Source organism: Sphingomonas plantiphila (genome assembly GCF_046000505.1).
Taxonomy (GTDB): Bacteria; Pseudomonadota; Alphaproteobacteria; order Sphingomonadales; family Sphingomonadaceae; genus Sphingomonas; species Sphingomonas plantiphila.
On sequence record NZ_JBELQC010000001.1, the window covers coordinates 2213815 to 2268607 of the forward strand.

Genomic DNA, 54793 nt, shown 5'->3' on the forward strand with positions numbered 1-54793 from the left:
CGCGAAGTGGGGCCGGGCGCGTTGTTCTTCGCGCTGACCGGCGAAACGACCGACGGGCATCGCTTCCTCGACCAGGCGTTCGCCAGCGGTGCGGCGGGGGCGGTGGTTTCGCAGGAGACGCGGCACCCGCATATCCTGACCGGCGATACGACGGTTGCACTGGAAAACCTCGCCCGCGCGAGCCGCAAGCGGATGACCGGGGTGGTGATCGGCGTGACCGGATCGGTGGGCAAGACCGGGACCAAGGAGGCGCTGTTCGAATGCCTCGACCGCGCCGATCCGGGCGGGGCGCACCGGTCGCTCAAGAGCTACAACAATCATACCGGAGTGCCGCTGTCGCTCGCACGGATGCCGCGCGACACGCGCTTCGGCGTGTTCGAGATGGGGATGAACCATGCCGGCGAGCTGCTGGCGCTGACGCATATGGTGCGCCCGCACATCGCCATCGTCACCACCATCGCGCCCGCGCACACCGAATTCTTCGACAGTGTCGAAGCGATCGCCGACGCCAAGGGCGAGATTTTCCAGGGGCTGGTGCCCGGCGGGACCGCGATCGTGCCGTTCGATAGCCCCTATCGCGACCGCCTGATCGCTGCGGCGGAGGGGCATGCGGGCCGCATCGTGACCTTCGGGTTGAAGGACGGCGCCGATGTGAGCGCGATCGAGATCATTCCGCAGGAGCGCGGGGGCACCTTCGTCACCGCGCAGATCGGGGTGGATCGCACGTTGAGCTTTACCCTGTCGCAGCCGGGAGATCACTGGGTCGCCAATGCGATGGCGGTGCTGGCGGCGGTCGACGCGGCGGGCGGCGATCTGGAGCAGGCGGGTCTTGCGCTCGGCGAGATGGGCGGGCTGGCCGGGCGGGGCGCGCGCTTCGCGACCAAGGTCGATGGCGGCGACGCGCTGGTGATCGACGAGAGTTATAACGCCAACCCGACTTCGATGCGCGCGACGCTTGAGGTCCTGTCCGCGGCGCCCGCGACCCGACGCGTCGCGGTGCTGGGCGAAATGCGCGAACTGGGCGATCAATCCGACGCCTATCATCGCGGTCTTGCCGACCCGATCGTCGCCGCGGGCGTCGAAGCGGTGGTTCTTGTCGGCGAAGGGATGGCGCCGCTCGCGCGGGCGCTTGAGGGGCGGGTCGAATTCGTTCATGTGGCCGACGCCGCGAGTGCCCGCGAGCGCATCGATGCGATGCTGCGGCCGGGGGACGCGGTCCTCATCAAGGGTTCGAACGGGGTCGGGCTGTCGCGGGTCGTGGCGGCGCTGGCGGGAAGGGATTAGCGCAACGCCATGCTGTACGAACTTGCCGAATGGCTGGGGTTTCCGGGGCTGCTCAACCTGTTCCGGTACCTGTCGTTCCGCACTGGCGCGTCGGTTGCCACCGCGTTGCTGCTGGGCCTGATCATCGGGCCGCGTTTCATCGGCTGGCTGCGCGTTCGCCAGGGCAAGGGCCAGCCGATCCGCACCGACGGACCGCAGAGTCACCTCGCCAAGCGCGGCACGCCGACCATGGGCGGGCTGATGATCCTGACCAGCCTGTCGCTCGCGATCCTGCTGTGGATGGACCTGAGCAACCCCTATATCTGGGCGTGCGTGTTCGTGACGCTGGGCTTTGGCATGATCGGGTTCCTCGATGATTACGACAAGGTGCGCAAGGCGAGCACGGCGGGCGTTTCGGGGCGGGTGCGGTTGCTGGGCGAGTTCGTCATCGCGGGCGTCGCGGCGTGGGTCATCACGCTGCAGAACGGGACGATGCTGTATGTGCCGTTCTTCAGCGAGTTCAGCGTCGACCTTGGCTATTTCTACGTCGTGTTCGCCGCCTTCACGATCGTGGCGTTCGGCAATGCGGTGAACCTGACCGACGGCCTGGACGGGCTGGCGACCATGCCGGTGATCATCGCGAGCAGCGCGTTCCTGCTGATCGCGTACCTCGTCGGCAACAAGATCTATGCGACCTATCTCGGCATTCCGCATGTGCCGGGCGCGGGCGACCTTGCCATCTTCTGCGGCGCGATCATTGGCGCGGGGCTCGCCTTTCTGTGGTTCAACGCGCCCCCGGCGGCGGTGTTCATGGGGGATACCGGCAGCCTGGCACTGGGCGGCGCGCTCGGCGCGATCGCGGTGACCACGCACCACGAGCTGGTGCTGGGGATCATCGGCGGGCTGTTCGTGGTCGAGGCGATGAGTGTCATCATTCAGGTGTTCTGGTACAAGCGTACCGGCAAGCGCGTGTTCAAAATGGCGCCGATCCACCATCATTTCGAGCAGCTTGGCTGGAGCGAGCCGACGGTCGTGATCCGTTTCTGGATCATCGCCTTTGTCCTCGCGCTCGCCGGGCTGGCGACGCTGAAGCTGCGGTGATCGTTTCCGCCGCCTGGCGCGGGAAACGCTTTGCGGTACTCGGGCTGGCGCGGTCGGGGGCGGCGAGCGTGCGTGCGCTGCTGGCTGGCGGGGCGGGGGTCATGGCGTGGGATGGCAAGGCCGAGGCGCGGGATGCGCTCGTCGCGACTGCCCCTCTCCCAACCCTCTCCCCTGAAGGGGAGAGGGCTATCGAACTGGCCGACCCGTTGGAGATCGACCTTGCCGGGTTCGCTGGCGTCGTGGTGTCGCCCGGTGTTCCGCTGAATAGCCATCCCATCGCTACCAAGGCGCGCGATGCGGGTGTGCCGATCATCGGCGATATCGAGCTGTTCGCGCAGGCGCGGGGCGAGCTTCCGACGCACAAAGTCGTGGGGATCACCGGCACCAACGGGAAGTCGACCACGACCGCGCTGATCCACCATATCCTCGAGACCGCAGGCGTCCCGGCGCGGATGGGCGGGAATATCGGGTTGCCGATCCTGGGGCAGGAGCCGTTGCCGGAGGGTGGCGTCTATGTGCTCGAGCTGTCGAGCTATCAGATCGACCTGACCCACAGCCTCGACTGCGAGGTTGCGGTGCTGCTCAACATCACGCCCGATCATCTCGACCGCTATGACGGGTTCGATGGCTATGCGGCGTCGAAGGCGCGGCTGTTCGCGATGCAGTCCAGGGGGCATGCGGCGATCATCGGGATCGGGGACGAGGCGTCGCAGGCGGTAGCGAAGCAGGTCGCGCGCTCGGGACGGGCGGAGGACGTGACCAAGATCGCGCCGGGTTTCTGCATGGACCAGTCGCGCTGGCCGGCATTGCAGGGGCCGCACAATGCGCAGAATGCGCTCGCCGCGATCGCCGCATGCGAGGCGCTCGGCGTCGATCAGGCGAGCATCGACAAGGGGCTGGAGAGCTTTCCGGGGCTGCCGCACCGGATGGAGCGGGTCGCGATCCGGAACGGCGTGACCTTCGTCAACGACAGCAAGGCGACCAATGCCGAGTCCACCGCGCCTGCGCTGGCGGCCTATGATCGCATTCACTGGATCGTCGGGGGCAAGGCGAAGTCCGCCGACCTCGATCCCTGCCGCCCGGGTTTTCCCCATATTGTCCGCGCCTATACCATCGGCGAGGCGGGGGCGATGTTTGCCGATCTGCTCGAAGGGGAAATGCCGGTGACGCGCAGCGGGACGCTGGCCGATGCGGTGCGCGCGGCCGCGGCGAATGCGGTGGCGGGGGAGACGGTGTTGCTGTCCCCGGCCTGCGCATCGTTCGATCAGTTTCGCGACTATGAGGATCGCGGCGACCAGTTCCGCGCGGCGGTAGAGGCATTGTCATGAACGACGTGATCCGCACCACCACCAAGCGCAAGCCGCTGCGCGAGCGGTTCGAAGACCAGTTGAGCCGGGGGAGCAAGACGCCGCTGGGTCTGTGGTTCTGGGAGATCGACCGCATCCTGCTGCTGCTCGCGCTGTTGCTGATCGGCATCGGGCTGGTCGCGGTGGCGGCGGCGTCGCCGGCCTCGGCCGAGCGCTATTCGGATACGACGAAGCAGTTCGCGTCGATGCACTATTTCTGGCGGCAGGCGCTGTGGATCGGGCTGTCGGTGCCGGTGCTGCTGGTCGTGTCGATGCTGCCGATCAGCATCGCCCGGCGCGCGGCGATCCTGGGCACGGGCGTCTGCATCCTGCTGGTCGCGGTGGCCGGGTTCTTCGGGACCGAGATCAACGGCGCGCGGCGCTGGGTGGGGTTCGGCTTTGCGAGCTTCCAGCCCTCTGAATTCCTGAAGCCTTTTTACATCGTCACCACCGCCTGGCTGTTGTCGATGCGGGCGAAGGACCCCGATCTGCCCGTGATCCCGCTGACCGGCGTGATGACCGTCGTCATCGCGGCGCTGCTGATGAAGCAGCCCGATTTCGGGCAGACGATGGTGTTCGGCGCGGTGTGGGTGATCCTGCTGATGCTCGCCGGGATTTCGACGCGCGCGATCGGCGTGCTGGGCGGTGCGGGCGTCGCGGGCGTGGTCGCGGCCTATCTGTTCTATGATACGGCGCGCACGCGCATCGACAGCTTCCTGTTTCCCGATCCCGAAAAGGCGGCGGCGGAACATTATCAGACCGACATGGCGCATGCGGTGCTGACCGCGGGCGGACCGACCGGCACCGGGCCGGGGGGCGGGACGGTCAAGTTCAAGCTGCCCGAGGCGCATACCGATTACATCTTCTCGGTCGTGGGCGAGGAGTTCGGGCTGATCGCGTGCATCGCCATCGCGCTGATCTACCTGGCCATCGTGGTGCGGGTGCTGATCAAGCTGCTGGACGAGGAGGATGCGTTCCGTCTGCTCGCCGCCGCGGGGCTGGCGGCCCAATTCGGGATTCAGGCGGTGATCAACATGGCGGTCAATACCGGCCTTGCCCCCTCCAAGGGCATGACCTTGCCCTTCATTTCCTATGGCGGATCGTCGATGGTGGCGCTGTCGATCGGAATGGGACTGCTGCTCGCTTTCACGCGGCGGAATCCGTATCTGAAGCGCTCCAACTATACGGTTCGAGGTAGTAAATGACATCCGGACGGCATTACGTCCTCGCTGCCGGGGGTACCGGTGGGCATATGGTCCCCGCCGCGGCATTGGCGGCGGAGTTGATGCGGCGCGGGCATCAGGTCGCGCTGCTGTCGGACGAGCGCGGCGTGCGCTTTCCCGACCTGTTCGACGGCGTCGAGACGCGCGTCCTGCCGGCATCGCGTTTTTCGGGTGGACCGGTCGGCTGGATGAAGGCGGTCGGGGTCATGCTGAAGGGGCGTCGCGCCGCGCGCAGGCTGTATCGCGAGTTCCGTCCCGCGGCGGTGGTGGCGTTCGGCGGTTATGCGTCGATGCCCGCATTGATGGCGGCATTCGCGACGAAGGTGCCGACGGTGATCCATGAGCAGAACGCCGTGCTCGGCCGGGTCAACCGGCTGGTGGCGGGCAAGGTGGGTGCGATCGCCACCAGCTATGAGGAGGTCGCGCGGCTGAAGCCGGGCTATGCGGACAAGACCCATCTGACCGGCAATCCGGTGCGCGAGGCGGTGCTCGACCTGCGGCTGCGGCCGTATCCGCCGCTGGAAGAGGAGGGCATTTTCCGCGTGCTGGTGACCGGCGGGAGCCAGGGTGCGTCGGTGCTGTCGCAGGTCGTGCCCGATGGCCTGGCGCTGCTGCCCGTGCATTTCCGGCGCCGGTTGCAGGTGACGCATCAGGCGCGGGTCGAGGATATCGACGAGGTGCGCCGCAAATATGCCGAGCATGGCATCCCGGCGGAGATCGCGACCTATCTGCCCGACCTGCCCGAGCGGCTGGCCTGGGCGCATATCGTGATCGCGCGCGCGGGCGCCTCGACCATTGCCGAGCTGACCGCGGCGGGGCGTCCGGCGATCCTCGTGCCGCTACCGAGCGCGACCGACGATCACCAGACCGCGAACGCGCGCGAGATCAGCGCGGCGGGTGGGGCGCGCACGATCCCGCAGCGGGCGTTCACCGCGCAGGAGCTGGCCAAGCAGATCCAGAAGCTGGGGCTGGATCCCGAGGGACTGGCGCATGCGGCGGCGTGTGCGCGCAGCGTGGGGCGGCCCGATGCGGTGCGTGACCTTGCCGATCTGGTCGAATCGATCGATGCCGACTGGGCGTCGGCGGGAATGGGGCATGCCGAGCCGATCAAGTCGCTGCGCACCGGTGAAGCGTTCGCAAAGGTGCAGGCATGAAGGGTGTCGCCAAGGATATCGGCACGATCCACTTCGTCGGCATCGGCGGGATCGGCATGTCGGGCATCGCCGAGGTGATGCACAATCTGGGCTACAAGGTGCAGGGCAGCGACAGCGCCGAGGGCTATGTCGTCGAGGGGCTGCGCAAGCGCGGCATTCCGATAACGATCGGGCAGAGCGGCGACAATCTGGGCGATGCGGCGGTGGTGGTGACGTCGACTGCGATCCGGCGCGACAATCCCGAGGTGCAGGCTGCCTATGCCAACCGCATCCCGGTGGTGCGGCGCGCGGAGATGCTGGCCGAGCTGATGCGGCTTAAGTCCACCGTCGCGGTGGCGGGGACGCACGGCAAGACGACAACCACGTCGATGATCGCGGCGCTGCTCGATGCGGGCGGGGTCGATCCGACCGTGATCAACGGTGGCATCATCAACCAGTATGGCTCCAACGCACGGCTGGGCGACAGCGAGTGGATGGTGGTCGAGGCCGATGAGAGCGACGGTAGCTTCCTGCGGCTCGACGGCACGATCGCGGTGGTGACCAATATCGATCCCGAGCATCTCGATCACTATGGCAGCTTCGACAAGGCCAAGGACGCCTATGTCGAGTTCGTCGAGAACGTGCCGTTTTACGGCGCGGCATTGCTGTGTCTCGACCATCCCGAGGTGCAGGCGATCATCCCGCGCGTGCGCGACCGGCGCATCGTGACCTATGGCTTTGCTGCCAGCGCGGACGTGCGCGGGGTCAATGTGACGCCGCATGCCGGGGGCAACCGGTTCGAGGCGATCATTCGTTCGCGTGACGGCACGACGCGGTCGATCGAGGGGATCGATCTGCCGATGCCGGGCCGCCACAATGTCCAGAACGCGCTCGCCGCGATCGGCGTCGCGCTCGAAATGGGCATCGACGATGCCACGATCCAGAACGGTTTTGCCCGTTTCGAGGGGGTCAAGCGGCGTTTCACCAAGGTCGGCGAGATCGGCTTTGCCGGCGCGGCGCCTGCGATCGTGATCGACGACTATGGCCATCACCCGGTCGAGATCCGCGCGGTGCTGGCGGCGGCGCGCGAGAGTGCGCAGGCGCGGGTGATCGCGGTGGTGCAGCCGCACCGCTATTCGCGGCTCGGCAATCTGATGGACGAGTTTGCGCAGGGCTTCAACGACGCCGACATGGTGCTGGTGACCCCGGTCTATGCCGCGGGCGAGGCGCCGGTCGAGGGCGTGAGCGGCGAGGCGCTGGTCGAGCGGACGCTGGAGCGCGGCCATCGCTCGGTCGAGAGCGTGGCCGACGCCGACGCGCTGGCGGCGCGGATCGCGGAGATTGCGCAGCCGGGCGACCTGATCGTGTGCCTGGGCGCGGGCGACATCACGAAATGGGCCGCCGGCCTGGCGCACGCGGTCGACGCGAAGCGGAGCGTGACGGCATGAGCGACTGGTTCACCCTGGCCACCGACATGCAGCGTGAAATCCTGCGTGCGCAGAAGGCGCAGATGGACGCGGCGCAGACGATGCTCGATGCGGGCAAGGATGTCGCCAAGCTGCAGGAGGCGGGGGCGAAGGCTGCGGAGGCGAACCTGTCCTTTTGGAAGCAATGGGCGAAACTGTGGGGGATGAAGTGAGGCTTTTCGCGTTCACTGTTCTCCTGCGAACGCAGGAGGCCAGAGTTTCGAAGGGCGTCGCGCGTGGCCCTGGGCTCCTGCGTTCGCAGGAGAACATGGGGACGGTCCCGTGGTGACTGCGACACTCCCCAAGGTACGGGGGAAGCTGACCCCCGACGCGCCGCTGGCGCCGCTCGTCTGGTTCAAGAGTGGCGGGACTGCGGAATGGCTGTTCGAGCCGGCGGACGTTGCGGATCTGTGCGATTTCCTGCGCGATCTTGACCCGGCGGTGCCGGTGATGGCGCTTGGGCTGGGGTCGAACCTGATCGTGCGCGATGGCGGGGTGCCGGGCGTGGTGGTGCGGCTGGGCAAGGCATTTGCGAAGGTCCAGGCCGAGGGCCAAACGCTGACCTGTGGCGGCGGGGCGAGCGGGATCCTGGTGTCGTCCACCGCGCGCGACGCGGGCATTGCTGGCGTCGAGTTTCTGCGGTCGATCCCCGGCACGGTGGGCGGGTTCGTGCGGATGAATGGGGGCGCTTATGGGCGCGAGACCAAGAATATCCTGATAGAGTGTGAAGTCGTGCTCCGGTCGGGCGAGCGGGTCACGCTGCCGGTCGCGGAGCTCGGCTATACCTATCGCCACTCCGAACTGCCCGAGGGGGCGATCGTGGTAAGCGCGACCTTTCGCGGCGAAGCGGGCGAGCCGGCGGCGATCCAGGCCGAGATGGACCGCATCGCCGCCGCGCGTGAGGCGTCGCAGCCGCTGCGGAGCAAGACGGGCGGATCGACCTTCAAAAACCCCGAGGGCGACAAGGCGTGGCGGCTGGTCGATGCGGCGGGCTGTCGCGGGCTCAAGCGCGGCGGGGCGCAGGTGAGCGAGAAGCACACCAACTTTCTGATCAATACCGGCGACGCGACCAGCGCGGATATCGAAGGGCTGGGCGACGAGGTGCGCGCGCGGGTGAAGGCGGCGAGCGGGGTTGAACTCGAGTGGGAAATTCAGCGTGTGGGGTTGGCGAAGTGAGTGAATCCGTGAAGCGCCTCCACGTCGCGGTCCTGATGGGTGGCTGGTCGGCCGAGCGGCCGGTGTCGCTGATGTCGGGCGAAGGGATTGCCGATGCGCTGGAGTCGCTTGGCCATCGCGTGACGCGGATCGACATGGATCGCGATGTTGCGGCGAAGCTGGCGGCGGCGAAGCCCGATGTAGTGTTCAACGCACTGCACGGGACGCCCGGCGAGGACGGGACGGTGCAGGGGATGCTCGACCTGATGGGGCTGCGCTATACGCACTCCGGCATGGTCACGTCGGTCATCGCGATCGACAAGGTGCTGACCAAGCAGGCGCTGGTGCCGCATGGCATCCCGATGCCGGGCGGGCAGATCGTGTCGACTGCGTCGCTGTACGAAGCCGATCCGATGCCGCGGCCCTATGTGCTCAAGCCCGTCAATGAGGGCTCGTCTGTCGGCGTGGCGATCGTCACGACCGAGGGCAATACCGGCAACCCGATTTCGCCCGGCGCCAAGGGGCCGTGGCAGGAATTCGACGAACTGCTCGCCGAGCCGTTCATCCGTGGGCGCGAGCTGACCACCGCGGTGCTCGGCGACAAGGCGCTGCTGGTGACCGAGCTCAAGCCGAAGAGCGGGTTCTACGATTTCGACGCAAAATATACCGACGGGATGACCGACCATATCTGTCCGGCGGAGATTCCCCAGGAGATCGCCGAGGCGTGCAAGCGGATCGCGCTCGACGCGCATCGCCTGCTGGGGTGCAAGGGCGCGTCGCGGTCGGACTTTCGCTGGGATGACGAGAAGGGCCTCGACGGGCTGTTCCTGCTGGAGGTCAACACCCAGCCGGGGATGACGCCCTTGAGCCTGGTGCCCGAACAGGCCAAGGCGCTGGGGATGAGTTACGCTGAGCTCGTCCAGGCGATCGTCGATGAAGCCATGCAAGACGGGGGCGCCGGATGAGCCGCAAGCCCGCCCGTCGCCCGACCGTCAAGCCCAAGCGCCGCGCGCAGGCGAAGCGCAAGCAGCCGCATCTGCTCGACCGGATGGTCGCAGCGGTGCCGGTGAGCGAGGCAACGCTGCACCGGATCATCGCGTGGAGCATCACCGGCATTGCAGTCGCGTCGCTGATCGGTGTCGCGACGCTGTTCGGCGTGCCCGGTGTCGTCGGCACCGCGCTGGCCGAGGGGATCGGCCGAGCTGGCTTCCGCGTCCAGCAGGTCGAGGTGACCGGCATCAAGCGCGCCGACAAGATGACCGTGTACAACTACACGCTCGACCAGAAGTCGCGGGCGATGCCGCTGGTCGACCTGGAAGAGGTGCGCGGCAAGCTGATGACGATCGGCTGGGTTGCCGATGCCCGCGTTTCGCGACGCCTGCCCGACACGCTGGTGGTCGACATCGTCGAGCGCCAAGCGGCGGCGGTGTGGCAGCATCAGGGACAGTTGATGCTGATCGATGGCGAGGGCGTGCTGCTCGAACCGGTGTCGGCCGATGCGATGCCGGATCTGCCGCTGGTGATCGGCGACGGTGCCTATGCCCAGCAGCCGGCCTATCAGCGGTTGTTGTCGGCAGCGCCCGCGCTGAAGCCATTGGTCAAGGCCGCGACCTGGATCGGCAACCGGCGCTGGGACCTGTCCTTCAACACCGGGGAACGACTGGCGCTGCCCGAGGGCGAGGAGGCCGCAGCCAAGGCGCTGGTCAAGTTCGCGGAGATGGACGGCGCGGACCGTCTGCTGGGGCGCGGCTATCTGCGCTTCGATCTGCGCGATCCGACGCGACTGGTCGTGCGGATGCCGGGACAGGTGATTCGCAAAGAGATTGATTCGCCAGCACAAACTGCCAGTGTGAGCGAGTAGGGGGACAGAAGATGGCCAAGAACGCACCCGAAGGTCTGATTACCGCGCTCGACATCGGATCGTCGAAAGTGTCGGCGCTGATCGCGCAGAAGGGCGATGGCGGCGAACTGGTCGTGCTCGGCACCGGCCAGCGCGAGAGCCGCGGCGTCCAGCGCGGCTATATCGCCGACATGGCGGCGACCGAGGTGGCGGTGCGCGAGGCGGTGGAGCAGGCGGAGCGGATCGCGGGCACCAATATCGAGGACGTGTGGGTCAGCTTCTCCGCCGGCGGGCTGGATTCGAACATCCTGCGGCTGGAAGTCGATTTGGGCGGGCATCGCGTCGAACAGTCGGACATCGACGATCTGCTGCGCGCGGGACGCGAGGCGATCAATCCGGGCGGGCGGATGGTGCTGCACGCGCAGCCGACGCGCTACACGCTCGACGGTCTGGCGGGCGTCAAGCAGCCGCGTGGGCTGCATGCCGAGCGGCTGGGCGTCGACATCCATGTCGTGTCGACCGAGGGTGCGCCGGTGCGCAACCTCGACCTGTGCGTCCGTTCGGCGCATCTCGAGGTCAAGTCGATCATCGCCGCGCCGGTCGCGACGGGCCTTGCCTGCCTGTCCGAAGAAGAGCGCGAGCTGGGCGTCGCGCTGGTCGAGATCGGCGCGGGCGTGACCAATGTCTCGGTCTACAAGGACGGCGTGCTCACCGGCCTGTCGTCGATCGGAAGCGGTTCTGCGGATATCACCGACGATATCGCCAGCGCCTTCGGCACGCGCCGCGGCCAGGCCGAGCGGATGAAGTGCTTCTACGGCAGCGCCAACATGACGCCGCGCGACAATCACGACATGATCGACGTCGCCCCGGCCAACCCCGAAGACGAGAGCGAAGGCGCGCGGATTACCCGCGCCGCGCTGATCGCGGTCATCCGCCAGCGTCTCGACCGGCTGATGGTCGAGATCGGGAAGGAGCTGACGCGCCTCAACTTCGCCGACCCGGTGGGCCGACAGATCGTGCTGACCGGCGGCGGCGCCGAATTGAAGGGCATCGCGGATTACGCGCAACAGGCATTGGGCCGTTCGGTGCGGGTCGGGCGGCCGCGCGGCCTGACCGCGCTGCCCGAGGCGCATGCCGGGCCGGCATTCGCGACGCTGGCCGGGCTCGCGACCTTTGCCGCGGCCGATCCGGTCGACCTGCGCGCGCTGGAGCCGTCGCGCGGGCAACTGGTCGTCCGGAGCAATCCGAAGGCGATGATCCAGCGGATGATGGCGGCGTTTCGGGCGAATTATTGACATTTCGTGACGCTGGGGGCGGATATCGCTGGAACCGCTCCGCGCCATGGTGCAGAAACATGCGATTGACGGGCGTCGCTCAAGGGGTGCGAGCCTGAGGAGACAGAACTGAGATGAGCATCGATTTCCTTCCGCAGGATCTGGACGAACTGACGCCGCGGATCACGGTGATCGGCGTAGGCGGCGCGGGCGGCAACGCGATCGCGAACATGATCCGCGCCGAGGTCCAGGGCGTCGAGTTCCTGGTCGCGAACACCGACGCGCAGGCGCTGAAACAGTCGAGCGCGGGCCACCGCATCCAGCTTGGCGCCAAGATCACGCAGGGTCTGGGCGCGGGTAGCCGGCCCGAAATCGGTCGCGCTGCGGCGGAAGAGACGATCGAGCAGGTGCAGGAAGCGCTGAACGGCGCGCATATGTGCTTCATCGCGGCGGGCATGGGCGGCGGCACCGGCACCGGCGCGGCGCCGGTGATCGCCAAGGCCGCGCGCGACATGGGCATCCTGACCGTCGGCGTGGTGACCAAGCCGTTCGCGTTCGAGGGCAAGAAGCGCGCGATGTCGGCGGAGGCGGGCATCGAGGAGCTGCAGAAGTTCGTCGACACGCTGATCGTCATTCCGAACCAGAACCTGTTCCTGGTCGCCAACGCCAACACGACGTTCAAGGAAGCGTTCGAAATGGCGGACGAGGTGCTGCAGCAGGGCGTGCGCGGCATCACCGACCTGATGGTCATGCCGGGCCTGATCAACCTCGACTTTGCCGACGTCCGCGCCGTGATGAGCGAGATGGGCAAGGCGATGATGGGCACCGGCGAAGCATCGGGCGACAGCCGCGCGATCGAAGCGGCGCAGCAGGCGATCGCCAACCCGCTGCTCGACGGCGTTTCGCTGGACGGTGCCAAGGGTGTCATCGTGTCGATCACCGGCGGCGAGGACATGCGCCTGCTCGAAGTCGACGAGGCCGCGAACCATATCCGCGAGCTGGTCGACGACAATGCCAACATCATCTGGGGCTCGGCGTTCAACCCCGACCTGGAAGGCAAGATCCGCGTGTCGGTCGTCGCGACGGGCATCGAGGCCGATCCGGCGGCGAAGCCGGCAGCGCCCGCCGCCGCGAGCACGGACAGCAGCCGCAGCTTCTCCTTCGGCACGGTGCGCCGTCCGCTGGCGCCCGCTGCCACGCCGGAGGCGCCCGCCGCCGATCCGGCACCGGAGCCGGTCACCGAAACGGCTCCTGAGCCCGGCTTCACCACCGAGCCGGTTGCGGCAGCGGACGAGGACGAACTGACGCTTGAAGCGCCGGATGCGCTGCCCGAGGCGCCGGCGACCACCGATGACGAGCTGGTCCTCGGGTCCGATGCGATGGTTCCGCAGGCTCCGGCCGAGCCGGCCGTCGAAGCGCCGGCACCCGAGCCGACGATCCGTCGCCGCTGGCTGACCGGCGGCGACGACGAGCCTGCCGCGGCACCCGCGCCGGCCGCGGAGCAGCCCAAGCCGAGGAGCGGCGGTACGCTGTTCGAGCGGATGGCCGCCGCGCGCAACGGATCGAAAGACGACGACGACAAGGATCCGCTGGATATTCCGCGCTTCCTCAATCGCCAGAACAACCAGTAAGGCGTTCGGCCCCGCATGATCCCGTGCGGGGCCGCCTGCATCCCGTCGCGCGCTCGGCTCGCCCCGCCGCTGGCGTCAGCGTTCGACAGGGAGCATTCAGCCCGATTTTCGTGTAGCTGCCGCCGAGCATGACCCGTCAACGCATCCTCCGCGCCGTCGCAATCGCCAGTTTCGCCGTCCCCGTCGCGATGCCGATCGCGACGCCGGCTTCGGCGCAGGAGGTGGTGGCGCCAGCGACTCCGAATGCCGACCGGCTGGCGGCGCAGATGCGCATCCTGGCGGCCGATCCGCGCAATGTGGAAGCGCTGCTGATCGCCGGGGAGATGAGTGCACGGCTGAACGATCCCTCCGCCGCGGCGGGATTCTTCGCGCGCGCGCAGGCGCTCGCTCCGGGCAATCCGCGCGTTCAGGCGGGGCAGGCGATGGTGATGGTCCGGATGGAAAAGCCGGGCGAGGCGCTGCGGCTGTTCGCGGCCGCCGAGCGTGCGGGCGTGGCGATGCGGCCCTATGCCTCCGACCGCGGGATGGCTTATGATCTGGTCGGCGCGCAGGCGCATGCTCAGCGTGAGCATCGATTGGCGATGCAGGACGATCCGGACGACGAAACGGTTCGCCGCTACGCGCTGTCGCTGGGGATCAGCGGAAGGACCGATGAGGCGATGGCGGTGCTCGATCCGCTGTTGCGGCGCAGCGATCGGGGTGCGTGGCGCGCGCGGGCGTTCATCCAGGCGATGAATGGCGATGCTGCGGGCGCGGACAAGATCGCGGCAAGCATGATGGGTGGGTTCGGCAGTGCGCTCTCGCCCTTTTTCCGGCGACTGCCGAGCCTGTCGGCGGCCGACAAGGCGTTCGCGGTGCATTTCGGCGAGTTGCGGCGCACTCCTGCGCGGATCGCCGATGCGCAGGCCGCGCCGCCCCTGCCACCGCTGCCACAGGAGGCTCCCGTGCGGGTTGCGGCGGCGGAACCGGAACGCGGTACGTCCGCGGGATCGAGCCGCGTGCGCGCGCCGCGAGGCGCCCGCGAGGCTGCGGCACGCGCCGAAACCCAGCGCCGCGAGCGGGAGGGCGCTGCTGCGCGCAGGGCGAAGGAGGAGGCCGAGGCGCGTCGACTGGCCGAAGCCCGCGCCGCGCAGGAGCGCGAGACCCAACGCCAGGCAGAGGTTGCACGGCAGGCCGAGGCCCAGCGATTGGCCGAAGCGCAGCGGTTGGCCGAAGCGCAGCGAGTTGCCGAGGCGCAACGGGTGGCCGAGGCGCAGCGTTCGGCTGAGGCCCAGCGGGTGGCGGAACAGCGGCGTCAGGCGGAAGCTCAGCGCGTTGCCGACGCTCGCGCGGCGCAGGAGCGCGAGGCGGCGGCACAGCGCGAGCGCGAAGCGGTGGCGCTCCGCGAGCGCGAGGCCGAGCAGCGGCGTCTGGCCCAGGCGGCGACGCCGGCCACCGCGCCCGCGACGCCAGCAACGACACCCGCTGCGGCACCGGTTGCCGTGGCCCGCGCACCCGAACCTGCGCCGGCACCCGGATTCTCGCCCGAGGGCGCGATGGTGCTGCCCGCGGAGGGCAGCGGTGCTCCGCCGCGGATCGGCGCCGAGGACAATGTCATCGCGCGGATCGTGTCCGGGATCACCATCCCGGCCTCCGAACTGGGCGTCGAACCGATGCCCGGTCGCGAGGAGCCCCAGGTCGCCGAAGCCACCCCGCCGCCGGTCCCCGCGCCAGCGCCCGCCGCGACGCCGAAGGCCGAACCCGAGCCGGCAAAGCCCGAGCCTGCCGCAAAGAAGGCCGAGCCCAAGCCTCAGCCGAAACCGGTGCCCAAGGCGAAGCCCAAGCCCGACCCGGCGAAGACCGACCCGGCACGCAACTGGGTTCAGGTGGCGGGCGGCGCGAACGTCAACGCGCTGCCGCGCGAATGGAAGCGTCTCGTCGCCGAGGCGCCCGCCGAGTTCCGTGGCAAACAGGCGTGGACGACGCCGCTGCGCTTCACCAACCGGCTGCTGGTCGGCCCGTTCAAGAGCGAGGGCGACGCGCAGGATTTCGTGAACGCGATCGCAAAGAAGGGGCTGTCGGCGTTCGCATGGACGAGCGAGGCGGGGCAGAAGATCGAGAAGCTCGACGTCAAATGATCTATGCGGCGGCGATGCCGATTCGCCTCAAGTCTCCCGCATGACCACCCTGCAACGCTATGCCAGCGATCCGTCGCGCAGCCGCGGGAGGCAGCATGACGAGGGGCGCGGCACCGTGCGCGGCCCGCGCGACGCGTTCCAGCGCGACCGCGACCGCATCGTCCACTCGATCAGCTTTCGCCGGCTGCGCCACAAGACGCAGGTGTTCATGGCGCCCGATGGCGACCATTTCCGTGTCCGCCTGACGCACAGCCTGGAGGTGGCGCAGATCGGGCGCACGGTCGCGCGGACGTTGGGCCTGAACGAGGATCTGACCGAGGCGCTGTGCCTGGCGCACGATATCGGCCATCCGCCCTTCGGCCATGCCGGCGAGCGCGCGCTGCAGGATGCGTTGAGCGGGCAGGGCGGGTTCGACCATAATGGCAATACGCTGCGCGCGCTGATGGCGATCGACTGCCCCTATCCCGGATGGGACGGGCTGAACCTGAGCTGGGAGACGCTGGAGGGGCTGGCCAAGCATAACGGGCCGGTAGCCGAGCCGGGCTGGGCGCTGGCGGCGGCGGATGCGGCGTTTCCGCTCGATCTGCAGAAGCACAGCTCGCTCGAGGCGCAGGTCGCGGCGATCGCCGACGACATCGCCTATGACAATCACGACATCGACGATGGCCTGCGCGCGGGGCTGCTGACGCTGGAGCAGCTGCTGGAGGTCCCGCTGGTCGCGCGGGGATGGGATGCGGTGCGCGAACGCTGGCCCGACGGCTCGCCCAAGCGGCTGATGCGCGAGCTTGTGCGCAACCAGATCGGGGTGATGGTCAACGACCTGATCGGCGAGACGCAGCGGCGGATCGCGGCGGCGGGAATCGAGACCGCGGAAGATGTGCGCGAGGCGGGGCGGGCGCTGTGCGGCTTTTCCGACGCGATGCGTGAGGAAGAGCGCGCGCTCAAGCGCTTCATGTACGCCAATCTCTATCACCATCCCCATCAGCTGGAGGCGGCGGAGATGGCGCATGGGGTGATCGCGGGGCTGTATGCGGCCTATGCCGCCGATCCGGCGCTGATGCCCGAGGCGTGGCGTGCGTCGCTGCCCGGCGAGGAGCCTTGGCGCAGCCGTCACATTGCCGATTTCATCGCCGGGATGACCGATCGGTATGCCATCGCGCGCTATTGCGAGGCGGTCGGGCCGATCGACTTGCCCGAGGGGTTTTAGGAGCGAACATTCCTCCCCTGCCCCGGAGGGGAGGTGTCAGCGCAGCTGACGGAGGGGCCGCCCTCGCAGAGAGCGGAATTTTGTCGAGATGCTCACAGCCGTCTGCGCGGCCGCCCCTCCACCACCGCCTGCGGCGGTGGTCCCCCTCCCCTGAGACGAGCTCAGGGGAGGAATGCGTTTACTGGCTTACCGCGACGCGGTCTCGACGCCCTTGGCGAGCGGCTTGGCGATGCGGAACGATACCGGGGTGCCGCCGACATTACCCGTCACGCGGGTGCCGCGCACGGTGAGCGTGTAGCTCGACCCGCCGGGGAACGCCTTGCCCTCCAGCACCGTCGCGTCACCATCGCGGCTGCTGGTGTAGACATAGGTGACGCCGTCGCGCTTGAAGGTCCGCTCGTTCGCATAGGCAGCGACGGGCAGGCTGAGGAGGACGGCGGCGCTGATGAAGGTCTTGATCACGATCTTTCTCCCTTTGGGTTTGAAGGGCCAGATCGGCATCCAATCTTATGTTCTTGGCGCCAGAATATGCTGCGATGCAGCAATGCCAAGCGCGCAGGTTGCAAGTGCGGTTGCAGGATCCGCAGCCGCCGAAGCGTGTCGTGGACGCGACGAAATTGCCGCCCGGCACAGATTTGCGACAAAGCGGGCGTATCACCGTCGCATCATCGCACAGGAGTGCCGTCATGTCGGACGTCAGTATCGCGCTCAACCGGTTCGGAATGGGCGGCCGGGCGGAACCGCCCCCCGGCGGCGAGGCGCGTCGCTGGCTGACGGCGCAGCTGGACCGGTTCGACCCGCGCCCGGCGCCGATCGCGGCGCTGCCGCGAACGACGCTGATCGCCAGTCAACTCGCCACCTATCTTGGCGAAGCGCGGATGCTGGCGCAGCAGGCGCGACGCGAAGGCGGAGGGCGGCGCGGCCGCGCGATGCAGGGCGAGGACGCGATGCGGATGCGCGCGCCCGCCGATGCGACCGGCGGTGCGATGGCGGAGGATGCGGAGAATCCGCGCGATCCCGCGATGCAGGCGCGGCGGTTCGCGCGGCAACAGGGCCGCGATCACTATATGACGGCGGTAGGCGCCCGCGCGCAGGCGGCGGTGGCGAGCGACACCCCGTTCGTAGAGCGGCTGGTGCATTTCTGGGCCAATCATTTCGCGGTATCGGCGGACAAGGTGACGATGATCGGCCTGACCGGTGCGTTCGAATTCGATGCGATCCGCCCGCACGTGCTCGGCAGCTTCCGCGACATGCTCCACGCGGTCGAGCGGCATCCGGCGATGCTGCTCTATCTCGATCAGGCGCAATCGGTGGGGCCGAACAGCCCGCTCGGGACTGCGTTCGCACGGCGGCAGGCGCGCCGCCAGATCGGCCTCAACGAAAATCTCGCGCGCGAAATCCTGGAACTGCACACGCTGGGCGTGCGCACCGGCTATTCGCAGACCGACGTCACCGAATTCGCGCGGGCGATGACGGGCTGGAGCGTCGCGGGGCTGGGACGCGGCCCGGCGGCGCGGATGACCGGGACCGAGGGCGAGCCCGGGCGGTTCATCTTTGCGTCCCGCCTCCATGAGCCGGGCGCGCGGACGATCCTGGGCAAAAGCTATGCGCAGCAGGGCGAGCGGCAGGCGGCGGCGGTGCTCGACGATCTGGCGGTGCACCCGGCGACGGCGAAGCATATCGCCACCAAGCTGGCGCGACATTTCGCCGGGGACGATCCGCCCGCGACGCTGGTCGGCAAGCTGGAGGCGGCGTTCCTCAAATCGGGCGGCGACCTGCCGACCGTCTATCGCGCGCTGATCGACGCGCCCGAGGCGTGGGTGGCGCAGCCGGTGAAGTTCCGCACGCCATGGGAATGGTCGATCTCGGCGATGCGCGCGCTGGGCACACAAGAGATTCCGGCGCAGGCGGTGGTGGGACTGATGAATCAGCTCGGCCAGCCGATCTGGCGACCCGGATCGCCCGCCGGCTACGACGATATTGCCGCCAGCTGGGCGGGGCCCGACGCGGTGATGCGGCGCGTGGAGGCGGCGGAACGCCTTGCCGCGCGCACGCGCGAGACGATCGATGCGCGCGTCCGCGCCGCCACACTGTTTCCAGATGCGCTCAGCGCGACGACGCAGCAGGCCATTGCCCGGGCCGAAAGCCCGGCGCAGGGTGTCGCGCTGATGCTCGTCTCGCCCGAATTTCTGCGGAGATAAGGTCATGGTTTCACGCCGCAATCTCGTGCTTACAGGCGCCGCCGGGGCGTTGTCGCTGGGCTTTGCGCCGCGGCTTGCGTTCGCGCAGGCGGCGACCGACCGGCGCTTCGTGTTCATCATCCAGCGTGGCGCCGCCGATGGCCTGGGCACGGTGGCGCCGGTCGGCGATCCGGCATTCGCCGCCCAGCGCGGCGTGCTGGCGGAGGAGTTCGGCGATGCGCCCAAGCTCGACGCCATGTTCGCATTGCATCCGCGCCTTGCCAATGTGGCGCAACTCTATGCCGCGAAACAGGCGCTGTTCGTCCATGCGGTTGCCTCGCCCTATCGCGACCGCTCGCATTTCGACGCGCAGAATGTGCTCGAGACCGGCGGGAGTTCGGCATACCAGCTCAAGGACGGCTGGCTGAACCGGATGCTCGGCATGCTCCCGGCGGACGAGCGCAAGGGCATCGCGGTTGCCGCGACGATCCCGATGGCGCTGCGTGGCCGCGTGGAGGTGGCGTCCTATGCGCCGTCGGCGCTGCCGGACGCGTCGGACGACCTGCTCGGCCGCGTCGCGACGCTCTATGCCGAAGACCCGCAGCTGCACGCGATCTGGCAGCAGGCGACGGCGACGCGCACGCTGACCGGTGATCTGGCCGCCAACAATGGCCGCAACGCCGCCGCGACCGGCGCGCTCGCCGCGCGGCTGCTGGCGGCCGAGAATGGTGCGCGGATCGCGATGATCGAGACCGGCGGCTGGGATACGCATGCCGGGCAGCGCGGGCGCCTCGGCGCGCAGCTCAACGGCCTCGACCAGATGATCGCGTCGCTCAAGGACGGGCTGGGGCCGCTGTGGGGCAAGACGCTGGTGCTGGTCGCGACCGAGTTCGGGCGGACGGTGAAGGTCAACGGGACCCAGGGGACCGACCACGGTACCGCATCGGTCGCGTGGCTGCTCGGCGGGGCGGTGCAGGGCGGGCGGGTCGTCGCCGACTGGCCGGGCCTCAGCGATGCGGCGTTGTACGAGGGCCGCGATCTCAAGCCGACGGCGGGGCTGGACGCGGTGATCGGCAGCGCGGCGGCGACGCATTTCGGCGTCGATCCCGCGCGGACGATGGCAGCGATGTTCCCCGGGCAGAAGAGCGCGCGGGTGATGAGCGGGCTGGTGCGGGCCTGACGCCGCTGTCGCTAACCCGCTGGTCCGCGCCGCCGCGTCATTCCGGCTTGCGCGCGAGTCCGATCAGGGCGGTGGAATAGATCCCCTCGGGCGGCAGGTCGCCGGCGAGTGCGGCAGCTTCCTCGGCAAAGGCGACGCGTTCGGCTTCGTCGAGCGCCTGCCATACCGGCGACCAGCCATAAGCGAGCTTCGCATGGTCGCGAAACCACTCCACCGACGGCGCGGGCCAGGCATATTCGACTCCGTGCACCGATTTCGGCGCGAGACCGGCTTCGAGAAAGGCGGCGTCGAGCAGTTCCGGGGAGTTGAACAAGCGCTGCATCGGCAGCGGGACCGGCTGGTCGGGGAACAGGCGCCGTGCCGCCTGGGCGAAGAGTTGCGCCGGGCCCGCGCCGCCGGCATTTTCCCACACCGCGACCACCGCCAGCCCGCCCGGACGCAGGACACGCGCCATCTCGGCAAAGCCCGCGGCGGGATCGGGGAACATGAAGACGCCGAAGATCGAGAAGACAGCGTCGAAGCTGTTGTCGGGAAAGGCGAGGTTCTGGCCGTCCATCACCAGCGCGCGTTCGCCGCTGGCGACCTCGGCCGCACGTTCGGCGGCGACCGCGACCATGCCGGGCGAAAAGTCGATGCCGATCGCGTCGGCGCCGTCGCGCAGCGCGGGGACCAGCAACGCGCCCGCGCCCGTCGCGACGTCGAGTATGCGGGCCCCGGCGGGCAGCGCCGCCAGCGACCAGGCGGCTTGCGCATAGCGGCCGGTCATGCGGTCGGCCTCGGCGGCATAGCTGGTGGACACCGAATCCCAATGGGACGGATCGTGGATGGCAGGGGCTTTGGAGGACATGCCTCTCATTTAATGTTATGATATCACATCGTCAATCGTTCGCGCTTGCACGGGATGCGAATTCGACCCACGGATCGCGACAATGGACTATCTTTCGCTGTTCCTGCTCGCGTTCGGCGTCAATCTGCTGCCGGCTTTCGGCCCGCCGACCTGGTCGATCATCGTGCTGTACGGGATCAACGGCGACCAGCCGCTCTGGGCATTGGTGCTGATCGGCGCGGTGGGGGCGGCGCTGGGTCGGCTGGCGCTGGCGATCGGGGCGCGGCATTTCGGGAAATGGCTGCCGCGGCGGATGCGTGACAATATCGCCGCCGCGCGGATCGCGGTGGAGCGGCGCAAGAACAACGTCCTGATCCTGCTGGCGCTGTTCGTCATCTCGCCCCTGCCATCCGCGCAATTGTTCATGGCGGTGGGGCTGGCGCGCGTGCCGCTGCTGGGCTTTACCGCGGCATTCTTCGCCGGAAGGCTGTTCACCTATGCCTTTTACGGCTGGACCGCGCGCAAGGTGCGCGAGAGCGATGTCGGCGAGGTGCTGCTCGCCAATCTCACCAGCCCGTGGGGGCTCGCGCTGCAGGTGGCGATGCTGGGACTGCTGGTCGCGCTGGTCAGTATCGACTGGGGGCGGTGGTTGAACGTGTCGCGCGACGAGGTGCGCGACAAGGACTGAAGCGCAGTCGTCTCGGGCGAAACGAAATCTTTGCCATCACCGCCTTTCCGCGGTGCAGCATCGCGCCTATCTCCCGCGAATGGCCCGGTCCGATCCGCCCCCAGCGCCGCAGCGCCTCGACCGTGCCGGGCTGGTCCAGGGGCTGGGCGCCTATGGCATCTGGGGCGTCCTTCCACTGTTCTTCTGGCTGTTGCAGGGCGTCGATCCCGCCGAGGTCGTGGCGGGGCGAGTCTTGTGGTCGCTGGGATTGCTCGCGATCGTCATCGTCGCGATGCGGCGCAGCGCGGCGATCCGCGCTGCGCTGGGCAATCCGCGCGCGATGCTACTGCTGACCGCCAGCGCGGCGCTGATCTCGGTCAACTGGCTGGTCTATATCTGGGCGATCCATAACGGCCATGTGCTGGAGGGAAGCCTTGGCTATTTCCTCAACCCGCTGGTCAACGTGCTGCTCGGCGTCGTGCTGCTGCGCGAGAAGCTCGGGCGGGCGCAGGTGATCGCCGTGGCGCTCGCCGGGGTCGGCGTCGCGGCGCTCGCGGTGGGCGCGGGCCAGGGGATCTGGATCAGCCTGACGCTCGCCTTTTCGTTCGGATTCTACGGCTTGGTGCGCAAGGTCGCGCCGGTCGGCGCGCTCGAGGGGCTGACGCTCGAAACCGCGATCCTCGCGCCGTTCGGCCTTGCCTATCTCTGGTGGCTGTCGAGCCATGGCGGGCTGGCGTTCGGCAAGGATACGCTGCAGACTGCGGCGTTGGTCGCGTCGGGCGTGGTGACGGCGGTGCCGCTGCTGATGTTCGCGGGTGCGGCGCGGCGACTGCCCTATTCGACGCTGGGCCTGCTCCAGTATCTTGCGCCGACGCTGCAGTTCATCCTCGCCATTACCTTCTTCGGCGAGCATATGACGGCGGCGCATGCGATCTGCTTCGTTCTGATCTGGAGCGGGCTCGCGATCTTCGGGATCGACAATGTCCTGGCTGCGCGGCGGCGCCGTATCGCGTGACGTGCGGGCGCGGTTGCGCTAGAGCGCGCCGCTTCTGCAATCATCGGACCCGCACATGACGCTCTATACCCGTTTCGCTGCCCATCTCGACGCCGCGCTCGATGCCCTGGTTGCATCCGGCGCTCTTCCGGCGGGGCTGGAGCGACGCGCGGTGACCGTCGAGCCGCCGCGCGACACGACGCATGGCGATCTGGCGACGAACGCCGCGATGGTGCTGGCCAAGCCCGCCGGGACCAATCCGCGCGCGCTGGCGGAACAGATCGCGGCGGAGCTGGAGAAGCTCGACGCGGTGTCGGCGGTGTCGGTCGCGGGGCCGGGGTTCATCAACCTGACGCTGACCGACGCCACCTGGCGCGACGAGCTGAACGCGATCCATGACGCGGGCGACGGCTATGGCCGTTCGCAGAGCGGCGCGGGCGTGACGGTGAACATTGAATATGTCTCCGCCAACCCGACCGGCCCCATGCATATGGGCCATTGCCGGGGCGCGGTGGTGGGCGACGCGCTCGCCAGCCTGCTCGAGGCGGTCGGTAACACGGTGATCCGCGAATATTATGTCAACGATGCGGGCGGGCAGGTCGATGTCCTCGCGCGCTCGGCGCACCTGCGCTATCGCGAGGCGCTGGGCGAGACGATCGAGATCCCCGAGGGCCTGTACCCCGGCGATTATCTCAAGCCCGTGGGCGAACGGCTGGCGGCCGAATATGGCGACGCGTTCGTCGGCAAGCCCGAGAGCGAGTGGCTCGCGCTGTTCCGCAAGGAAGCGGTCGCCGACATGCTGGTGATGATCCGCAGCGACCTCGCGCTGCTCGGCATCCATCATGACCTGTTCTCGTCCGAGGCAGAGCTGCAGGCGGCGGGCAAGCCTGAAGAGGCCGAAGCGTGGCTGCGCGCACACGACCTGATCTACGACGGCGTGCTCGAAGCCCCCAAGGGCGAGCTGCCCGACGATTGGGAGCCGGTCGAGCTGCCGCTGTTCCGATCGACCAAATTCGGCGACGATCAGGATCGCCCGATCAGGAAGTCGAACGGCGCCTGGACCTATTTCGGTGCGGACATGGCCTATCACTTCCAGAAGGCGCAGAATGCTGACCAGCTGATCGACATCTGGGGCGCGGACCATGCCGGCACCGTCAAGCGCATCGTCGCAGCGGTGACCGCGCTGACCGAAGGCAAGACGCGGTTCGACGTGAAGCTGGTGCAGATGGTCCGCCTGCTGCGCGCGGGCGAGCCGGTGAAGATGTCCAAGCGCTCGGGCAATTTCGTCACGCTGGCGGATGTCGTGAACGAGGTGGGCAAGGATGTTGTCCGCTTCACCATGCTGACGCGCAAGGCCGATGCGCAGATGGATTTTGACTTCGCCAAGGTGGTCGAGGCGTCGAAGGACAATCCCGTCTTCTACGTCCAGTACGCCCATGCGCGCGTCGCATCATTGCATCGCAAGGCGGCGGAGGCGGGGCTGGACCTGTCGGGCGCGGCCGACCTGTCCCTGCTTGATACACGCGAACTGGCGCTGGTGAAGCTCGCCGCGCAGTATCCGCGCGTGGTCGAGGGCGCGGCGGCGGCGCGGGAGCCGCATCGGATCGCCTTTTATCTCTATGACTTGGCGGCGGAGTTTCATGCGTGGTGGAATATGGGCAATGACGATCCGTCGCGTCGCTTCATCCTTCCCGACAATGTCCCGCTGACGCGCGCGCGGCTTTTCCTCGCCGATGCGATCGGGCAGGTTATCCGCAACGGCCTCTGCATGATGGGCGTGGAGGCGGTTCAGGAGCTGAGCTGATGAACGCTGGCGAAGACTATGGAGAGGATCGCCTTCCCTGGCTGGAGACGGTCGAGGACGATTACCAGGAGGGGACTCCCTGGCTGCGTATCGTGCTGCTCGTCCTGATCGGGCTGGCGATCATCGCTGCCGCGATCTTCGGCTGGTGGTGGTACCAGCGTAGCTCAGGCGGCGAAGGCACCGGCGCGCTGATCAACGCGCAGGAGGGCGACTATAAGGTCAAGCCCGACAATCCCGGCGGCATGAAAGTCGAGGGCGAGGGCGACACCGTCTTCGCCGCGAGCGAGGGTGCGACGACCAACGGGTCGGTCGACGTCTCCGCCGTGCCGGAAGCCCCGGTCGACGGCAAGGCGGCGCCCAAGACGACCCCGAGCCCGGCGAGCGGATCGCGCCGCGTGACCGCGCCGATCCCTGCCCCCGGCGTCGAAAAGGCAGCGGCGCCGACGCAAAAGGCGCCCGGGCCGTCGGCGGGCAGCGCGACGATACAGCTCGGCTCGTTCCCGGATGCGGCGGGCGCCAACACCGCCTGGGCACGGTTGTCGAAGCGCTTCGACTATCTCGCCCCGCTCGGCAAATCGGTCGAAAAGGCCGAGGTGAACGGTCGGACGGTGTATCGCCTGCGCGTCAATGCCGGCAGCAACGGACAGGCGCGCGAACTGTGCGGCAAGCTGAAGGCCGCTGGCGAGGCGTGTTTCCTGGCGGCGCGGTGACGGGTTTTTTTGGGGCGTGCCTCTGGAATCTCGATCGCACCCCTGATTTAACCGGCGCATGAAGCCTGTTATTTTCGGCCTGTCCGGCCCGGTCCTCACGCCCGACGAAGCTGCGTTTTTCCGCGAGGCGGACCCGCTCGGCTATATCCTGTTCGGGCGCAACTGCGTCGATCGCGGCCAGATGCGTGCGCTCACCGATAGCCTGCGTGCGCTGTCCGGGCGCGACGATGTGCCGATCCTGATCGATCAGGAGGGCGGTCGCGTTGCGCGGATGGCGCCGCCCGAATGGCCTGCATTCCCCGCCGGACCGGCGTTCGATGCCTTGTACGACGTCGCACCGTCCTCGGCGATCGAGGCGGCGCGGGCGAACGGCCAGGCGCTGGCGCTGATGCTGGCGGAGGTCGGGGTCAACGTGAACTGCGCGCCGTTGCTCGACGTGCGCCAGCCCGAGACGACGCCGGCGGTCGGCGGCCGCACCTTCGGCAGCGATCCGATGCGTGTCGCGGCGCTCGGCCGCGCGATGCTCGACGGCATGGCGCGCGGCGGCGTGGTCGGCGTGGTCAAGCATATGCCGGGGCACGGCCGCGGCGTGGTCGACAGCCATTACGAGCTGCCGGTGGTCGATGCCGATGATGCCGCGCTGGAGCGCGATATCGAGCCTTTCCGCACGCTCAACAACGCGCCGATGGGGATGACCTGCCACGTGGTGTTCACGGCGTGGGATGCCGAAAATCCGGCAACCCTGTCGCCGACGGTGATCCGCGACGTGATCCGCGGGCGGATCGGATTCGACGGGCTGCTAATGACCGACGATATCGACATGAAGGCGCTGTCCGGCACCGCGGGCGACAAGGCCGCGCAGGCGATCGCAGCGGGATGCGACGTCGCGCTCGATTGCTGGGCGCGGATGCACGAGATGGAGGAGATTGCCGGACAGCTCGGCGACGCGCCGCCGGAGACGCTGGCCCGTCTCGACCGCGCGATGGCCAGCGTGCGGCCCGCGCCGGGCGAGATCGCGGAGCTGGTCGCCAAGCGGGAGGCGCTGCTGGCACTGGCATGACCGATCCCGCGCCGCTCACCATCGATATCGACGGCTGGGAAGGGCCGCTCGACCTGCTGCTCGCACTCGCGCGCAGCCAGAAGGTGGATCTGCGGCAGCTGTCGATGCTCCAGCTGGTCGATCAGTATCTGAGCTATGTGAACGGCGCGCGCGAACTGAAGCTCGAGCTTGCGGCCGATTATCTCGTGATGGCGGCCTGGCTCGCCTATCTCAAATCGGCGTTGCTGCTGCCGCGCGATCCGGAGGAGACGCCGAGCCCCGAGGACCTGGCGCTCAGGCTGCAGCTGCGGCTGGAGCGGCTGGCGGCAATGCGCGAGGCGGGGGCGCGGCTGGTGGCGCGCGACAGGCTTGGGCGCGACGTGTTCGTGCGCGGAGCGCCCGAGGGGCTGAAGACCGTCCGCAAATCGCGCTGGCAGGCGGAAATCTACGACCTGATCGCCGCCTATGGCCAGATCAGTGCGCGCACCCGGCCCGTAATGCACATCGTCGCGGTCCGTCCGGTGATGACGCTGGAGGATGCGATCCACCGCGTGTCCGAACTTGTCGGCCAGCGGATCGACTGGAGCACGATCGAGAGCTTCCTACCCGAGGATGCGAGCGGCGCGTATCGCAAGTCGGCGCTGGCCAGTTCGTTCGTCGCGGCGCTGGAGCTGGCGAAGCAGGGGCGGGTCGAGCTCCGGCAGAAATCGGCCTTCGCGCCGCTCTATCTCAAGGCGGCCGAGGCATGAACGCCCCGGATGAGACGATGCGCGCGGTCGAGGCGGTGCTGTTTGCCTCCGAAACGCCGATGACCGTCACTGACCTGCGCGCCTATGTCGGCGAGGATGCGGATATCGCCGCTGCGCTTGCCGCATTGGCGGCGGACTATGCCGGGCGCGGGGTCGAGCTGGTCGAGCGCGGCGGGCGCTGGCATTTCCAGACCGCCGCCGATCTCGCCAATTTCCTGCGCCGCGATCGCGAGGACAGCCGCAAGCTCAGCCGCGCTGGGATCGAGACGCTGGCGATCATCGCTTATCACGAGCCGGTGACCCGCGCCGAGATCGAGGCGATTCGCGGCGTGCAGATTTCCAAGGGCACGCTCGACGTGCTGATGGAGGCGGGCTGGATAAGGCCCGCCGGGCGCCGCGAAGTGCCTGGACGGCCTTTGCTCTATGCGACGACGGCCGAGTTTCTCAGCCATTTCGGGCTGGCAAGCCGCCGCGACCTGCCGGGCATCGACGATCTGCGCGCCGCCGGGCTGCTCGATCCGGTCGATCTCGCCTTCGAGGCGGCACATTCGGAAAACTCCGACGGGGAAGCGGTGGTAACCGGCGACGAAGACGACTAGATAGCCGGTGAATCAACGGAGAGTTCCGATGGGTAGCATGAGTTTGATGCACTGGCTGATCGTCGGCGTGCTCGTCATCCTGTTGTTCGGGGGCAGCCGCTTCTCGAACATGATGGGAGACGTCGCCAAGGGGATCAAGCAGTTCAAGAAGGGCATGGCCGAGGACGACGATGCTCCGGCAAAGCCCGCCGAGATCGAGGCGAAGCGCGTCAACGATCCGCAGCCGCAGGTCCAGCCGCATGCGCCGACCGAAGCGCGTCCGGTGCAGGACGAACGCTGACTTTCACGCCGCGGCCCCGCGCCGTGGCCAGGCGGACCTGTTGATCGATGCTTGATTTCAACGCGCCCGAATTTCTGGTGGTGGGCATCGTCGCCCTGCTGGTGATCGGGCCGAAGGATTTGCCGAAAGCGATGCGACTTGTCGGCCATTGGGTCGGCAAGGCGCGGCGTGTCGCGGCCCAGTTCCGCAGCGGCTTCGACACGATGGTGCGCGAGGCCGAACTGGCCGAGATGGAAAAGAAGTGGGCGGAAGAGAATGCGCGGATCATGCGCGAGCATCCGCCCGAAAAGATGCTGCCCTCGCCGGTCTATGATCCCAACCCGGAGGGGACTGCGCCGGCGGTGCTGGAGCCTGAGGACGTGCCGCCCGCAATGGTCGAGCCGCCCGTACTTAAGCCGGAGGCCGAGCTGCCCGCCGAGCCCAAGCCCGCCCGCAAGCCCCGTGCACCGCGCAAGAAGAAGGCGGACTCGTGAGCGACGGCGACGAACTCGACAATACCGAAGCGCCGCTGCTTGACCATCTGATCGAGCTGCGCCGGCGGCTGCTCTATTGCGTCGTCGCGCTGGTGGCGACCTTTGCGCTCTGCTTCTATTTCGCCAAGCCGATTTTCGGCATCCTCGTCCATCCGCTGGCGGCAGCAGGGCAGGACCGGCTGATCTTCACCCAGATTTTCGAAGCCTTCATGGTGCAGATCAAGGTGGGGTTCTTCGGCGCGCTGATGCTGTCGTTCCCCGTTGTCGCCAACCAGCTGTGGCAGTTCGTCGCGCCGGGCCTGTACCGCAAGGAAAAGCGGGCACTGCTTCCGTTTCTGCTGGCGACGCCGGTGCTGTTCGCACTGGGCGCGGCGATGGCCTATTTCTTCGCCATTCCCGTAGCGCTGAAATTCCTGCTGGGGCTCGAGGGTGACCTTGGCGGAGGCGTCAAGCAGGAAGCACTGCCGGCGGTGGGCAATTACCTCGATTTCGTGATGCAATTCATCTTCGCGTTCGGCATCTCGTTCCTGCTGCCGGTGCTGCTGATGCTGCTCGAGCGCGCCGGGATCGTCACCTATGAGCAGTTGAAGGGCGCCTGGCGCTATTCTGTGGTGGCGGCGTTCGCGATCGCCGCTGTGCTGACGCCGCCCGATATCGGGTCCCAGCTGCTGCTGGCGGGGCCGCTGTGCGGACTTTACTTCCTGTCGCTCGGGGCGATCTGGTTCACGCGCAAGCGTCGTGAGAAAGAGGCGGCAGCCGAAGCCGCCGCCGTAGAGTAGAAATTACTTCGCGTCGTCGGCGGTCTTGGCGACGGTGTCGCCTGCCGACGAAACGTCGCGGCCTACGCCCTCGACCGTGTTGCATGCCGAGAGGGTGAGCCCGCCTGCGAGCATCGCCATGAAAAATACTTTCCGCATCATCATTCTCCAACAGAGAGTCTGCGCGGAGTGAATGCGCCAGACGCGGCTTCGTTCCGCAGCTGATCCGAAGTTGGGAAGGTGGGGAGCCGGGCGGTCGCCGGAAGCGTTAAGGCCCGGAAGCGTCACCGGGGGGGGAGGGGTTGACGCTTCCGGGCCTGTGTCGTGGATAGCGAGAGCGGGGGGGCAAAAGGTCGCTATCCGAATTGCATAACGAGGGAATTGAACCCGGGTTCCCGGCGATCCGCAATTTTGACGAAAATTTTTTCAGGCAGGTCCGTTCACCGCGACGACGATCTCGAACGCGCCGACCATCGGGTCATGGTGAAGCTGCGAGCGCAGCTGACGGACAAGGCCGCCGATGATGCGGCCATAGCGGTGCTGGTACAGGTCGGCGAATTTCGCCGATTCGATCAGCGCGGGCGAGCTGATGCGTAGCAGCGCGGCATTCTCGTCGTCCTGCTGCTTGGTCGAGATGTTGATCTGGGCGGTGCCGCCGGCAAGCATCGCGAGCTCGACGATTTCCGTGATCAGGAACGCGATGGCGACGGCACTGTCCTGTGACACGAGCAGCGGCGCGATGTCGATCCGGATCCCGACCGGGCTTCCCTCGGGCGCCGTGGCGCGCAGGTTGGATGCGAGTTCGCCGATGACCGAGCGCAGCTCGATCCCGCGCGTATCCTCGAACCCGGCATAATGGTGGCGATGGACGACCGCGAGCGCATCGACGCGCCGCTGGATCGAGGCATAGGCGGCGAGCGCGTCGGGGCCGAGCGCGCTGCGGGAGTGGAAATTGATCAGGCTGGCGATGACCTGAAGGTTGTTCTTGACCCGGTGATGCACTTCCCGCGTCAATTTGGTCTGACGCGACAGCCCCTCGGCAAGGTCGTGTTCGTGCAGTTGCACCGTCTGGCTGAGTTCGCGAAACGTATCGCCGAGCGCGCGGATTTCCTGCGCGGGGATCTCGCTTCCGGCAATCGGATCGATCACCTCGCCCGGCTGATAGCCTTCCACGGTGGTGCGCAGGCGCCGCAACGGGCGGATCAGCAGTCGGTCGACCACGAACCATGCGATCCCCGCGGCCAGAAACCACATCAGAAAGGGCGACAGGGCCGAGATGATCGCGGAGGACGTGACCGGCGCGCTCGCCACCGTCATCTGCAGCCGCAGATCGTGGAGCCCGAGATCGACCGTCTGTTTTTCCGTGCGTCCGAGCAGCCCCGGACCGTCGAGCGAGGTAAGCGTCAAGTCTCGCTCGTCGTCGGACAGCAGCGTTCCGAAATCGCGCGCCATCGCGCTCGGCTCGGCGGCGGTCGCCAGGAACTTGCGTGGAAAAAATGCCCGCGCGACATGGCCGGCGGCACCCGCCACCTCGATCTGCAGCCCGCTGTCGGGAACGAGCCGCACGAGCGGCTCCTCGGCACGCAGATCTTCGCCGGTGACCGAGGGGAGCGGCACCCCGCAGATCACCCGGCGCTGGGGGTCCAGGACGACATAGCGGATGCCGTTGACCGCCTGCGGCTCGAAAATGCCGGCGAGCCGTCCGCAATTGGGGAGCTGGCCGGGGTCGGTCGGCAGGGCGGACGCGAGTTCGCGCGTTTCCCAGGAAAGCTCGCTTCGCAGCGACCTGGCGGATTCGCCGATCGCAATGCGCAGGCGTGCGCGGACTTCCTGATCGGCGAGGCGGGTCGATTGCAGCGACGCGAGAAATGCGACCAGCGCAAAGGGCAGCAGCGCCGCGCTGAGGATCAGGAAGACCTTGGCGCCGGTCGGCATCCGCGCCAACGCCGCGACCGGCCCGCCGCCGCCGCGCCGAGAAAGGTCCTGGCCATCCATCGGGGTGAGTATCAGTCCAGCTTGCGCAACAGGTCGAGGAGATCGTCGGGCACGTCTTCCGAGGCGGCGTCCTGATAGACACGACGCAAGGCGTCGCCGACGTTACGGCCATCTTGCGGAGTGCTGCTCTTGCGCACCGGCTCATCCCCGCCCCGTCGCTGCGGTGATTTGTTTTTATCTTCGGCCGAAAACACCTCGTCCCCCTGATTGCCCGGGAAATGGGCGGATGCACAAAAAGCGGGACGGGTTCAAGTCACCTGCCCCACGGCAGAAATGCCGCACAGTCCGCATGAAACCAATCTTGCGCTCGTTTGTTCCACAGGCGATGCGAAATCCGGGGAGGGGCTTTCTTCGGACCAGCAGACCACTTGCAAAAGCCACGATGCCGTGTCCACTACAGGGTATCGCCGAAGGAGAATAATTCCACATGTCGCTTGGACAGCAGCTCGCGCCCCATCTTCCGTTTCTACGCCGTTATGGCCGCGCGCTCACCGGCAGCCAGGCCGAGGGCGATCGCTATGTGCGCGCCACGCTCGAGGCGATCGTCGCAGCCCCCGAAGAATTTCCGCGCGACGTCGACCCGCGCCTTGGCCTGTATCGCACCTTTCAGGCGATCTGGGGCTCGACCCACCTCGACGACCGGCCCGAACACGGCGACACCGGATCGGACAGCGAGAATGAAGCCATTGCCCGCGCCCGCCTCGCCCGGCTCGCGCCGCGTTCGCGGCAGGCACTGCTGCTGACCGCGATGGAAGGCTTTACCAGCGAGGACGCAGCCTATCTGCTCGAGGAAAGCGCGGACTCGGTGGAAGAGCTCGTGTCGCACGCGCTCGCAGAGATCGAGAGCCAGACCCGCGCCCGCGTGCTGATCATCGAGGATGAGCCGCTGATCGCGATGGACCTTGAAACCATCGTCCGCGATCAGGGCCATGACGTCACCGGCGTCGCGGTGACCCGCGACGAGGCGGTGGCCCTGGCGCTGGAGGATCGCCCGGGACTGGTGCTCGCCGACATTCAGCTCGCGGATGACAGTTCGGGCATCGATGCGGTCAAGGATATCCTGGCGCAGTTCAACGTGCCGGTGATCTTCATCACCGCTTTCCCCGAGCGGCTGCTGACCGGCGAACGCCCCGAGCCGACCTTCCTGATCACCAAGCCGTTCCAGCGATCGACGGTGAAGGCGGCGATCAGCCAGGCGCTGTTCTTCGATCAGGCGACCGTCCCGGCGGGCTGAAAGTTCCATTTCTTTCGGACCCAAAACGGTTCTGGGGTGTTGTTGGGGTCATGACTGATCACAACGACCCCCAGCATATCGAAACCGATCGCGCCCGTGCTGGCGCGACCCCGCATATGACCCGCTACATCCTTGCGATCTCGCTCGTGCTGATCGTGGTGATCTTCGCGGTCTTCCTGCTTCTTTGACCGAAAGGGGCTGGCGGCGGCGCCGCGGAGCCCTATCTCGGTCAGGACGGCATGGGCCGATTCACATGAACGGATTTCAATGAGCGACACCGAACATCAGCCCGGCGAGGGGGAGCACGTCGCGCTTTCCGATCCCGAGTTCAAGGAACAGCTTGCGCTGGTGATCCCGCATCTGCGCGCGTTCGGTCGTTCGCTGTCCGGCAGCCGCGACCTTGCCGACGACCTGGTTCAGGAAACGCTGATGAAGGCATGGGCGGCGCGGCAGCGCTTTCAGGCCGGCACGAACATGCGCGCGTGGACGTTCATCATCCTGCGCAACCTCTATCTCAGCCAGATGCGGCGCGCCCGGTTCAAGGGCGAGTGGGACGATCTGGTCGCCGACCGCATCCTCGCCGCACCGGCCAGCCAGGATCGCCATGTCGAACTCGCCGACATGCAGCGTGCGCTGCTGCACCTGCCCCAGCCGCAACGCGAGGCGCTGATTCTGGTGGGCGCGGGCGGCTTCGCCTATGAGGAAGCCGCCGAAATCTGTGGCGTCGCGGTCGGTACGATCAAGAGCCGCGTCGCGCGTGGGCGCGTTGCGCTGGAGGCGCTGATGAACGGAGGCGACCTCCCGTCCCGCGCGAGCAGCGAATCCGACGGGCGCAGCGCGCTCGATACGATCATGGACGAAGTGGACGATCTCAGCCGCGACTGAGCGATCGTCGCGCTGGATCAGCGCTTTTCCGACCCGCCATTCCTCGGGCTTTCGACGAGTTGGCGCAACAATGCTGCCATATCATCGGGAATATTCTGGTCCCGCGCATAAGCGTCGCGGAGCACGAACCCGATCGGGTCGGTCACGCGTGGCGCATCGACCCAATAGCCGCTATCGCGCGTCCCATTGGTTTGTCGAGGTGCGTTGATGCTCATGCGGGAAAGAACGTTTCTTTCTGAAATTTGTTGCTTGACATTTCGGACAGTATTGGACGGATCGAAGAATATTTGATCGATGGCAGAGATCAGGGCAGAATTGAACGCCGCCCTGGAGCGTGCGACCCGGAATTCGCCGTTCCTTGCCCATTTGATCGCGCGCGAGCGCGACTTGGTCGATCGCCTGGACTCCGCGATCGAAGATCCGTTCGCGGCCGTGCGCATCGACGATCTGCAGATGCCGGTGGCGCGGCGGCTGCGGATCGAGCGGCGGCGGCTGGCGCTGGTCGCCGCGCTCGCCGATCTGGCGGGCCTCCGCGATTTCCGCGCAACCACGCGCGCCTTGTCCGACTTTGCCGACTATGCCCTCGACAGCGCAATGCGATCCGCGGTGTTAGAACGGATGCCCGATGCCGATTCGCGCGGGCTGGCCGCCATCGCGCTCGGAAAGCAGGGCAGCCATGAGCTCAATTACTCGTCCGACATCGATCCGATCCTGATCTTCGACCCGGCGACCTTGCCCCATCGCGAGCGCGACGCGGTCGAGGAAGCGGCGGTGCGGATCGGGCGGCGGATCGTCGAAACGCTGCAGGCCCGCGATGCCGACGGCTATGTGCTGCGCATCGACCTGCGGTTACGCCCGTCGCCGGAGGTGTCGCCGATCGTCCTCCCGGTAGAAGCGGCGATCAGCTATTATGAATCGCAGGCACTGCCGTGGGAGCGGGCCGCGTTCATCCGCGCCCGCGCCGCCGCGGGGGACACCGCGTTGGGGCAGGACTTCCTCGACACCATCCGCCCGTTCGTGTGGCGCCGCGCGCTCGACTATGGAACGATCCGCGAGATCCGGGGCATTTCGCGTCGCATCCGCGACCATCATGCGCAGGGTCAGGCGTTCGGCCCCGGCTTCGATCTCAAGCGTGGGCGCGGCGGGATTCGCGAAGTCGAGTTCTTCGCCCAGATCCATCAGCTGATCCATGGCGGCCGCGATCCCACAGTGCGGACCCCCGCGACGCTCGACGCGCTGGCGGCGCTGGCGGCTGCCAAGCGGATCGATGCGGAGCAGGCGCGCGTGCTCGCCGATGCCTATGTGCTGCTGCGCACGATCGAGCATCGCGTGCAGATGATCGACGACCGCCAGACCCACGCACTGCCGCAGGGCGAGGCGCTGGACGCGGTCGCGCGGCTGCACGGGCTCGACGATGGCGGCGCGCTGCTCGATCTGCTGCGTCCGCATGTCGAGGCGGTGGGACGGATCTACGATGCGCTCGACGGTGGCGACGAGGCTGCGCCTGCGATGCGGGGCGAGCAGGGCGCGGAGCGGGCGGTGAGCGAGGCGGGCTTCGCCGATCCGGCGAGCGCGACGCGGCTGATCGAGGGGTGGCGCAGCGGACGCTATCCAGCGCTGCGCAGCCCGCCGGCGCGCGCGGCGATGGAGGCCGCGCTGCCGCCGCTGCTGCGCGCGATCGGCGACGCGCCCGACCCCGGCGCAGCACTGGCGCGGCTCGACACGATCCTGTCGCGCCTGCCCAGTGCGCTCAACCTGTTCCACCTGCTCGAGGCGCGGCCCAGCCTTGCCAGGCTGCTGGGGACGATCCTCAGCCATGCGCCCACGCTGGCCGATGCGCTGGCGCGGCGGGTCGAGCTGATCGACGGGCTGATCGATGCCAGCGCGCTCGCGCCGGTCGGTAGCGTCGCAGAGCTGGCGGCGGAGATGCGGCGGGGCGAGGCGGGGGACGATTATCAGCGGCTGCTCGATCGCGTGCGCCAGCAGGTCGGCGAAAAGCGGTTCGCGCTCGGCGCACAGATCGTCGCAGGTGTGAGCGATCCGCTGGAAGTGTCGGCGGGCTATGCGCGCGTCGCCGAAGCGGCGCTGGAGGTGCTGGCGACCGCGACGGTGGCGGAGTTCGCCACGCGCCATGGCCGCGTGCCCGACAGCGAACTGCTGGTGCTGGCGCTGGGGCGGTTCGGGGGCGGCGCGCTGACCCACGCGTCCGATCTCGATCTGGTCTTCCTGTTCACCGGGGACCATCTCGCCGAATCCGACGGCGAAAAGCCGCTGGGCGCGGTTACCTATTATAACCGGCTCGCGCAGCGGGTGATTGCGGCGCTGTCGGTCGCGACCGCCGCGGGCGCGCTGTACGAGGTGGATACGCGCTTGCGCCCGTCGGGCGCGCAGGGGCCGCTGGTCGTCTCGCTCGACGGGTTCGCGCGGTATCAGCGCGAGGAAGCCTGGACCTGGGAGCATATGGCGCTGACGCGCACACGCGCCGTGTTCGGATCGGAGCCGGCACGCGCGGCGGTGGAGCAGGTCATTGGCGCGGTTCTGCGGGGCGAGCGGCCGACGCGCGACATCGCGGCGGAGGCGGCGAAGATGCGCGCCGACATGGCCGCCCATAAGCCGCCCGGCGGACCGCTCGACGCCAAGCTGTTGCCCGGGGGGCTGGTCGATCTCGAGTTCGCGGTTCACGTCCGGCAGCTCGACCGGCGGACCGGCTTCGACCCGCATCTGGGCGCGGCGATCGGGCTGCTGGCGGAGCAGGGGCTGTTGCCCACATCGCTCGGGCCCGCGCATGATTTCCTGACGCGGTTGCTGGTGACGATGCGGCTGGTCGCTCCCGACGCGCAGCCGCCGGGCCCCGCGACCCGGCCGATGGTTGCGCATGCCGTCGGCGCGCAGGATTGGGACGCGCTGGTTGCATCGCTCGACCGGCATCGGCAGGAGGTGGCCGACGCCTGGGCCGCAGTGGCCGGAACGCAAGGGAGCTGAACATGGCAATCGAGGAAGGCGACGCGCTGCCTGCGGTCGATCTGGTCGATCTGGACGGGAATACGTTCCGGCTCGACCGCCTGGCGGGAGCGCCGCTTGTGCTCTATTTCTATCCCAAGGACGACACCGCTGGCTGCACCCGCGAGGCGCAGGATTTCAGCGCGTTCAAGGCGCAGTTCGATGCGCGGGGGGTGGCGATCCTGGGCGTATCGCGCGACAGCGCGATCAAGCACCAGAAGTTCGTCAACAAATACGACCTGACGATCCCGCTCGCCACCGATCCCGACGGCAAGGCGCTGGAAGCATTCGGCGCCTGGGTCGAAAAATCGATGTACGGCAAGAAATATATGGGCATCGACCGCTCGACCTTCCTGTTCGATGCGGCGGGCAAGCTCGTCCGCGCGTGGCGCAAGGTCCGTGTTCCGGGCCATGTGATCGAGGTGCTCGAAGCGGCAAAGGACATGGCCGCCGCGTGATGACCAGCGTGGGCGAAGCGGCGCGCGCCGTGCTTCTGGCCGCCGACCCGGCGGCAAAGGTTGCTGCGGCGCGGCGTGCGGCGCGCGACTGGCGGCTCGGGCGGCTCGATCACCGGTTCGACGTGGCGATGCCCGCCGCGCCCGCGCGTCCCGAACGACCGGAATTGCTGCCGCCCAACCGCATGCCCAAGCGCGGCAAGGGTGGATCCGAACGCGGGCGGATCGCGCTCATCCACGCGCTGGCACATATTGAATTCGTCGCGATCGACCTGGCCTTCGATATGGTGGGGCGCTTCGGTGATCGCTTCCCGCGCTTGTTCACTGATGACTGGATGAAGGTCGGCGCGGACGAGGCGATGCATTTCGCCTTGCTCGACCGCCGACTGAAGCAACTGGGCAGCCATTATGGCGCGCTGCCTGCACATGCCGGACTGTGGGAGGCGGCGGAGGCGACCGCGCACGACGCCGCAGCGCGGCTGGCGGTCGTGCCGATGGTGCTCGAAGCGCGCGGGCTCGACGTTACCCCGGCGACCATCGCACGGTTCGAAGCGGTCGGAGACATGCGCACCGCGGCGATCCTGCAGCGGATCTTCACCGACGAAATCGTGCATGTGGCGGCGGGGACGCGCTGGTTCGAATCTTGTTGTGCGGCATTGCGAATCAACCCGCAGGAGCATTGGCGCGCGCTGCTTGCACGGCATTTCGGCGGCGCGATTAAGCCTCCGTTCAACGACTCGGCGCGTGAGACAGCCGGTTTGACGCGCGGTTATTACGAAGGGGTTGCGGCAAACCAGCCCACAGGTTCTAACCCGATCCGTCAGAGCGGAGGGGCTGCTCCTGACATGTGAACGTTTAACAAAGGGCGTGTGCCGTGTGTCCGGCGCGTGTCTGTAGTTGCCGGGGACTCATGGTCAGCACTGCACTCAACGCGAATTTTGTCACGCGGTTCCGCGATCTTTTTACTACCCGTGATTTCATCTTTCACGACGGCCGCGATCTGAAGCGGTTCAGCATCGCCGGACGGACCCAGGCGATCCTCGCCGGCGTCGCGGCGGTCACCATCACATTTTCGGCCTATGGCGTCTCGCAGGCCGCCTTCGGCGCCATCATGGCGACGGGCGTCGCCGGGACCGCAGCCACTCCCGAAGCGCGCATGGAAAAGATGCGCGCCGAGATGAGCCAGCTCGAAGCCGATGTCGCCGCGATCAAGGAAGCGGCGAAGCTGCATGCCGCCCGCGTCGAACAGCGTCAGAAGATCATCGCCGGCGTGCTCGACGGCAAGGGATCGCCCGCCGACGTCGGCGAGCCGATCGCCAACGTCTCGCATTCGGTCGACAGCGACATGGCGCGCGAGGTTCTCGCTCCGCTGCACAAGGTCGAGGCCCGTCAGGCCAAGCTCGCCCAAAAGGCGCAGCGCACCGCGCAGCTGCGGCTCCAGCTGACGACGCAGCATCTGCGCAGCCTGGGCATCCGCCCCGAACGCTATGTCACCACCGGCGGCATGGGTGGCCCGTACGAGGCCGCCCCCGCAGGTGCCACGGCAGAGGGCAGCAGCGACGCGCAGTTCCGCTCGCTGTTCCAGACCTGGCAGAAGCTCGATGTGCTCGAACAGTCGGTGATCGCCATCCCGTCGCTCCAGCCGGTCGAATCGATGCGTCTCACGAGCAGCTTTGGCGTGCGGTCCGATCCGTTTCACGGCAGCGCGGCGATGCATGCCGGGATCGACATTCCCGGCCCGATCGGCACCCCGATCTATGCCACCGCCGATGGCGTGATCGGCCGCGCGGGTCGCTTCGGCGGCTATGGCAATCTCATCACCGTCAACCACGGCAAGGGCATCGAGACGCGCTACGGCCATCTGTCCAAGATCCTGGTCGAATCGAACACTCGCGTGCGGCGCGGCCAGCTGATCGGCCTGATGGGCTCGACCGGGCGCTCGACCGGCAGCCACCTTCACTATGAAGTGCGCGTCGACGGCAAGGCGGTGAACCCGATGCCTTTCATGCAGAACGCCAGCATCGTCGAGCAGGTCGAGGAGCGCGCCGCGCGCGTCCAGCTGACCGCGACGGGCGGCAACTAAGCTTTACCGAATAACGGAGAGGGAAGGGGCCGCACCGGGGAAAGCCGGGCGGCCCTTTTCCGTTGGGGGATCGCCGCTTGCGTGAATCCGAACCGGCGCCGTTTCGGTTGCGGCGAGTGCGATGCTTCCCTATCTCCCGATCATGGCAACCGCGCTTTCCGACGACATCGCCCTGACCCCCTCTGCCGCCGCGCGCGTCGCGGCGATCGCGGCGAAGCAGGGCAGGCCCGCGACGCTGCGCCTCTCGGTCGAGGGCGGCGGATGCTCGGGTTTTCAGTACAAGTTCGAACTGGCCGATGCGCCTGAGGCTGACGACACGGTCGCGCAGACCGATGGCGTGACGCTGCTGGTCGATGCGATCAGCCTCGATCTGGTGCGGGGCGCCTCGGTCGATTTCGTCGAATCGCTGGGGGGTGCCGCGTTTCGCGTAACCAATCCCAATGCCGCGTCGGGCTGCGGCTGCGGCACCAGCTTCGCCGTCTGATCGCGTCTTGAAGATCGTCAGCTACAATGTGAACGGGATCAAGGCGCGGCTCCCGCGGCTCCTTGAGTATCTCGAGGAACAGCAGCCGGACGTGGTGTGCCTTCAGGAGCTCAAGTCCGCCGACGAAGGCTTTCCCGAGGCGGATATTCGTGCCGCGGGCTATGGCGCGATCTGGCACGGGCAGAAGGCGTTCAACGGTGTCGCGATCCTCGCCAGGGGAACCGACCCGGTCGAGCGTAAGCGGGGTCTCGACGGCGAGCCGGAGGACGAGCACAGCCGCTATATCGAGGGAGAAGTGAACGGCGTCGTTATCGCGTCGATCTACCTGCCCAACGGCAATCCCGTTCCTGGTCCCAAATTCGACTACAAGCTGCGCTGGATCGAGCGCCTCTCTGCCCATGCGCGCGATCTGCTCGCCGAAGAGCGGCCGGTGGTGCTGGCGGGGGACTATAACGTCATTCCCAATGACGATGACGTCTATTCGGTGAAGGCGATGGCCGACGATGCGCTGATGCAGCCCGAATCGCGTCAGGGGTATCGCGCATTGCTCGCCCAGGGCTGGACCGATGCGTTGCGGACGCGCTTCCCCGCCGGTCGCGTGTGGACATTCTGGGACTATCAGGCTGGCGCATGGCAGCGCGATGCGGGTTTCCGCATCGATCACCTGCTGCTCAGTCCGATCGCGGCCGACCGCTTCGCCGATGCCGGCGTCGACAAGGACTATCGCGGCCGGGAAAAGGCCAGCGACCACGCTCCGACCTGGGCACGACTACGGTCGTAAACGATATTCGCCAAATATCGGCGAAATTCACCGCCAATTGGTGAAAAATTTCCCATCCGTAACGATCGCAACCAGCTAAGTCATTGATATAGCATACTCCGGGTGTTTGGCACGCATAATGCACTAACACAGGGGCGGGTAGAGCAGAGCAACCAGCCGGCCCGCAGCCCCCAAGCTGAACCAAAGGAGTTGCCCCCATGCGTACCGTTCTTGCCACCGCCGCCGCCGCCGTTCTCGCCGCCGGTTTCGCTGCTCCCGCCATGGCTGAACCCAAGTCCGCGCCGCCGGCGCCGATCGTCGGCACCGAGACGCGCGAAGACATGGCCGACGATCAGATCGTCTGCGTCAAGAAGACGCCGACCGGCTCGCGCGTGGCGCGCAAGGTCTGCAAGACCCAGGCGGAATGGGCCAATGAAGATGTGAATCCCCTCGCGCCCCGACAGTGACGAGGGTGCGGCCCGCGGTGCCCCCTAACACCGCGGGCCGCCTGCTGCCTCAAAGCGGCTTCGCGTAGATCTGATAGACGCGATTGACCTTGCTCTCGATCGTATCGGCGATGGCGATCATCCCCTGATTGTCCTCGAGCACCCAGCCGATCTCGCCGCGCACCGATTCGAAATCCGTGATCGCGACGCGGCGGATATATTCGATCATCATGAAGGCGAGCTGGCTCGCCATCCGCGATCCCTGCAGCCGTTTGACCACCCCCATCAGCGGCACGCGCATCGTCCGCGCCTTGCCGCGATGCAGCCACCACAGCAATTTCGCCCAGCCCAGCGGGAACAGATTGCCGTCCAGCGGGCCGATCGCCTCGTTGAGGTCGGGCAGCGTGATCATGAACGCCACCGGCTCCCCATCCAGTTCGGCGATGCGGATCAGGTCTTCGAACACGATCGGCTTCAATTTCTTGCCGACATCGTCGATCTCGGGCTGGGTCAGCGGCACGAAGCCCCAATTGTCCGACCATGCATCGTTGAGGATGCCGAGGATGACCGCAGCTTCCTCCGCAAAGCGCGACTTGTCGACCTTGCGGATGCGGATGCGATCGTTCTTCTCGCCCATCGCGACGATGCGCTGCACCAGCGGCGGAAATTCCTGGGTGATATCGAGCTCATAGGTCAGCAGCTGCTTGACCGGTTCGAACCCCGCTTCCTCGATATAGGCGCGATAGGCGTGCTTGTGGTGCCCCATCATCACCGTCGGAGCATGGTCGTATCCCTGGATCAGCAGGCCCGGCTCCTCCCAGATCGACAGGGAGATCGGGCCGATCACGCGGCTCATGCCCTTGTTGCGCAGCCAGGTTTCGGCGGTGTTGATCAGCGCGCGCGCAACCGTCGCGTCCTCCGCCTCGAACATTCCGAAAAAGCCGGTGCCGGGTCCAAAGCCCTGTTCGGCCGGCATTTCGAGCGCGAGCCGATCGATATGCGCGGAGATGCGCCCGACCGGCCGTCCGTCGCGTTCGGCCAGGAACAATTGCGCCTCGGCATGGCTGAACCAGCCATTCTTCTTCGGATCGATCGCGCCAGCCACCTCGCTGCGCAGCGGCGGGACCCAATTCGGGTCGCCGCGATTGAGGCGATAGGCGAGTTCGATGAAATCACGCTTGTCCGCCTTCGTCGTGACCGGGCGGATGGCGAGTGGGGCATTGGCCACGAACGGACCCTTTCGTTGATCAGCGTCAAAGCACTCACGCCAACACGCGCGCAAGTCAACCGAAGGACAGCATCATCCTGGAAACCCCGTTGAAATGCCACGCAATGGCCACGATCTCCTGGCAATGCCCGACGCTATGAATAGCCTTGCCCTTGATGCGGCTCCGCTGGAGCGAGAGGCCGCAGCGCCGGTCGCGGCGGCGAAGATTCGCCTGTCCGGGATGGCCGACGACCGCGCCATGCTGCGCGCGGCGGCAGAACTGACGCGCGATCTTCAGACGCCGAATCCCCGCATCTACTGGTCCGACTTTCTCGGCTCTGCGGCGCTCGGCTATGCCGCGCTGGCGGGCGCGATCTTCGCCCCGTCGATCGGCTGGGCAGTGGCGAGCGGCGTGCTGGCGGTGCTGGCGCTGTATCGCGCCAGCCTGTTCATCCATGAGATCACGCATCTCAAACATTCGCTGCTGCCCGGCTTTCGCGTCGGCTGGAACCTGCTGCTCGGCATCCCGATGATGCTGCCGAGCTTCATGTATGAGGGGATCCATACGATCCACCATACCCGCACGCGCTATGGCACGGTGGAGGATCCCGAATATCTTCCGCTCGCGCTGATGAAGCCATGGACGCTGCCGGTGTTCCTGCTGGTGTCCGCGCTGATGCCGGTCGGGCTGTTGCTCCGGTTCGGCGTGCTCGGGCCGCTCTCGCTGGTCTCGAAGCGGCTGCGCCGCCTTGTCGTCGGCCGCTATTCGGGGCTGCAGATCAACCCGAAGTTCGAGCGCAAGGCGCCCGAAGGTGCGTTCGCGCGCCAGTGGCGCTGGCAGGAGATCGGCGCGAGCCTCGTCGCGGTGGCACTGATCGCCACGGTGGCGACCGGCGTGCTGCCGCTCAAGGCGTTCCTGACCTATATGGTCGTGATCTCCGGCGTCGCGGTGCTTAACCAGGTGCGAACGCTGGTCGCGCATCTGTGGGAAAACGAAGGCGAGCCGCTGACGGTGACCGCGCAATATCTCGACAGCGTCAACGTGCCTGGCGGGTTCCTGCCCTATCTGTGGGCGCCGGTCGGCCTGCGCTTCCACGCGCTGCACCACCTGTTGCCGAGCCTGCCCTATCATGCGCTGGGTGAGGCGCACCGCCGCATCTCGACCGCGCTGGAACAGGAATCCAGCTATCACGGTGCGAACTATCCCAGCTTGCGCGGCCTCATGGTCCGGTTGGCGTCGAATACCATGAAGGTGCGGGCGGGCTGAATTTAGTCCTTCCCTGCACAGTAGGGCAGGGGCACCCCCGTGCGCAGCGGGCGGTGGTGGGCGACTGGGCAGACAGCCGTGACTAACAGGGCAAACTCCGCCCTCTACGAAGACGGCCCCTCCGCTATTCCTCGCTCTTGAGCAGCACTGCCTCGCCGATCATCGCGAACAGCAGGAACGGCGCCCATGCGGCAAGGAAGGGCGGGTAGGCGCCGAGATTGCCCATCGCCAGCGCGAAATTGTCGGCCACGAAATAAAGGAAGCCGAGGCCCATCCCCATCACGGCGCGCACGAACAGCTTGCCCGACCGCGCGATACCGAACGCGGCGACCGCAGCCAGCAGCGGCATCAGCACCGACGACAGCGGCCCCGACAATTTGTGCCACAGCGATCCTTCGAGCGCCTTGGTCGGGCGGCCGGCGGCCTTTAGGTCGTCGATCGCCTCGCGCAGCGCGCCGAAGGACAGGCTTTCCGCGTCGACGTTCGAAAGGGTGAACTGATCCGGCCGGACCCCGCGCGCGAGCACGACGCTGCCGAGCGGCGTCAGCGTGCCCGACGCGACGTCGAACCGCTCCGCCCCGGTAACGCGCCAGCCATCGCCCTCACGTCGCCCGGTCTTCGCGCGGACCAGCGACTTGAGCACCGCGCCCTCGCGTTCGAACACGGTGATCCCGGCTAGCTCCGCCGCATCGCCGCGGCCCTTGATCTGCATCGCATGGATCAGATGGCTGCCTTCGCGCACCCACACATTGCTGCGATCGCCGCGGTCGATGGGAAGCGGGCCGTAATCCACCTTCTTCCACGCGGCGAGCGTGGCGCTGGAGCGCGACACGATCCGGTCGTTGAAGCTGAACGACAGGATCGCGACGCCAATGCCTGCGATCATCAGCGGGGCAAGCACCTGATGCGCCGACAGGCCCGACGCCTTCAGCGCGATGATCTCGCTGTTCTGGTTCATCGTCGTGAAGGTGACGATCGTGCCGAGCAGGACCGAGAAGGGCAGGAACGTCGCGATGATCTGCGGCGCGCGCAGGCCGACATATTTCCACACCTGCGCATCGCCATTGCCGGGAAAGGCGAGGATGCGCCCGGATTCGCTCAGCAGGTCGAGCGTCTGGAGGATCAGCACCAGCCCGAACAGGAATGCGAAGGTGTTGATGAGGAAGGAGCGCGCCATGTAGAGCGAGACCGTCCGCGACGGGAAGAAATCGGTCACCGTGTGGATCATGCCGCCGCCTTCCGGCGCTTGCCGGGCAGATATTTGGACACTGCCTTCCACGCCTTCGCGAAGAATTTCTCGAGCGCGCCGATCGGCTGGCCGCCCGGGACATAGGCGATCGTATAGTACATCCACAGCACCAGTCCCGCGAAGATCAGGAACGGCGCCCACAAGGCGATCAGCGGGTCGATCAGGCCCAGGCTGCCCACGCCCTGCGCATATTCGTTGATCTTGTGATAGGTGACGATCATGACGATCGACAGGAAGACGCCCAGCGCCGATGTCGAGCGTTTGGGCGGGACGCCAAGCGCCAGCGCCAGCAGCGGCAACAGCAGCATCGTCGCCACCTCGACCATGCGGAAGTGAAAGGCCGACCGGCTGGTATCGCGCTGTTCCGCCGACGCACCCGGGTCCGACCCGATCTTGGCGAGCTGGGGCAGGGTGAGTTCGAGATTGCTCTCGCCACGCTGGCGGAACTGTTCGAACTTGGGCAGGTCGATCGGCAGGTCGTGCGCGTCGAAGGTCAGCACGCGCGGCGTATCGAATTTCGGGCTCTGATGGATCAGCGTGCCCTTGGTCAGGCGAAAGATGATGACATCGGGGTCGTCGGTCCGCAGGAACTGGCCCTTCTCGGCGGTTGCCGACACGATATCCCCGCCCGGCGCGCGCGCATTGACGAAGATACCAGACAGGTCGCGCCCCTCGTTGCGGCTTTCCTCGATCCGCAGCGTCATGCGCTCGCCCAGATTGGTGAACTCGCCGACCTTGATCGACGCGCCCAGCGCGCCGCTGCGCAGCTCGAACCGCAGCCCTTCGTAATTGTAGCGCGCGAGCGGCTGGATATAGCCGACGATCGCCAGGTTCATGCCCGCCAGCGCGATCGCGTACATGAACGGCACCAGCAGCATGCGGTTGTAGCTCATCCCGACGGCGCGCAGCACGTCGAGCTCCGACGTCGTGGCCAGGCGGCGAAAGGCGAGGAGGATGCCGAGCATCAGCCCGATCGGAATGCCGAGACCCAGATATTCGGGCAGCAGGTTGGCGAGCATGCGCCACACCACGCTCACCGGCCCGCCCTCGCTCGCGACGAAGTCGAACAGGCGCAGCATCCGGTCGAGCACCAGCAGCATCGCCGAAATCAGCAATGTCGAGATCAGGGGGACGGCGATCAGGCGCGCCATGTACCGGTCGAGTGCGGTCATCGGGGTTGGGTTCGCGCCTTCAAACTGCGCCGGAGGGCCGACGGGAATGTCCCGCTATATCGCACGGCGCGCGGAAATCTACCCTGCCGCGCCGGGATCGTCGGTCGCGGGGTGCCAGTCCAGCGCATCGGCCAGCGCCTGTTCGAGGCCCGCCAGCGTATAGGGCTTGCGCAGGATCGGCCGCCCGCCGAACCGGTCCTCCTCCGCCTCGCCAGCATAACCCGTGACATAGAGGATCGCGACGCCATCGAGTTGCGGCTCCAGCGCGGCGATCATTTCCGGCCCCGTCTGGCCCGGCATGATCACGTCGGTCAGGATCAGGTCGAGCGCATGCAGCCCGGCAACGATGCGCGGCGCGGCGAGCGGATCGTCGCACGCGACGGGCCGATGGCCCAGTTCCTCGAGCGCGGCGAGCGTCGCGGACAGCACGCGCGGGTCGTCCTCGACCACCAGAATGTCGAGCGCATCGCCGGGCGCTTCCTGCGGCCCGATCCGCTCGGGCGCGGCGATGTCCTCTGCCTTTGCGGCATGGCAGGGCAGCAGCATCGTCACTGTCGTGCCCGCGCCGACCGCCGAATCAATCCGTACCTCGCCGCCCGACTGCCGCACGAACCCGAAGATCTGGCTAAGGCCCAAGCCGGTTCCTTTGCCCACCGGTTTGGTCGTGAAGAACGGCTCGAACACCCGCTCCATCACTTCCTTCGACATGCCCGATCCCGTGTCGCTTACCGACAGGCACACATAGTCGCCCGGTCCGCATTCGCCCGGATGATGCTCATCCAGCGGTGTATGGCTGCAGGAAATCGTCAGCGTGCCGCGCCCGTCCATCGCGTCGCGCGCATTGACCGCGAGGTTGAGCAGCGCGTTCTCCAGCTGCACGCGATCGGCCCAGACGTGCCAGCCATTTCCTTCGCACTGCGTTTCGACCGCGATACCATCCCCCAGCGTGCGATCGAGCAGGATCGACATGCCCGCGATCAGCTCGCCCGGCTCGATCGCCTCGGGCGCCAGGGCTTCGGACCGGGCAAAGCCAAGCAGCTGCCGGGTGAGGGCAGCCGCGCGGCTCGCACCCTCGGCGGCATTGTCGATATGCCGCTGCGCCTCCTCGGCATCCTTGGGCAGGTTGCGTTTCGCCAGTTCGATCCCGCCCAGCACGACGGCGAGCATGTTGTTGAAATCATGCGCGATCCCGCCGGTCAGCTGCCCGACGGCCTCCATCTTCTGCGCCTGACGCAGCTGCGCTTCCGCCGCGGCACGTTCGCGCGCCTCGGCCTGCAAGCTCTCGGTCGCGCGCGCCACGGCCGCCTCCAGCTCGATCGATCGGCGGCGCTGCGCCTCGGCTTCCGCCGCCGCCGCCGCGCGCTCGCGCACCGCCTGGAGGTTGAGCCATCCCAGCACGATCGCGCCGACCACCAGCAGCACGCCGAAGATCATCAGGTTGCGCGTTTCCTGAACCGCTTCGGCCGCGGTGGTGCGCGCCTGCCCGGCACGTTCGCGCAGCCGGACGCGCTCGGCGTCGAAGATCGCCTGCAGCTCGCGCGACATCGCGACGAGATGGGGTGAGCGGCGCGCTTCGTTGAAATAGGCATAAGCCCGATCGTTGCGCCGCACGTTGGTGTTGCGGGCGATCTGCGCCAGCTCGGCCCCGCGCGCCAGATAGGCGGTCCTCAGTCGCGCGAGCCGGTCGCGCTGCCCGGGGTCGGCGCGCGCGCGGCGTTCGAGCAGTGCCAGCTGTCCTCCGGCATTCTGCCATTCGGCGACGAAATCGCGGCCCATGGCATCTTCGCCCGCGACGACGTAGCGGCCCAGCACCGCTTCCGCGCGGGCCAGCGTCGCGCCCAGGCTCTGCGCGAGCACGATGATCTCATAGCTTTCGGACTGGCGCGACAGTGCCGCGTCGCGCTGCTCGTCGGCGATTCGCTGGCTGGTGACCAGCCCGGCGAGCACCGCGACGCCGAGGATCGCGACGAGGATCATCAGCGCGGCGCGCCAGTCCAGCGTGGACAGGCGGCGCATCACCTTCTCGAAGCGGCCCTGAAGCATCGCGCACACCTAGGCTTCGGGCGGCGTCAATGCCACCCCTGCACGTGTCAGGCGATGACGCCGGTCGCTTGCCCCGCACCCTTGAACATCGCCAGGATGCGCTCGATCTGTTCGCTGGTATGCTCGGCGCAGAGCGAACAGCGCAGCAGGAACGTGCCCGCCGGGGTCGCCGGGGGACGCGCCATGTTGACGTACAGGCCCGCTTCCAACAGCGCCTGCCACATCGTCACGGCCTGTTCCTGATCGTCGAGGATCACCGCGATGATCGCGCTTTCTGCGGTCTGCGTGCCGAGCTTGAAGCCCATTTTGGTGAGCCCGGCATGGACCGCGCGGGCATTTTCCCAAAGATGCGCACGCTTATTGTGCGCATACATCAGCTTGCGGATCGACGCGGCGGCGGTGGCGACGACGCTGGGCGGCAGCGACGCGGTGAAGATATAGGGGCGGCAGGCGAGGCGGATCGCCTCGAACTTCGGGTGGTTCGACACGCAGAAGCCGCCGACGGTGCCGACCGATTTGGAGAAGGTGCCGACGATGAAGTCGACATCGCCCTCGCACCCCTGATCCTCGTACACGCCGCGGCCATTGGGGCCGTAAAAGCCCATCGAATGCGCTTCGTCGGACAGGACCATCGCGCCATGCTCTTTGGCGACGGCGACCATTTCCTTGAGCGGGGCGACGTCGCCGAGCATCGAATAGACGCCCTCGAGCACCACCAGCTTGCCGGCGTCGGCGGGAAGGCGGCCGAGCCGCTTGTCGAGATCCTCGACGCTGTTGTGGCGGAAGCGGACGACCTCGGCATAGCCCTGCTTGCACCCGTCATAGATGCTGGCATGGCTGTCGGCGTCGAGGATGATGTAGTCGCCCTTGCCCGCCAGCGTCGAAATCATCCCGAGATTGGCCATATAGCCGGTCGAGAAGACGATCGCGCCGGTGGTGCCGTAAAACTCGCGCAGTGCCTGTTCGACTTCCATATGGTCGTGGAAGGTGCCGTTGAGCATGCGGCTGCCATTGGTGCCGCTGCCGAACTGGTCGAGCGCCTGATGCCCCGCGGCGATCACGTCGGGGTCGAAGGTCATGCCCATATAATTATAGGTGCCGAGCAGGATCGTGTCCCGGCCCTTGATCACCGCCTCGGTCGGCGACTTGACCTGTTCCATGACGATCGCGAACGGATCGGTCACGCCGCTGTCGAGCAGCGCCTGGCGCTCGGCGATCAGGCCGTCGAACTTGCTCATCAGGTCGGGCTTGGCGCCCTCCACCGGGGAGGGGGCGTCGGCGGTCTGGATCGCGTCGCTCATCTCACGCGTCCTTGAGCTTCTGAACCGCATCGACCAGCTGGCCGACGGTTTCGATCTCGGCCTGCATGTTCATCGTGATGATGATGTCGAATTCGTCCTCGATCGCCGCGACGAAGTCCATCACGGTCAGGCTGTCCCATTCGAGATCGCCGGCAAAGGTGGTGGAATCGGTCAGCGCGACGCCCTTCTTGTTGAAGGGTTCGATCAGGCCGGTGACGGTTTCGAAAATCTGGCTACGGTCGGTCATGCCGGGTCCTTAATGGTGTCGCCTCGCACTGCCAAGCGATTGCGGCGGAATCGCGGTCAAGACGGGGCGCCCGCGCTACCGGATCACGCCTGTCACGGCGCGCTGCCACCCCGACAGCCTTGCCGTGCGCGCCTGCGCAGTCATCGCCGGTTCGAAGATCTTCACCCGGCCGCGCATCGCCGACGCCTCTTCGAGCGTGGCGAACAGGCCGCAACCGAGTCCGGCGAGCATTGCCGCGCCCAGCGCAGTCGTCTCGGTGAAATCGGGGCGCTCGACCGTCACGTCGAGCATATCGGCCAGGTCCTGCGCGATCCAGTCGTTGGTGACCATGCCGCCATCGATGCGTAGCCGCGACCAGTCGCAGCCATCGGCGGCGAAGGCGGTCTTGAGGTCGTGGCTCTGGTGGGCCATCGCCTCCAGCGCGGCGCGCACGACATGGGCCTTGCCGCTCGCGAGGGAAAGCCCGCTGATCGACCCGCGCGCGCCCGGCTCCCACCACGGCGCGCCGAGGCCCGACAGGGCAGGGACGAAATAGACCCCGCCATTGTCGTCGACGCTGCGCGCCAGCGCTTCGGTTTCGCCCGCATTCGCGATCAGTCCGAGCGAATCGCGCAGCCATTTGACCACGCTGCCCGCGACGAACACCGAACCCTCGATCGCATAGGTCCGCCGACCGCCCAGCTGGCACAGCACGGTCGACAGCAGCCGGTGGCGCGAGGTCGGCTGGCGCTCGCCGGCATTGGTCAGCATGAACGCGCCGGTGCCGAACGTCGCCTTGGTGTCGCCCGGCGTCAGGCACGCCTGGCCGATCGTCGCCGCCTGCTGGTCCCCTGCCATGCCGCAGATCGGGATGCGTCCGCCGAACAGCGTCGTCTCGCCGAAGCGGCCTGCGCAATCGACGATCTCAGGCAGCGCACCGCGTGGGCAATCGAACAGGTCGAGCAGCCCGTCGCTCCACCCGCCGCTGCCCAGGCCCATCAACAGCGTGCGCGAGGCGTTGGTCGCGTCGGTGACGTGATTTCCCCCGGTCAGCTTCCACACCAGCCAGCTTTCGACCGTGCCGATCGCGAGCCGCTCGCCGGCCTCCTTCAGCTGCGGCCAGTTGGCCATCGCCCACGCGATCTTGGTCCCGCTGAAATAGGGGTCGAGCAGCAACCCGGTGCGCGCCTGTACCCCCGGCTCGTCGCCGCGCTCCTTCATCGTGCGGCAGAGGTCTGCGCTGCGCCGGTCCTGCCACACGATCGCCGGGGCGAGCGGCTCGCCGGTGGTGCGGTCCCAAAACACCACGGTCTCGCGCTGGTTGGTGATGCCGATCGCCGCGATGGCGTCCGGCCCGCCGGCGCGCTCGACCACCGCCGCAGCACAGCGCTGTGTCCGTTCCCAGATTTCCGCTGCATCATGCTCGACCAGCCCGGCGGCGGGATAATGCTGGGTCAGTTCCGCCGATTCGCTTGCGATGCAGTCGCCTGCAGGCGTGAACAGCATCGCCCGGGCCGAGGTCGTGCCCTCGTCGATGACCAGCAGAATCTCTCCCATGGCGCGCACGTTAGCGATGATTACAAGGCTCGCAAATCACGCTAGGATCAGGGCGAGAGGTGATATCCGTGGACGAGGGGTTTTCAGGCAGCGGACGCGATGAAGGGGAGGGGGACGACCCCGGCTCGTCGTCGCACTTCGTCCCCGTCGTTCCGCCCGCGGATCATGAGAGCGAGGCGGAGAATCGTCGCGACCGGCTGCTGGCCGGCCTCACGCTGATGATCGGCGTCGGCCTCGTCCTCGCCATCCCCTTCGCGCTCAAGGCGGGGTCGCCCTTCTTCCTGCCGCTCACCGCGGCGATCGTCGTCGCGATCGCGCTGGTGCCCATCCTCGAATGGCTGGAGCGGCACCGCATGCCCGCGCCGCTCGCTGCGCTCACCTGCGTGCTGTTGTTCCTCACCGCGGCCAATGCCGCGCTCGCCTCGATCGTCGTTCCCGCCTGGGGCTGGCTGTCGCTGCTTCCCGAACGGATCGACAATATCCAGTCGAACGTGAAGCCGCTGATCGACTTCTATTCGAACTTCGAAAATTTCGTGAACCGCACGATCCAGGAACTCGCCGCCTCGCGTCCGATCGCACCGGCCGAGACGGCGACCGAGGCGCCGCCGCGCTCGATCCTCGAACTCGCGGCGACCAGCGCGCCGACCGCATTCATCGAGATGTTCTTTGCGGTGCTCGTCATCTTCTTCTTCCTGTCGGGCTGGACGCGGCTGCGGCGCGGCGCGATCACCAGCCGCACCAGTTTCGGCGGTGCGATGGCGACCGCGCGGGTCATCCAGGACGTGGTCGACGATACCTCCGCCTATCTCGGCACGATCACGATGATCAACGTCTCGCTCGGCCTGGTCGTGGCGGGCGCATTGTGGCTGATCGACATGCCGACCCCGCTGATGTGGGGCGGCATCGTCGCGCTGCTCAACTATATCCCCTATCTCGGCCCGATCTTCGGCGCGGCCTTCCTGGCGGTCGGCGGGCTGATGACCTTTCAGGACGTGTGGACGGCGTTGCTGCCTGCCGCGATCGTGATCGGACTGCATACGATCGAGGCGAATTTCATCACGCCGCTGATCGTCGGGCGGCGGTTGACGATCAATCCGATCATGATCCTGATCTCGCTGTCGTTCTGGGGCTGGGTGTGGGGAACGCCGGGGGCGCTGCTCGCCGTGCCGCTGCTCATCATCATCCAGACCGTGCTCAACGCCGCCGGCAAGCCCGATATCGCGGGCTTCCTGTTCGAACACGGCACGCTGGTGGCGCGCGGAAACCCCGCCGCGCCCCAGCCCGGAGACCCGGTGCAAAATATGGGCGAAACCGGTGTTGACAGCCCCCGGCCGCCCGGTTAGGTGCCGCGCTCTCGCAAGGGACCGCGCTTCGGCGCCGGGGGCCAAGCGGGTGTAGCTCAGTTGGTTAGAGCGCCGGCCTGTCACGCCGGAGGTCGCGGGTTCGAGCCCCGTCACTCGCGCCATCCCTCACATGGGATGGACGCTTCCCATCAATCTACATCGCCGGGTTTCAGCACGACCGCCGCGCTCTGCTTGTGCACGCGCTTGATGAAGCTCGTCTCGTAGCGCCGGACTGCAGGGTCCTGCTGAAACAGTCGCTCCGCCAGCGCATTGTAATCCGCCATGTCGCGCGCGCAGATCAGGATGGCGAGGTCGTCCGCGCCGGCGACATCGAGGATCATCTGCACCGCATCCTCGTCGGCCAGCCGTGCACGTAGCGCCGCGATCCCACGCTCTTCGGCATGCTCGTGAACCTGCACCCGCACCAGCGCGCGCAATCGCCGCGCCGTAAGCCGCGTCGCCGGTACCGCGACATCCGCGGCGATCCATGCTTCGCTGCGCAGCCGCCGCACCCGACGCGTCACCGCCGAGGCCGATAGCGGAACCGTGCGCGCCAGTTCCTCCGCCGTCGCGAGGGCATCGCTCTGCAACAGGTTGAGCAACTGAATATCGAATGCGTCGAGCTTGCCCATCTTCGGCGCGTGGCCACTCCCGGATGACGATTTCATGCACATAGCGCGCCGCATTCGACTGCAAAAGGCGTGTTGGTCAACTATAACACCAAGCCGACACCAGATGGAGTTTCCCGAATGCGTTCCCGATTTCTCGCTGCGGCCGGCCTGATGCTGCTGTCCCCGCTCTCCATGGCCCAGACCACCCCCGTATCCGAACCCGCGCCCGTCGCCACCCCTGCCTTCACCCCCGCGATCGGCAAGGAAGCGATCGCTAACCTCGCCGACGAGATCGAATCGAATTTCGTCTTCCCGGACGTGGCGAAGCGCTATGCCGCGATGCTGCGGGCGAAGCTCGCCGCGGGGGCGTATGACGCGCCCGCCGACGCCGAATCGCTGGCCCGGCAGGTGACCGCCGATCTCCAGGAGGTCGCGCCCGACGGACACTTGCGCATGCATCCTCCCGGCGCGATGCAGCGCCCCGGCCCAGCCGCCGGAGGCCCAGCGCCGAAGCGTCCGCCGCAGATGGAACAGGCGGGCATGATCGCCCCCGGCATCGCCTTCGTCCGCTTCAACGCCTTCATGGGCGATCCGCAGGTGCTCAAGGACTTCGCCGCCTTTCTCGACGCCAATGCCGGCGCGAAGACGCTGATCATCGACGCGCGCACGCACGGCGGCGGCGGGCTGGACGAGATGGATGTCCTGTTCCCGCGCATCTTCGACAAGCCGCAGGCCGTTATGGTGATGGACACCCGTGCCTCGGTCGCAGAGCGCGGCGGGCCGTTGCCCTTCGCCTCGCTGGTCAAGGTCGACGCGCCCAGGGAATTCTACCGCGCCGAGCATCGCGTAACGCCTGCGAGCCCCACATCGCCCTGGACCAGGGCAAAGGTCTATTATCTGACGTCCGGCCGCACCGGATCGGCCGCGGAGCATCTCGCGATGGTGTTCAAGGGCACCGGGCGCGGCACGCTGGTCGGCGGCACGACCGGCGGGGCTGGCCATTATGGTGGCATGCTCGGCCTGCCGGGCGGGTTCAGCGCCTTCATCCCGTTCGGCCGCAGCTATTTTCCGGGCGGCGACGGCTGGGAGCAGGTCGGAGTGAAGCCCGACATCGCGGTTGCGCCCGACCGTGCGCTCTATGAGGTGCTGGTGCGCGAGGGCGTGACCCCGGCGCAGGCGGAAACCTTGTCGGCATCGCATATGCCGACCGGTTCGATGGAGCGCCGCCAGCTCGGCAAGCGCTGACCTTGCCCGGGTCGTCCGCGCTTTCCACAGCGAAGCGCCGGACGGCCCCTTGCACCCCCCGGTCGAGCCGCTAAACGCCCCCGTTCACCATTTTACGGAGCAGGACATGAGCGACTCGATTTCGGCCGAGCAGCTGCGCCTTCTGATCGAGCGGATCGAGCGGCTGGAAGAAGAGAAAAAGGGCATCAGCGACGACATCAAGGATGTCTATGGCGAGGCCAAGGCGACCGGGTTCGACGCCAAGATCATGCGCACCATCATCCGCCTGCGGAAGATGGAGAAGCACCAGCTCGACGAGCAGGACGCGCTGCTCGAAACCTATCGCGCCGCGCTGGGGATGCAGTGACACTTCAATCCTCCCCCGCCAGGGGGAGGTGTCAGCGCAGCTGACGGAGGGGGCGGAAGGGTTGAACGTGTGGCTCGAGTGCGAAGCCGTCCTCCCCCTGCGTCGCCTTCGGCGCCACCTCCCCCTGGCGGGGGAGGATTTTCACCGCCGTGAAGCGCCTCTAACATGCCACTCCAACAGGAGGTTCAGGCATGATTCTCACCACAACCAGCACCGTCGATGGCCACGCCGCCACGCGCTATCACGGCATCGTGACGGCGGAAGTCATCATCGGCGCCAACGTCTTCCGCGACCTGTTCGCTGGCATCCGCGACATCGTCGGCGGGCGATCGGGCAGCTATGAACGCCCGCTCAAGGACGCGCGCAAGACCGCGCTCGAGGAATTGAAGGACGAGGCGCGCGCGATGGGCGCCAACGGCGTGATCGGCATCGACTTCGATTACGAGGTGATCGGCAAGAACGGATCGATGCTGATGGTCTCGGCCTCCGGCACCGCGGTTACGCTTAGCGGGGTTTGACCATGCTGGTCACCCCGGCCCCCGTGCCGGGGTCCACTCCGCCTCGCGTCCGGCGCTCGAGCCTCTTGCTTCGCGCTTGCCTCCCGCTGGACCCCGGCACAAGGCCGGGGTGACGAGAGATGGTGCGAAACCCCTGGTTGCGCCCAAAGCCGCGCTTGGCCTAGAGACGCCCCCACCAGATTCCATAAGAGCACCCCATGGCAGGCCATTCCAAATTCAAGAACATCATGCACCGCAAGGGCGCGCAGGATAAGAAGCGCTCGGGCATGTTCAGCAAGCTCAGCCGCGAAATCACCGTCGCGGCCAAGATGGGCCTGCCCGATCCCGACATGAACCCGCGCCTGCGCGCTG

Annotated in this window: 56 protein-coding genes and 1 tRNA gene (2 of these 57 running past the window's edge); 43 read left to right on the forward strand and 14 right to left on the reverse strand. The window is 67.4% G+C overall.

What is annotated here, in order from left to right; genetic code table 11:
* From ABS767_RS10540 to ABS767_RS10605, 14 genes are all read left to right on the forward strand, one after another.
* A protein-coding gene (locus tag ABS767_RS10540; protein WP_408078306.1) for a UDP-N-acetylmuramoyl-tripeptide--D-alanyl-D-alanine ligase crosses the window boundary here: on the forward strand, positions 1–1284 show its 3' portion. 96 nt of this gene lie to the left of the window's left edge; 1284 of the gene's 1380 nt are visible here — the last part of the coding sequence; its start codon lies off the left edge, out of view; its stop codon occupies positions 1282–1284.
* A gap of 9 nt (positions 1285–1293) precedes the next feature.
* Positions 1294–2364: a phospho-N-acetylmuramoyl-pentapeptide-transferase gene (gene mraY / locus ABS767_RS10545; protein ID WP_408078307.1), complete on the forward strand. Its 1071-nt coding sequence runs from the start codon at positions 1294–1296 to the stop codon at positions 2362–2364.
* On the forward strand, positions 2361–3692 hold the full coding sequence (murD, locus tag ABS767_RS10550) for a UDP-N-acetylmuramoyl-L-alanine--D-glutamate ligase (RefSeq protein ID WP_408078308.1): 1332 nt from the start codon (positions 2361–2363) through the stop codon (positions 3690–3692). Before mraY ends, murD begins: the two co-directional genes overlap by 4 nt.
* Positions 3689–4915 carry an FtsW/RodA/SpoVE family cell cycle protein gene (locus ABS767_RS10555; RefSeq protein WP_408078309.1) on the forward strand — a complete coding sequence of 409 codons (1227 nt, stop codon included), beginning with the start codon at positions 3689–3691 and terminating at the stop codon, positions 4913–4915. The genes murD and ABS767_RS10555 overlap by 4 nt, the downstream gene beginning before the upstream one ends.
* Positions 4912–6087, forward strand: coding sequence for an undecaprenyldiphospho-muramoylpentapeptide beta-N-acetylglucosaminyltransferase (murG, locus tag ABS767_RS10560; protein ID WP_408078310.1), 1176 nt, complete (start codon positions 4912–4914; stop codon positions 6085–6087). The genes ABS767_RS10555 and murG overlap by 4 nt, the downstream gene beginning before the upstream one ends.
* Positions 6084–7514: a UDP-N-acetylmuramate--L-alanine ligase gene (gene murC / locus ABS767_RS10565; RefSeq protein ID WP_408078311.1), complete on the forward strand. Its 1431-nt coding sequence runs from the start codon at positions 6084–6086 to the stop codon at positions 7512–7514. The genes murG and murC overlap by 4 nt, the downstream gene beginning before the upstream one ends.
* Positions 7511–7705, forward strand: coding sequence for a hypothetical protein (locus ABS767_RS10570; protein WP_408078312.1), 195 nt, complete (start codon positions 7511–7513; stop codon positions 7703–7705). The genes murC and ABS767_RS10570 overlap by 4 nt, the downstream gene beginning before the upstream one ends.
* Positions 7706–7814: 109 nt before the next feature.
* Complete coding sequence (murB, locus tag ABS767_RS10575) at positions 7815–8708, forward strand: UDP-N-acetylmuramate dehydrogenase (RefSeq protein ID WP_408078313.1); 894 nt, start codon at positions 7815–7817, stop codon at positions 8706–8708.
* 8 nt (positions 8709–8716) lie between these two features.
* Positions 8717–9652: a D-alanine--D-alanine ligase gene (locus ABS767_RS10580; RefSeq protein ID WP_408078314.1), complete on the forward strand. Its 936-nt coding sequence runs from the start codon at positions 8717–8719 to the stop codon at positions 9650–9652.
* The gene (locus tag ABS767_RS10585; protein WP_408078315.1) at positions 9649–10548 is read left to right on the forward strand and encodes a cell division protein FtsQ/DivIB; all 900 of its coding nucleotides are present in this window, start codon (positions 9649–9651) and stop codon (positions 10546–10548) included. The genes ABS767_RS10580 and ABS767_RS10585 overlap by 4 nt, the downstream gene beginning before the upstream one ends.
* A gap of 11 nt (positions 10549–10559) precedes the next feature.
* Positions 10560–11822 carry a cell division protein FtsA gene (gene ftsA / locus ABS767_RS10590; RefSeq protein WP_408078316.1) on the forward strand — a complete coding sequence of 421 codons (1263 nt, stop codon included), beginning with the start codon at positions 10560–10562 and terminating at the stop codon, positions 11820–11822.
* Between the two features lie 113 nt (positions 11823–11935).
* Entirely contained in the window at positions 11936–13432 is a 1497-nt protein-coding gene (ftsZ, locus tag ABS767_RS10595) for a cell division protein FtsZ (RefSeq protein WP_408078317.1), read from the forward strand.
* Positions 13433–13560: 128 nt separating this feature from the next.
* Complete coding sequence (locus tag ABS767_RS10600) at positions 13561–15549, forward strand: SPOR domain-containing protein (protein WP_408078318.1); 1989 nt, start codon at positions 13561–13563, stop codon at positions 15547–15549.
* 40 nt (positions 15550–15589) lie between these two features.
* Entirely contained in the window at positions 15590–16756 is a 1167-nt protein-coding gene (locus ABS767_RS10605) for a deoxyguanosinetriphosphate triphosphohydrolase (RefSeq protein WP_408078319.1), read from the forward strand.
* 186 nt (positions 16757–16942) lie between these two features.
* Here the strand turns inward: ABS767_RS10605 and ABS767_RS10610 are convergent, their stop codons facing one another.
* A complete protein-coding gene (locus ABS767_RS10610) occupies positions 16943–17218 on the reverse strand; it encodes a hypothetical protein (RefSeq protein WP_408078320.1) in 276 nt (91 codons plus the stop codon).
* A gap of 224 nt (positions 17219–17442) precedes the next feature.
* On the opposite strand from ABS767_RS10610, the gene ABS767_RS10615 reads away from it, so the two are divergent.
* Complete coding sequence (locus ABS767_RS10615; RefSeq protein ID WP_408078321.1) at positions 17443–18957, forward strand: DUF1800 domain-containing protein; 1515 nt, start codon at positions 17443–17445, stop codon at positions 18955–18957.
* Positions 18958–18961: 4 nt separating this feature from the next.
* Positions 18962–20116: a DUF1501 domain-containing protein gene (locus ABS767_RS10620; protein ID WP_408078322.1), complete on the forward strand. Its 1155-nt coding sequence runs from the start codon at positions 18962–18964 to the stop codon at positions 20114–20116.
* A gap of 37 nt (positions 20117–20153) precedes the next feature.
* Here the strand turns inward: ABS767_RS10620 and ABS767_RS10625 are convergent, their stop codons facing one another.
* Positions 20154–20963 (reverse strand): class I SAM-dependent methyltransferase, encoded by an 810-nt coding sequence (locus ABS767_RS10625; RefSeq protein WP_408078323.1) that lies wholly within the window; start codon positions 20961–20963, stop codon positions 20154–20156.
* 82 nt (positions 20964–21045) lie between these two features.
* Between ABS767_RS10625 and ABS767_RS10630 the strand changes: the two genes are divergently transcribed.
* The 10 genes from ABS767_RS10630 to tatC all read left to right on the forward strand — a co-directional run bounded on the left by ABS767_RS10630 (position 21046) and on the right by tatC (position 29036).
* A complete protein-coding gene (locus ABS767_RS10630) occupies positions 21046–21630 on the forward strand; it encodes a VTT domain-containing protein (protein ID WP_408078324.1) in 585 nt (194 codons plus the stop codon).
* Positions 21631–21709: 79 nt separating this feature from the next.
* Complete coding sequence (rarD, locus tag ABS767_RS10635) at positions 21710–22624, forward strand: EamA family transporter RarD (RefSeq protein ID WP_408078325.1); 915 nt, start codon at positions 21710–21712, stop codon at positions 22622–22624.
* A gap of 55 nt (positions 22625–22679) precedes the next feature.
* Positions 22680–24407, forward strand: a complete 1728-nt coding sequence (argS, locus tag ABS767_RS10640) for an arginine--tRNA ligase (RefSeq protein ID WP_408078326.1) — start codon at positions 22680–22682, stop codon at positions 24405–24407.
* Positions 24407–25117, forward strand: a complete 711-nt coding sequence (locus ABS767_RS10645; RefSeq protein WP_408078327.1) for an SPOR domain-containing protein — start codon at positions 24407–24409, stop codon at positions 25115–25117. The genes argS and ABS767_RS10645 overlap by 1 nt, the downstream gene beginning before the upstream one ends.
* 58 nt (positions 25118–25175) lie before the next feature.
* Positions 25176–26177 (forward strand): glycoside hydrolase family 3 N-terminal domain-containing protein, encoded by a 1002-nt coding sequence (locus ABS767_RS10650; RefSeq protein WP_408078328.1) that lies wholly within the window; start codon positions 25176–25178, stop codon positions 26175–26177.
* Positions 26174–26905 carry a segregation and condensation protein A gene (locus tag ABS767_RS10655; RefSeq protein ID WP_408078329.1) on the forward strand — a complete coding sequence of 244 codons (732 nt, stop codon included), beginning with the start codon at positions 26174–26176 and terminating at the stop codon, positions 26903–26905. Before ABS767_RS10650 ends, ABS767_RS10655 begins: the two co-directional genes overlap by 4 nt.
* On the forward strand, positions 26902–27504 hold the full coding sequence (gene scpB / locus ABS767_RS10660; RefSeq protein WP_408078330.1) for an SMC-Scp complex subunit ScpB: 603 nt from the start codon (positions 26902–26904) through the stop codon (positions 27502–27504). The genes ABS767_RS10655 and scpB overlap by 4 nt, the downstream gene beginning before the upstream one ends.
* A 28-nt stretch (positions 27505–27532) precedes the next feature.
* Entirely contained in the window at positions 27533–27784 is a 252-nt protein-coding gene (locus ABS767_RS10665) for a twin-arginine translocase TatA/TatE family subunit (protein WP_408078331.1), read from the forward strand.
* Between the two features lie 47 nt (positions 27785–27831).
* Positions 27832–28257 (forward strand): Sec-independent protein translocase protein TatB, encoded by a 426-nt coding sequence (gene tatB, locus ABS767_RS10670; RefSeq protein ID WP_408078332.1) that lies wholly within the window; start codon positions 27832–27834, stop codon positions 28255–28257.
* Complete coding sequence (gene tatC / locus ABS767_RS10675; RefSeq protein ID WP_408078333.1) at positions 28254–29036, forward strand: twin-arginine translocase subunit TatC; 783 nt, start codon at positions 28254–28256, stop codon at positions 29034–29036. The genes tatB and tatC overlap by 4 nt, the downstream gene beginning before the upstream one ends.
* Before the next feature lie 3 nt (positions 29037–29039).
* Here tatC and ABS767_RS10680 read toward each other — a convergent pair whose 3' ends face one another.
* The 3 genes from ABS767_RS10680 to ABS767_RS10690 form a co-directional block, all read right to left on the reverse strand.
* Positions 29040–29174, reverse strand: coding sequence for an entericidin A/B family lipoprotein (locus tag ABS767_RS10680; protein ID WP_408078334.1), 135 nt, complete (start codon positions 29172–29174; stop codon positions 29040–29042).
* A gap of 267 nt (positions 29175–29441) precedes the next feature.
* A complete protein-coding gene (locus ABS767_RS10685) occupies positions 29442–31010 on the reverse strand; it encodes a sensor histidine kinase (RefSeq protein WP_408078335.1) in 1569 nt (522 codons plus the stop codon).
* Positions 31011–31021: 11 nt separating this feature from the next.
* Entirely contained in the window at positions 31022–31204 is a 183-nt protein-coding gene (locus ABS767_RS10690; protein WP_408078336.1) for a NepR family anti-sigma factor, read from the reverse strand.
* A gap of 233 nt (positions 31205–31437) precedes the next feature.
* Between ABS767_RS10690 and ABS767_RS10695 the strand changes: the two genes are divergently transcribed.
* From ABS767_RS10695 to ABS767_RS10705, 3 genes are all read left to right on the forward strand, one after another.
* Positions 31438–32244 (forward strand): response regulator, encoded by an 807-nt coding sequence (locus ABS767_RS10695; protein ID WP_408078337.1) that lies wholly within the window; start codon positions 31438–31440, stop codon positions 32242–32244.
* Positions 32245–32294: 50 nt separating this feature from the next.
* A complete protein-coding gene (locus tag ABS767_RS10700) occupies positions 32295–32432 on the forward strand; it encodes a hypothetical protein (RefSeq protein WP_408078338.1) in 138 nt (45 codons plus the stop codon).
* Between the two features lie 79 nt (positions 32433–32511).
* Entirely contained in the window at positions 32512–33129 is a 618-nt protein-coding gene (locus ABS767_RS10705; RefSeq protein ID WP_408078339.1) for a sigma-70 family RNA polymerase sigma factor, read from the forward strand.
* 17 nt (positions 33130–33146) lie between these two features.
* Here ABS767_RS10705 and ABS767_RS10710 read toward each other — a convergent pair whose 3' ends face one another.
* Positions 33147–33569, reverse strand: coding sequence for a hypothetical protein (locus ABS767_RS10710; protein WP_408078710.1), 423 nt, complete (start codon positions 33567–33569; stop codon positions 33147–33149).
* Here ABS767_RS10710 and glnE point away from each other — a divergent pair.
* From glnE to ABS767_RS10745, 7 genes are all read left to right on the forward strand, one after another.
* A complete protein-coding gene (gene glnE / locus ABS767_RS10715; RefSeq protein ID WP_408078686.1) occupies positions 33457–36111 on the forward strand; it encodes a bifunctional [glutamate--ammonia ligase]-adenylyl-L-tyrosine phosphorylase/[glutamate--ammonia-ligase] adenylyltransferase in 2655 nt (884 codons plus the stop codon). The two genes, ABS767_RS10710 and glnE, sit on opposite strands and share 113 nt — an antisense overlap.
* A 2-nt stretch (positions 36112–36113) precedes the next feature.
* On the forward strand, positions 36114–36587 hold the full coding sequence (locus tag ABS767_RS10720) for a peroxiredoxin (RefSeq protein ID WP_408078340.1): 474 nt from the start codon (positions 36114–36116) through the stop codon (positions 36585–36587).
* Positions 36587–37435, forward strand: a complete 849-nt coding sequence (locus ABS767_RS10725; RefSeq protein WP_408078687.1) for a ferritin-like domain-containing protein — start codon at positions 36587–36589, stop codon at positions 37433–37435. The genes ABS767_RS10720 and ABS767_RS10725 overlap by 1 nt, the downstream gene beginning before the upstream one ends.
* A 59-nt stretch (positions 37436–37494) precedes the next feature.
* The gene (locus tag ABS767_RS10730; RefSeq protein WP_408078341.1) at positions 37495–38667 is read left to right on the forward strand and encodes a M23 family metallopeptidase; all 1173 of its coding nucleotides are present in this window, start codon (positions 37495–37497) and stop codon (positions 38665–38667) included.
* A 142-nt stretch (positions 38668–38809) separates the two neighbouring features.
* Positions 38810–39151, forward strand: a complete 342-nt coding sequence (erpA, locus tag ABS767_RS10735) for an iron-sulfur cluster insertion protein ErpA (RefSeq protein WP_408078342.1) — start codon at positions 38810–38812, stop codon at positions 39149–39151.
* A gap of 7 nt (positions 39152–39158) precedes the next feature.
* Positions 39159–39932 (forward strand): exodeoxyribonuclease III, encoded by a 774-nt coding sequence (gene xth / locus ABS767_RS10740; RefSeq protein ID WP_408078343.1) that lies wholly within the window; start codon positions 39159–39161, stop codon positions 39930–39932.
* A gap of 197 nt (positions 39933–40129) precedes the next feature.
* A complete protein-coding gene (locus ABS767_RS10745; RefSeq protein WP_408078344.1) occupies positions 40130–40378 on the forward strand; it encodes a hypothetical protein in 249 nt (82 codons plus the stop codon).
* 49 nt (positions 40379–40427) lie between these two features.
* On the opposite strand, the gene ABS767_RS10750 is transcribed toward ABS767_RS10745, so the two are convergent.
* Positions 40428–41585: an N-acetyltransferase gene (locus tag ABS767_RS10750; protein ID WP_408078345.1), complete on the reverse strand. Its 1158-nt coding sequence runs from the start codon at positions 41583–41585 to the stop codon at positions 40428–40430.
* Between the two features lie 124 nt (positions 41586–41709).
* Here ABS767_RS10750 and ABS767_RS10755 point away from each other — a divergent pair, with 124 nt between their 5' ends.
* Positions 41710–42831, forward strand: coding sequence for a fatty acid desaturase family protein (locus tag ABS767_RS10755; protein WP_408078346.1), 1122 nt, complete (start codon positions 41710–41712; stop codon positions 42829–42831).
* Positions 42832–42955: 124 nt separating this feature from the next.
* Here ABS767_RS10755 and lptG read toward each other — a convergent pair whose 3' ends face one another.
* The 6 genes from lptG to ABS767_RS10785 form a co-directional block, all read right to left on the reverse strand.
* The gene (gene lptG, locus ABS767_RS10760) at positions 42956–44059 is read right to left on the reverse strand and encodes an LPS export ABC transporter permease LptG (protein ID WP_408078347.1); all 1104 of its coding nucleotides are present in this window, start codon (positions 44057–44059) and stop codon (positions 42956–42958) included.
* The gene (gene lptF / locus ABS767_RS10765) at positions 44056–45252 is read right to left on the reverse strand and encodes an LPS export ABC transporter permease LptF (RefSeq protein WP_408078348.1); all 1197 of its coding nucleotides are present in this window, start codon (positions 45250–45252) and stop codon (positions 44056–44058) included. Before lptF ends, lptG begins: the two co-directional genes overlap by 4 nt.
* A gap of 78 nt (positions 45253–45330) precedes the next feature.
* Positions 45331–47295, reverse strand: coding sequence for an ATP-binding protein (locus ABS767_RS10770; RefSeq protein ID WP_408078349.1), 1965 nt, complete (start codon positions 47293–47295; stop codon positions 45331–45333).
* A 47-nt stretch (positions 47296–47342) separates the two neighbouring features.
* Positions 47343–48596, reverse strand: a complete 1254-nt coding sequence (gene spt / locus ABS767_RS10775) for a serine palmitoyltransferase (RefSeq protein WP_408078350.1) — start codon at positions 48594–48596, stop codon at positions 47343–47345.
* A 1-nt stretch (position 48597) separates the two neighbouring features.
* The gene (locus tag ABS767_RS10780; RefSeq protein ID WP_408078351.1) at positions 48598–48843 is read right to left on the reverse strand and encodes an acyl carrier protein; all 246 of its coding nucleotides are present in this window, start codon (positions 48841–48843) and stop codon (positions 48598–48600) included.
* A 75-nt stretch (positions 48844–48918) separates the two neighbouring features.
* Positions 48919–50379, reverse strand: a complete 1461-nt coding sequence (locus tag ABS767_RS10785; RefSeq protein WP_408078352.1) for an FGGY family carbohydrate kinase — start codon at positions 50377–50379, stop codon at positions 48919–48921.
* 197 nt (positions 50380–50576) lie between these two features.
* On the opposite strand from ABS767_RS10785, the gene ABS767_RS10790 reads away from it, so the two are divergent.
* On the forward strand, positions 50577–51722 hold the full coding sequence (locus ABS767_RS10790) for an AI-2E family transporter (protein WP_408078689.1): 1146 nt from the start codon (positions 50577–50579) through the stop codon (positions 51720–51722).
* A gap of 45 nt (positions 51723–51767) precedes the next feature.
* A tRNA-Asp gene (locus tag ABS767_RS10795) sits at positions 51768–51844 on the forward strand.
* A 27-nt stretch (positions 51845–51871) separates the two neighbouring features.
* Here ABS767_RS10795 and ABS767_RS10800 read toward each other — a convergent pair.
* Positions 51872–52354, reverse strand: a complete 483-nt coding sequence (locus ABS767_RS10800; protein ID WP_408078353.1) for an Lrp/AsnC family transcriptional regulator — start codon at positions 52352–52354, stop codon at positions 51872–51874.
* A gap of 117 nt (positions 52355–52471) precedes the next feature.
* Between ABS767_RS10800 and ABS767_RS10805 the strand changes: the two genes are divergently transcribed.
* The 4 genes from ABS767_RS10805 to ABS767_RS10820 form a co-directional block, all read left to right on the forward strand.
* Positions 52472–53578, forward strand: a complete 1107-nt coding sequence (locus ABS767_RS10805; protein ID WP_408078354.1) for a S41 family peptidase — start codon at positions 52472–52474, stop codon at positions 53576–53578.
* Between the two features lie 106 nt (positions 53579–53684).
* Positions 53685–53924 (forward strand): DUF2312 domain-containing protein, encoded by a 240-nt coding sequence (locus tag ABS767_RS10810; protein ID WP_066660091.1) that lies wholly within the window; start codon positions 53685–53687, stop codon positions 53922–53924.
* A 191-nt stretch (positions 53925–54115) separates the two neighbouring features.
* Positions 54116–54442 (forward strand): heavy metal-binding domain-containing protein, encoded by a 327-nt coding sequence (locus ABS767_RS10815; RefSeq protein WP_408078355.1) that lies wholly within the window; start codon positions 54116–54118, stop codon positions 54440–54442.
* A gap of 197 nt (positions 54443–54639) precedes the next feature.
* On the forward strand, positions 54640–54793 hold the 5' portion of the coding sequence (locus ABS767_RS10820; protein WP_408078356.1) for a YebC/PmpR family DNA-binding transcriptional regulator. Its footprint extends 590 nt past the window's final position; 154 of the gene's 744 nt are visible here — the first part of the coding sequence; the start codon lies at positions 54640–54642; the stop codon falls past the right edge of the window.

What these genes read in the sequence shown, in the direction of transcription:
- mraY (WP_408078307.1), top strand. Translation starts at nt 1,294, where the DNA reads ATGCTGTACGAACTTGCCGAATGGCTGGGGTTTCCGGGGCTGCTCAAC.
- ABS767_RS10555 (WP_408078309.1), top strand. Translation starts at nt 3,689, where the DNA reads ATGAACGACGTGATCCGCACCACCACCAAGCGCAAGCCGCTGCGCGAG.
- murG (WP_408078310.1), top strand. Translation starts at nt 4,912, where the DNA reads ATGACATCCGGACGGCATTACGTCCTCGCTGCCGGGGGTACCGGTGGG.
- murC (WP_408078311.1), top strand. Translation starts at nt 6,084, where the DNA reads ATGAAGGGTGTCGCCAAGGATATCGGCACGATCCACTTCGTCGGCATC.
- ABS767_RS10570 (WP_408078312.1), top strand. Translation starts at nt 7,511, where the DNA reads ATGAGCGACTGGTTCACCCTGGCCACCGACATGCAGCGTGAAATCCTG.
- ABS767_RS10585 (WP_408078315.1), top strand. Translation starts at nt 9,649, where the DNA reads ATGAGCCGCAAGCCCGCCCGTCGCCCGACCGTCAAGCCCAAGCGCCGC.
- ftsA (WP_408078316.1), top strand. Translation starts at nt 10,560, where the DNA reads ATGGCCAAGAACGCACCCGAAGGTCTGATTACCGCGCTCGACATCGGA.
- ftsZ (WP_408078317.1), top strand. Translation starts at nt 11,936, where the DNA reads ATGAGCATCGATTTCCTTCCGCAGGATCTGGACGAACTGACGCCGCGG.
- ABS767_RS10600 (WP_408078318.1), top strand. Translation starts at nt 13,561, where the DNA reads ATGACCCGTCAACGCATCCTCCGCGCCGTCGCAATCGCCAGTTTCGCC.
- ABS767_RS10605 (WP_408078319.1), top strand. Translation starts at nt 15,590, where the DNA reads ATGACCACCCTGCAACGCTATGCCAGCGATCCGTCGCGCAGCCGCGGG.
- ABS767_RS10615 (WP_408078321.1), top strand. Translation starts at nt 17,443, where the DNA reads ATGTCGGACGTCAGTATCGCGCTCAACCGGTTCGGAATGGGCGGCCGG.
- ABS767_RS10620 (WP_408078322.1), top strand. Translation starts at nt 18,962, where the DNA reads ATGGTTTCACGCCGCAATCTCGTGCTTACAGGCGCCGCCGGGGCGTTG.
- ABS767_RS10625 (WP_408078323.1), bottom strand. Translation starts at nt 20,963, where the DNA reads ATGTCCTCCAAAGCCCCTGCCATCCACGATCCGTCCCATTGGGATTCG.
- ABS767_RS10630 (WP_408078324.1), top strand. Translation starts at nt 21,046, where the DNA reads ATGGACTATCTTTCGCTGTTCCTGCTCGCGTTCGGCGTCAATCTGCTG.
- rarD (WP_408078325.1), top strand. Translation starts at nt 21,710, where the DNA reads ATGGCCCGGTCCGATCCGCCCCCAGCGCCGCAGCGCCTCGACCGTGCC.
- argS (WP_408078326.1), top strand. Translation starts at nt 22,680, where the DNA reads ATGACGCTCTATACCCGTTTCGCTGCCCATCTCGACGCCGCGCTCGAT.
- ABS767_RS10645 (WP_408078327.1), top strand. Translation starts at nt 24,407, where the DNA reads ATGAACGCTGGCGAAGACTATGGAGAGGATCGCCTTCCCTGGCTGGAG.
- ABS767_RS10650 (WP_408078328.1), top strand. Translation starts at nt 25,176, where the DNA reads ATGAAGCCTGTTATTTTCGGCCTGTCCGGCCCGGTCCTCACGCCCGAC.
- ABS767_RS10655 (WP_408078329.1), top strand. Translation starts at nt 26,174, where the DNA reads ATGACCGATCCCGCGCCGCTCACCATCGATATCGACGGCTGGGAAGGG.
- scpB (WP_408078330.1), top strand. Translation starts at nt 26,902, where the DNA reads ATGAACGCCCCGGATGAGACGATGCGCGCGGTCGAGGCGGTGCTGTTT.
- ABS767_RS10665 (WP_408078331.1), top strand. Translation starts at nt 27,533, where the DNA reads ATGGGTAGCATGAGTTTGATGCACTGGCTGATCGTCGGCGTGCTCGTC.
- tatB (WP_408078332.1), top strand. Translation starts at nt 27,832, where the DNA reads ATGCTTGATTTCAACGCGCCCGAATTTCTGGTGGTGGGCATCGTCGCC.
- ABS767_RS10680 (WP_408078334.1), bottom strand. Translation starts at nt 29,174, where the DNA reads ATGCGGAAAGTATTTTTCATGGCGATGCTCGCAGGCGGGCTCACCCTC.
- ABS767_RS10685 (WP_408078335.1), bottom strand. Translation starts at nt 31,010, where the DNA reads ATGGATGGCCAGGACCTTTCTCGGCGCGGCGGCGGCGGGCCGGTCGCG.
- ABS767_RS10695 (WP_408078337.1), top strand. Translation starts at nt 31,438, where the DNA reads ATGTCGCTTGGACAGCAGCTCGCGCCCCATCTTCCGTTTCTACGCCGT.
- ABS767_RS10700 (WP_408078338.1), top strand. Translation starts at nt 32,295, where the DNA reads ATGACTGATCACAACGACCCCCAGCATATCGAAACCGATCGCGCCCGT.
- ABS767_RS10705 (WP_408078339.1), top strand. Translation starts at nt 32,512, where the DNA reads ATGAGCGACACCGAACATCAGCCCGGCGAGGGGGAGCACGTCGCGCTT.
- ABS767_RS10710 (WP_408078710.1), bottom strand. Translation starts at nt 33,569, where the DNA reads ATGCGCACGGCCGCGAACGGATCTTCGATCGCGGAGTCCAGGCGATCG.
- ABS767_RS10720 (WP_408078340.1), top strand. Translation starts at nt 36,114, where the DNA reads ATGGCAATCGAGGAAGGCGACGCGCTGCCTGCGGTCGATCTGGTCGAT.
- ABS767_RS10725 (WP_408078687.1), top strand. Translation starts at nt 36,587, where the DNA reads ATGACCAGCGTGGGCGAAGCGGCGCGCGCCGTGCTTCTGGCCGCCGAC.
- ABS767_RS10730 (WP_408078341.1), top strand. Translation starts at nt 37,495, where the DNA reads ATGGTCAGCACTGCACTCAACGCGAATTTTGTCACGCGGTTCCGCGAT.
- erpA (WP_408078342.1), top strand. Translation starts at nt 38,810, where the DNA reads ATGGCAACCGCGCTTTCCGACGACATCGCCCTGACCCCCTCTGCCGCC.
- ABS767_RS10745 (WP_408078344.1), top strand. Translation starts at nt 40,130, where the DNA reads ATGCGTACCGTTCTTGCCACCGCCGCCGCCGCCGTTCTCGCCGCCGGT.
- ABS767_RS10755 (WP_408078346.1), top strand. Translation starts at nt 41,710, where the DNA reads ATGCCCGACGCTATGAATAGCCTTGCCCTTGATGCGGCTCCGCTGGAG.
- lptG (WP_408078347.1), bottom strand. Translation starts at nt 44,059, where the DNA reads ATGATCCACACGGTGACCGATTTCTTCCCGTCGCGGACGGTCTCGCTC.
- lptF (WP_408078348.1), bottom strand. Translation starts at nt 45,252, where the DNA reads ATGACCGCACTCGACCGGTACATGGCGCGCCTGATCGCCGTCCCCCTG.
- ABS767_RS10770 (WP_408078349.1), bottom strand. Translation starts at nt 47,295, where the DNA reads ATGCTTCAGGGCCGCTTCGAGAAGGTGATGCGCCGCCTGTCCACGCTG.
- spt (WP_408078350.1), bottom strand. Translation starts at nt 48,596, where the DNA reads ATGAGCGACGCGATCCAGACCGCCGACGCCCCCTCCCCGGTGGAGGGC.
- ABS767_RS10780 (WP_408078351.1), bottom strand. Translation starts at nt 48,843, where the DNA reads ATGACCGACCGTAGCCAGATTTTCGAAACCGTCACCGGCCTGATCGAA.
- ABS767_RS10785 (WP_408078352.1), bottom strand. Translation starts at nt 50,379, where the DNA reads ATGGGAGAGATTCTGCTGGTCATCGACGAGGGCACGACCTCGGCCCGG.
- ABS767_RS10800 (WP_408078353.1), bottom strand. Translation starts at nt 52,354, where the DNA reads ATGGGCAAGCTCGACGCATTCGATATTCAGTTGCTCAACCTGTTGCAG.
- ABS767_RS10805 (WP_408078354.1), top strand. Translation starts at nt 52,472, where the DNA reads ATGCGTTCCCGATTTCTCGCTGCGGCCGGCCTGATGCTGCTGTCCCCG.
- ABS767_RS10810 (WP_066660091.1), top strand. Translation starts at nt 53,685, where the DNA reads ATGAGCGACTCGATTTCGGCCGAGCAGCTGCGCCTTCTGATCGAGCGG.
- ABS767_RS10815 (WP_408078355.1), top strand. Translation starts at nt 54,116, where the DNA reads ATGATTCTCACCACAACCAGCACCGTCGATGGCCACGCCGCCACGCGC.